Annotated in this window: 55 protein-coding genes and 1 riboswitch (2 of these 56 only partly in view); of the genes, 29 read left to right on the forward strand and 26 right to left on the reverse strand. The window is 63.5% G+C overall.

Going from position 1 to position 55,935, the window contains the following annotated elements; translation table 11 throughout:
- The 3 genes from Mame_RS04505 to thiB all read right to left on the reverse strand — a co-directional run.
- On the reverse strand, positions 1 to 223 hold the beginning of the coding sequence (locus tag Mame_RS04505; RefSeq protein WP_018067482.1) for a thiamine ABC transporter ATP-binding protein. It extends 425 nt beyond the left edge of the window; only the first 223 of its 648 coding nucleotides appear in the window; the start codon lies at positions 221 to 223; its stop codon lies off the left edge, out of view.
- Between the two features lie 14 nt (positions 224 to 237).
- Positions 238 to 1,848: a thiamine/thiamine pyrophosphate ABC transporter permease gene (gene thiP / locus Mame_RS04510; protein WP_018067483.1), complete on the reverse strand. Its 1,611-nt coding sequence runs from the start codon at positions 1,846 to 1,848 to the stop codon at positions 238 to 240.
- 660 nt (positions 1,849 to 2,508) lie between these two features.
- Positions 2,509 to 3,519 (reverse strand): thiamine ABC transporter substrate binding subunit, encoded by a 1,011-nt coding sequence (gene thiB, locus Mame_RS04515; protein ID WP_018064944.1) that lies wholly within the window; start codon positions 3,517 to 3,519, stop codon positions 2,509 to 2,511.
- Positions 3,520 to 3,556: 37 nt separating this feature from the next.
- Positions 3,557 to 3,655, reverse strand: a riboswitch (TPP riboswitch).
- A 227-nt stretch (positions 3,656 to 3,882) separates the two neighbouring features.
- Between thiB and Mame_RS04520 the strand changes: the two genes are divergently transcribed.
- The 5 genes from Mame_RS04520 to Mame_RS04535 all read left to right on the forward strand — a co-directional run bounded on the left by Mame_RS04520 (position 3,883) and on the right by Mame_RS04535 (position 9,552).
- Positions 3,883 to 4,320: an FKBP-type peptidyl-prolyl cis-trans isomerase gene (locus Mame_RS04520; RefSeq protein ID WP_018064943.1), complete on the forward strand. Its 438-nt coding sequence runs from the start codon at positions 3,883 to 3,885 to the stop codon at positions 4,318 to 4,320.
- A gap of 373 nt (positions 4,321 to 4,693) precedes the next feature.
- A complete protein-coding gene (locus tag Mame_RS04525) occupies positions 4,694 to 6,313 on the forward strand; it encodes an OpgD/OpgG family glucan biosynthesis protein (RefSeq protein WP_018064942.1) in 1,620 nt (539 codons plus the stop codon).
- A complete protein-coding gene (locus Mame_RS26520) occupies positions 6,297 to 6,473 on the forward strand; it encodes a hypothetical protein (protein ID WP_155122022.1) in 177 nt (58 codons plus the stop codon). Before Mame_RS04525 ends, Mame_RS26520 begins: the two co-directional genes overlap by 17 nt.
- A 74-nt stretch (positions 6,474 to 6,547) precedes the next feature.
- Complete coding sequence (mdoH, locus tag Mame_RS04530; RefSeq protein ID WP_018064940.1) at positions 6,548 to 8,359, forward strand: glucans biosynthesis glucosyltransferase MdoH; 1,812 nt, start codon at positions 6,548 to 6,550, stop codon at positions 8,357 to 8,359.
- Between the two features lie 5 nt (positions 8,360 to 8,364).
- Positions 8,365 to 9,552, forward strand: coding sequence for an OpgC family protein (locus Mame_RS04535; protein ID WP_018064939.1), 1,188 nt, complete (start codon positions 8,365 to 8,367; stop codon positions 9,550 to 9,552).
- Here the strand turns inward: Mame_RS04535 and Mame_RS04540 are convergent.
- On the reverse strand, positions 9,544 to 11,055 hold the full coding sequence (locus Mame_RS04540; protein ID WP_018064938.1) for an MDR family MFS transporter: 1,512 nt from the start codon (positions 11,053 to 11,055) through the stop codon (positions 9,544 to 9,546). The genes Mame_RS04535 and Mame_RS04540 overlap by 9 nt on opposite strands.
- Positions 11,056 to 11,176: 121 nt before the next feature.
- Between Mame_RS04540 and Mame_RS04545 the strand changes: the two genes are divergently transcribed.
- From Mame_RS04545 to Mame_RS04595, 11 genes are all read left to right on the forward strand, one after another.
- Positions 11,177 to 11,716 (forward strand): MarR family winged helix-turn-helix transcriptional regulator, encoded by a 540-nt coding sequence (locus tag Mame_RS04545; RefSeq protein ID WP_018064937.1) that lies wholly within the window; start codon positions 11,177 to 11,179, stop codon positions 11,714 to 11,716.
- A gap of 93 nt (positions 11,717 to 11,809) precedes the next feature.
- Positions 11,810 to 12,460 carry a thiamine diphosphokinase gene (locus tag Mame_RS04550; protein ID WP_018064936.1) on the forward strand — a complete coding sequence of 217 codons (651 nt, stop codon included), beginning with the start codon at positions 11,810 to 11,812 and terminating at the stop codon, positions 12,458 to 12,460.
- A gap of 6 nt (positions 12,461 to 12,466) precedes the next feature.
- Positions 12,467 to 14,284 carry an ABC-F family ATP-binding cassette domain-containing protein gene (locus tag Mame_RS04555; RefSeq protein ID WP_018064935.1) on the forward strand — a complete coding sequence of 606 codons (1,818 nt, stop codon included), beginning with the start codon at positions 12,467 to 12,469 and terminating at the stop codon, positions 14,282 to 14,284.
- Positions 14,284 to 14,838 (forward strand): gamma-glutamylcyclotransferase family protein, encoded by a 555-nt coding sequence (locus tag Mame_RS04560; protein WP_018064934.1) that lies wholly within the window; start codon positions 14,284 to 14,286, stop codon positions 14,836 to 14,838. Before Mame_RS04555 ends, Mame_RS04560 begins: the two co-directional genes overlap by 1 nt.
- A 59-nt stretch (positions 14,839 to 14,897) precedes the next feature.
- On the forward strand, positions 14,898 to 16,076 hold the full coding sequence (locus tag Mame_RS04565) for an AI-2E family transporter (protein ID WP_018064933.1): 1,179 nt from the start codon (positions 14,898 to 14,900) through the stop codon (positions 16,074 to 16,076).
- A gap of 224 nt (positions 16,077 to 16,300) precedes the next feature.
- On the forward strand, positions 16,301 to 17,827 hold the full coding sequence (locus Mame_RS04570) for a sugar ABC transporter ATP-binding protein (protein WP_018064932.1): 1,527 nt from the start codon (positions 16,301 to 16,303) through the stop codon (positions 17,825 to 17,827).
- A 29-nt stretch (positions 17,828 to 17,856) separates the two neighbouring features.
- Positions 17,857 to 18,825 carry an ABC transporter permease gene (locus Mame_RS04575; protein WP_018064931.1) on the forward strand — a complete coding sequence of 323 codons (969 nt, stop codon included), beginning with the start codon at positions 17,857 to 17,859 and terminating at the stop codon, positions 18,823 to 18,825.
- A 78-nt stretch (positions 18,826 to 18,903) separates the two neighbouring features.
- On the forward strand, positions 18,904 to 19,848 hold the full coding sequence (locus Mame_RS04580; protein WP_026173500.1) for a substrate-binding domain-containing protein: 945 nt from the start codon (positions 18,904 to 18,906) through the stop codon (positions 19,846 to 19,848).
- Positions 19,849 to 19,987: 139 nt separating this feature from the next.
- Positions 19,988 to 21,040: a sugar phosphate isomerase/epimerase family protein gene (locus tag Mame_RS04585; protein ID WP_018064929.1), complete on the forward strand. Its 1,053-nt coding sequence runs from the start codon at positions 19,988 to 19,990 to the stop codon at positions 21,038 to 21,040.
- A gap of 403 nt (positions 21,041 to 21,443) precedes the next feature.
- Entirely contained in the window at positions 21,444 to 22,628 is a 1,185-nt protein-coding gene (locus Mame_RS04590) for a Gfo/Idh/MocA family protein (protein ID WP_018064928.1), read from the forward strand.
- A 233-nt stretch (positions 22,629 to 22,861) separates the two neighbouring features.
- The gene (locus Mame_RS04595; protein ID WP_018064926.1) at positions 22,862 to 24,235 is read left to right on the forward strand and encodes a GH1 family beta-glucosidase; all 1,374 of its coding nucleotides are present in this window, start codon (positions 22,862 to 22,864) and stop codon (positions 24,233 to 24,235) included.
- Between the two features lie 43 nt (positions 24,236 to 24,278).
- Here the strand turns inward: Mame_RS04595 and Mame_RS04600 are convergent, their stop codons facing one another.
- From Mame_RS04600 to Mame_RS04655, 12 genes are all read right to left on the reverse strand, one after another.
- Positions 24,279 to 25,415 (reverse strand): ABC transporter ATP-binding protein, encoded by a 1,137-nt coding sequence (locus tag Mame_RS04600; RefSeq protein WP_018064925.1) that lies wholly within the window; start codon positions 25,413 to 25,415, stop codon positions 24,279 to 24,281.
- A gap of 89 nt (positions 25,416 to 25,504) precedes the next feature.
- Positions 25,505 to 26,722, reverse strand: coding sequence for an ABC transporter substrate-binding protein (locus Mame_RS04605; RefSeq protein ID WP_018064924.1), 1,218 nt, complete (start codon positions 26,720 to 26,722; stop codon positions 25,505 to 25,507).
- A gap of 155 nt (positions 26,723 to 26,877) precedes the next feature.
- Entirely contained in the window at positions 26,878 to 27,735 is an 858-nt protein-coding gene (locus Mame_RS04610) for a carbohydrate ABC transporter permease (protein WP_018064923.1), read from the reverse strand.
- Positions 27,732 to 28,616, reverse strand: a complete 885-nt coding sequence (locus Mame_RS04615; protein WP_018064922.1) for a carbohydrate ABC transporter permease — start codon at positions 28,614 to 28,616, stop codon at positions 27,732 to 27,734. Before Mame_RS04615 ends, Mame_RS04610 begins: the two co-directional genes overlap by 4 nt.
- A gap of 11 nt (positions 28,617 to 28,627) precedes the next feature.
- Positions 28,628 to 29,806 carry a Gfo/Idh/MocA family protein gene (locus tag Mame_RS04620; protein ID WP_018064921.1) on the reverse strand — a complete coding sequence of 393 codons (1,179 nt, stop codon included), beginning with the start codon at positions 29,804 to 29,806 and terminating at the stop codon, positions 28,628 to 28,630.
- A 298-nt stretch (positions 29,807 to 30,104) separates the two neighbouring features.
- Complete coding sequence (locus tag Mame_RS04625) at positions 30,105 to 30,314, reverse strand: hypothetical protein (protein ID WP_018064920.1); 210 nt, start codon at positions 30,312 to 30,314, stop codon at positions 30,105 to 30,107.
- 60 nt (positions 30,315 to 30,374) lie between these two features.
- On the reverse strand, positions 30,375 to 30,611 hold the full coding sequence (locus tag Mame_RS04630; protein WP_018064919.1) for a hypothetical protein: 237 nt from the start codon (positions 30,609 to 30,611) through the stop codon (positions 30,375 to 30,377).
- A gap of 82 nt (positions 30,612 to 30,693) precedes the next feature.
- Entirely contained in the window at positions 30,694 to 30,930 is a 237-nt protein-coding gene (locus Mame_RS04635; RefSeq protein ID WP_018064918.1) for a hypothetical protein, read from the reverse strand.
- A 67-nt stretch (positions 30,931 to 30,997) separates the two neighbouring features.
- Entirely contained in the window at positions 30,998 to 31,234 is a 237-nt protein-coding gene (locus Mame_RS04640) for a hypothetical protein (RefSeq protein WP_018064917.1), read from the reverse strand.
- A 305-nt stretch (positions 31,235 to 31,539) separates the two neighbouring features.
- Complete coding sequence (gene tal, locus Mame_RS04645) at positions 31,540 to 32,496, reverse strand: transaldolase (RefSeq protein ID WP_026173497.1); 957 nt, start codon at positions 32,494 to 32,496, stop codon at positions 31,540 to 31,542.
- A gap of 264 nt (positions 32,497 to 32,760) precedes the next feature.
- Positions 32,761 to 33,645: a methylated-DNA--[protein]-cysteine S-methyltransferase gene (locus Mame_RS04650; protein ID WP_018064915.1), complete on the reverse strand. Its 885-nt coding sequence runs from the start codon at positions 33,643 to 33,645 to the stop codon at positions 32,761 to 32,763.
- A gap of 75 nt (positions 33,646 to 33,720) precedes the next feature.
- A complete protein-coding gene (locus Mame_RS04655; protein WP_026173495.1) occupies positions 33,721 to 34,206 on the reverse strand; it encodes a DUF2244 domain-containing protein in 486 nt (161 codons plus the stop codon).
- A 24-nt stretch (positions 34,207 to 34,230) separates the two neighbouring features.
- Here Mame_RS04655 and nth point away from each other — a divergent pair, with 24 nt between their 5' ends.
- Positions 34,231 to 34,962, forward strand: a complete 732-nt coding sequence (nth, locus tag Mame_RS04660) for an endonuclease III (protein ID WP_026173494.1) — start codon at positions 34,231 to 34,233, stop codon at positions 34,960 to 34,962.
- A gap of 242 nt (positions 34,963 to 35,204) precedes the next feature.
- Here the strand turns inward: nth and fdhA are convergent, their stop codons facing one another.
- The 3 genes from fdhA to Mame_RS04675 form a co-directional block, all read right to left on the reverse strand.
- Entirely contained in the window at positions 35,205 to 36,401 is a 1,197-nt protein-coding gene (fdhA, locus tag Mame_RS04665) for a formaldehyde dehydrogenase, glutathione-independent (protein ID WP_018064912.1), read from the reverse strand.
- A gap of 153 nt (positions 36,402 to 36,554) precedes the next feature.
- Positions 36,555 to 37,175: a nuclear transport factor 2 family protein gene (locus Mame_RS04670; RefSeq protein WP_018064911.1), complete on the reverse strand. Its 621-nt coding sequence runs from the start codon at positions 37,173 to 37,175 to the stop codon at positions 36,555 to 36,557.
- A 25-nt stretch (positions 37,176 to 37,200) separates the two neighbouring features.
- Positions 37,201 to 38,625, reverse strand: a complete 1,425-nt coding sequence (locus Mame_RS04675) for an aldehyde dehydrogenase family protein (RefSeq protein WP_018064910.1) — start codon at positions 38,623 to 38,625, stop codon at positions 37,201 to 37,203.
- A gap of 155 nt (positions 38,626 to 38,780) precedes the next feature.
- On the opposite strand from Mame_RS04675, the gene Mame_RS04680 reads away from it, so the two are divergent.
- From Mame_RS04680 to Mame_RS04700, 5 genes are all read left to right on the forward strand, one after another.
- Positions 38,781 to 39,230, forward strand: a complete 450-nt coding sequence (locus Mame_RS04680; protein WP_018064909.1) for a MaoC family dehydratase — start codon at positions 38,781 to 38,783, stop codon at positions 39,228 to 39,230.
- A 28-nt stretch (positions 39,231 to 39,258) separates the two neighbouring features.
- Positions 39,259 to 40,326 (forward strand): alpha/beta fold hydrolase, encoded by a 1,068-nt coding sequence (locus Mame_RS04685; protein ID WP_018064908.1) that lies wholly within the window; start codon positions 39,259 to 39,261, stop codon positions 40,324 to 40,326.
- A gap of 131 nt (positions 40,327 to 40,457) precedes the next feature.
- Complete coding sequence (locus Mame_RS04690) at positions 40,458 to 41,405, forward strand: tripartite tricarboxylate transporter substrate binding protein (RefSeq protein ID WP_018064907.1); 948 nt, start codon at positions 40,458 to 40,460, stop codon at positions 41,403 to 41,405.
- Positions 41,406 to 41,424: 19 nt separating this feature from the next.
- Positions 41,425 to 41,856, forward strand: a complete 432-nt coding sequence (locus Mame_RS04695; RefSeq protein ID WP_018064906.1) for a tripartite tricarboxylate transporter TctB family protein — start codon at positions 41,425 to 41,427, stop codon at positions 41,854 to 41,856.
- 10 nt (positions 41,857 to 41,866) lie between these two features.
- A complete protein-coding gene (locus tag Mame_RS04700) occupies positions 41,867 to 43,390 on the forward strand; it encodes a tripartite tricarboxylate transporter permease (RefSeq protein WP_018064905.1) in 1,524 nt (507 codons plus the stop codon).
- A 261-nt stretch (positions 43,391 to 43,651) separates the two neighbouring features.
- Here the strand turns inward: Mame_RS04700 and coaA are convergent, their stop codons facing one another.
- The 6 genes from coaA to hisB are packed head-to-tail and all read right to left on the reverse strand — an operon-like array spanning position 43,652 to position 47,817.
- Positions 43,652 to 44,644: a type I pantothenate kinase gene (gene coaA / locus Mame_RS04710; RefSeq protein ID WP_018064904.1), complete on the reverse strand. Its 993-nt coding sequence runs from the start codon at positions 44,642 to 44,644 to the stop codon at positions 43,652 to 43,654.
- Positions 44,641 to 44,964: a phosphoribosyl-ATP diphosphatase gene (locus Mame_RS04715; protein WP_018064903.1), complete on the reverse strand. Its 324-nt coding sequence runs from the start codon at positions 44,962 to 44,964 to the stop codon at positions 44,641 to 44,643. Before Mame_RS04715 ends, coaA begins: the two co-directional genes overlap by 4 nt.
- 16 nt (positions 44,965 to 44,980) lie before the next feature.
- Positions 44,981 to 45,763 carry an imidazole glycerol phosphate synthase subunit HisF gene (gene hisF, locus Mame_RS04720; protein WP_018064902.1) on the reverse strand — a complete coding sequence of 261 codons (783 nt, stop codon included), beginning with the start codon at positions 45,761 to 45,763 and terminating at the stop codon, positions 44,981 to 44,983.
- A gap of 1 nt (position 45,764) precedes the next feature.
- Positions 45,765 to 46,493: a 1-(5-phosphoribosyl)-5-[(5-phosphoribosylamino)methylideneamino]imidazole-4-carboxamide isomerase gene (gene hisA, locus Mame_RS04725; RefSeq protein ID WP_026173493.1), complete on the reverse strand. Its 729-nt coding sequence runs from the start codon at positions 46,491 to 46,493 to the stop codon at positions 45,765 to 45,767.
- Positions 46,494 to 46,528: 35 nt separating this feature from the next.
- Positions 46,529 to 47,185: an imidazole glycerol phosphate synthase subunit HisH gene (gene hisH / locus Mame_RS04730; RefSeq protein WP_018064900.1), complete on the reverse strand. Its 657-nt coding sequence runs from the start codon at positions 47,183 to 47,185 to the stop codon at positions 46,529 to 46,531.
- Between the two features lie 23 nt (positions 47,186 to 47,208).
- Positions 47,209 to 47,817 (reverse strand): imidazoleglycerol-phosphate dehydratase HisB, encoded by a 609-nt coding sequence (hisB, locus tag Mame_RS04735; protein ID WP_018064899.1) that lies wholly within the window; start codon positions 47,815 to 47,817, stop codon positions 47,209 to 47,211.
- A gap of 141 nt (positions 47,818 to 47,958) precedes the next feature.
- Here hisB and Mame_RS04740 point away from each other — a divergent pair, with 141 nt between their 5' ends.
- The 7 genes from Mame_RS04740 to Mame_RS04770 all read left to right on the forward strand — a co-directional run bounded on the left by Mame_RS04740 (position 47,959) and on the right by Mame_RS04770 (position 55,123).
- Positions 47,959 to 48,438 carry a DMT family transporter gene (locus tag Mame_RS04740; protein WP_018064898.1) on the forward strand — a complete coding sequence of 160 codons (480 nt, stop codon included), beginning with the start codon at positions 47,959 to 47,961 and terminating at the stop codon, positions 48,436 to 48,438.
- Positions 48,435 to 48,863, forward strand: coding sequence for a DMT family transporter (locus Mame_RS04745; protein ID WP_018064897.1), 429 nt, complete (start codon positions 48,435 to 48,437; stop codon positions 48,861 to 48,863). The genes Mame_RS04740 and Mame_RS04745 overlap by 4 nt, the downstream gene beginning before the upstream one ends.
- Before the next feature lie 82 nt (positions 48,864 to 48,945).
- The gene (gene hslV, locus Mame_RS04750) at positions 48,946 to 49,506 is read left to right on the forward strand and encodes an ATP-dependent protease subunit HslV (protein ID WP_026173492.1); all 561 of its coding nucleotides are present in this window, start codon (positions 48,946 to 48,948) and stop codon (positions 49,504 to 49,506) included.
- A complete protein-coding gene (locus Mame_RS04755; RefSeq protein ID WP_018064895.1) occupies positions 49,496 to 49,999 on the forward strand; it encodes a GNAT family N-acetyltransferase in 504 nt (167 codons plus the stop codon). The genes hslV and Mame_RS04755 overlap by 11 nt, the downstream gene beginning before the upstream one ends.
- 13 nt (positions 50,000 to 50,012) lie before the next feature.
- Positions 50,013 to 51,314 carry an ATP-dependent protease ATPase subunit HslU gene (gene hslU, locus Mame_RS04760; RefSeq protein ID WP_018064894.1) on the forward strand — a complete coding sequence of 434 codons (1,302 nt, stop codon included), beginning with the start codon at positions 50,013 to 50,015 and terminating at the stop codon, positions 51,312 to 51,314.
- Positions 51,315 to 51,476: 162 nt separating this feature from the next.
- Positions 51,477 to 52,538, forward strand: a complete 1,062-nt coding sequence (locus tag Mame_RS04765; RefSeq protein WP_018064893.1) for an aldo/keto reductase — start codon at positions 51,477 to 51,479, stop codon at positions 52,536 to 52,538.
- 416 nt (positions 52,539 to 52,954) lie between these two features.
- Entirely contained in the window at positions 52,955 to 55,123 is a 2,169-nt protein-coding gene (locus Mame_RS04770) for a malate synthase G (RefSeq protein ID WP_018064892.1), read from the forward strand.
- Positions 55,124 to 55,258: 135 nt separating this feature from the next.
- Here the strand turns inward: Mame_RS04770 and Mame_RS04775 are convergent, their stop codons facing one another.
- Positions 55,259 to 55,935, reverse strand: the 3' portion of a protein-coding gene (locus Mame_RS04775) for a GntR family transcriptional regulator (RefSeq protein WP_018064891.1). The gene runs 19 nt beyond the window's last position; the window shows 677 of its 696 coding nt (coding positions 20-696); its start codon lies beyond the right edge, outside the window; the stop codon is at positions 55,259 to 55,261.

Raw genomic sequence — 55,935 nt, forward strand, 5'->3', positions numbered from 1 at the left:
GTCGTCTGGAGATGTGGAGCCCGTTCATCCGCTCCCCGGCGATCAGGATCTCGCCGCTGTCGGGCTTCTCGAAGCCGGCGATCAGGTTGAGCAGCGTCGTCTTGCCGGAGCCGGAGCGGCCGGTCACCGCGCTCACCTTCGCGCCCTCGATCTGGCCATCGAAGAGGAAGTCCTTGTCGCCGAGCCTCAGGGCAACATCGTCAAGCGTGATATCGACGGGCATGGTCGCTTTTCCTTTCATCGCGCGGCCTGTCGGCGGGTGCCGGCGACCATCAGGATAAGGCAGATCGCGCCGAGGATCAGCGCCAGCCCGTTGGCATCGGCCGTGCGGTAACTGCCGAGCCGGCTGTAGAGCAGCCAGGGCAGGGTGGTGAGATCATCGCCGCCGAACAGCGCCACCGCGCCAAGATCGCCAAGCGACAGGGCCATGGCGAAGGAGAGCGCGGTCAGAAGCGGGCGTTTGAGCCCCGGCCAGTCGACGATCCTGAGCCGGGCGAAACCGGAAAGGCCGAGACTTGCCGCAAGCCGCGCGGTGCGCGCCCTGTGGACGGCGATTGCCGGCTGCAGCACGCGCAGCACGAAGGGCAGCGCCATCAGCGCATTGATGCCGGCGACCACCAGCGGCGCGGCCGCGTCTGTCAGCCCGAAGGGGCGCAGCAGCAGGAACCAGCCGGTGCCCAGCACGATTGGCGGCACCAGCAGCACCAGCGATCCCATTGCCGCCATCGTCGCGCTGAAACCCTTCTCCACCGCGCTCGGCCGTTTTGCCGCGGCCACCGCCCCGGTCGCGGCGATGAAGGCGAGCGCCACGAGAAGCGAGAGCAGCGCGGCGCCAAGCCCAATCGCAAGGCTTGTCGCCGTCGCCCGCAGAAAGACCCGTTCGCCGAGAAGCTTGACGAGGTCGGCCTCGAAGCCCTTGATGACGATCATGGCGAGCGGCAGTGCGAGGGCGATCGTGAAAAGCGCGATGATGCCGGCATCTGCCAGCGCCTTGAACCGTCCGGCGCCGTCCGGACGGGCAAGCGCGGTGTCGGCGCTGGTGCCGGGATCGCTGGCCTTGGGCAGGAAGGCGAGCGCGATCAGCACCAGACCGGTCAGCCCGATCTGCATGCCGGCAAGGGCGACGGCGCGGGCGGGATTGAAATCGAAGCGCAGCGCCTGATAGATCGCGACCTCGATCGTGGTCGCCGCCGGCCCGCCGCCAAGGATCAGCACCAGCGTGAACGAGGTGGCGCACAGCATGAAGATCAGCCCGGCGACGCCGGCGATCAGCGGCGCGATCACCGGCCATTCGACGAAGCGGAACACCGCGCGGCCGGGCATGTCAAGCATCGCCGCCGATTTGAAATATTCCTGCGGCACCCGCTCCAGCCCCGCCAGAAACAGGCGAGCAGCGAGCGGCAGGTTGAAATAGACATGGGCCAGCAGAATGCCCTGCAGGCCATAGATCTGGAGCGGGCGGCCGAAGCCTGCGAGCGTCAGCAGATCGTTGAATATTCCCTGCCGGCCCCAGATGCCGATCAGCCCGAGCGCGCCGATCAGCACCGGCAGGCCGAGCGGCACCGCCATCAGCCGCACGATCCACAGCCGGCCCGGAAAATGCGGCCGCCGCGCCAGCGCCAGCGCGACCGGGATGGCCAGCGCCACCGAAATCAGCGTCGACAGCGTGGCCTGCCACAGCGTGAAACGCAGGATGCGCCAGACATAGGGCTCGTCGAACACCGCGATCGAAGCCTGCAGCCGCCCGAAACCGGAGAGCGCGGCAATGGCGATCGCGATGAAGCCGATCACGCTCGCAAGGGCGGCGATGCCGTAGCCATAGCTGCGGCGGCGTTCTGAGGAGGACATCAGCACGGGGGGGTCCTCTCGCTCAGGCGCAGGCGGGCGGATGGGCCCGGCAGCGTCTGGAGGGTGCAAGCCACCGCACAGCCAGCCCGCTACCTCGCCACTTGAGAAGTGGGTCTGTTGCATGCAGGCGTGGCGTCTTGCTCCCAATATTCTCTCCCGCTGGCGGGAGAGATGCCCCGAAAGGGGCAGTGAGGGTGGCGCAGCATTTCAAATTGTGAAGGCGTTCGTAGTGATAGACTCCCCCCTCACTGTCGCTGTCGCGACATCTCTCCCCTCCGGGGCGAGAAGGCTTGGGGGCTATGCGGCATGGTTCGCCGCAGTATGCTGGAGGTGAGGCAATGTCACGCACCCACCGCACAGCCAGCCCACCACCTCGCTTATAAAGGAGTGGGGCTGTTGCATGCAGGCGCGGCGTCTTGCTCCCAATATTCTCTCCCGCTGGCGGGAGAGATGCCCCGAAAGGGGCAGTGAGGGTGGCGCAGCATTTCAAATTGTGAAGGCGTTCGTAGTGATAGACTCCCCCCTCACTGTCGCTGTCGCGACATCTCTCCCCTCCGGGGCGAGAAAGTTTGGGGGCTATGCGGCGCGGTCGTTTGCTGTGGTGCGGCACCAAGCGAGAGGCAGCGTCCCGTCTCCATTTCGCCGTCGCGTGGCTCGCCCTCACCGCGCGCTCATGGCGTTCAGCCATTCGTCGATCCATTTCTGGCGGTTCTCGGCGACGACGTCGGGGGAAAATTGCAGGGTCTTTTGCGGTTTGACGGCGTTTTCGAAGGCGGCGGGCAGCGGCTCGCTGGTCGCGGCCGCGGGCATCATCCAGTTGTGGGTCGGGATCGCGTCCTGGAAACCGGGGGTGAGGATGAATTCGAGGAAGGAGCGGGCGAGTTCCGGGTCATCGGCCACGGTCGTCATGCCGGCGACCTCGATCTGGATGTAGAGCCCGTCCTTGAAATCGATCGCCTTGTAGCGGTCGCTCCCCTCCTCGATCTCGTGATAGGCCGGCGAGGTGGTGTAGGACAGCACCATCGGCGCCTCGCCGCTGGTGAACAGGCCGTAGGCTTCCGACCAGCCCGGGGCGACCGTCAGGATCCGGTCGGAGAGCTTTTCCCATTGCGCTGCGGCGTCATCGCCATAGATCGACTTCATCCACAGCAGCATGCCAAGGCCCGGCGTCGAGGTGCGTGGGTCCTCGATCACCAGTTTCTGGTCGGCGGGTCCGTTCACCAACTCGTCAAGCGTGGTCGGCGGGTTGTCGATGCTTTCGGTGTCGTAGACGATGTCGAACCAGCCGTAATCGAAGGGCACGAAGATATCGTCGGAAAAGCCACCGGGGATATCGGCCGCTTCGGTCGAGACGCCGGATTTCGCGAAGAAGCCGGTTTCCTTCGCTTCGTGGACGAGGTTGTTGTCGAGGCCGAGAACGATATCGGCCGGGCTCGACTGGCCTTCGAGCTTCAGCCGGTTGAGGAGCGCAACGCCGTCCTCGACGCTGACGAATTTCAGCGTACAGTCGCAGGTCTGCTCGAAGGCGTCCTTGACCACCGGCCCCGGACCCCATTCGGCATCGAAGCTTTCATAGGTGTAGACGGTGAGGACCTTGTTCTCCTGGGCGCCCGCCGGCAGCGCCGGCAGCGCCGCAAGCGCGAGAATGGCGATGGTCGTGCGATAGGTCATGACGCCTCCTTGTGTTCGATAACTGAAGGGGAAAACGGCGTCCTGCGCGTCTAATCCCTCCGCCGGTGCTAGCCGGATCAGGTTCTTCGGGTTGGCTTAAAGCCTCTCAGCGAAAATCGCACCCCGTTAGAGCTGACCAAACACCTATCGCGGCGTACCCGGCATTTCAAGAGGCGCGCGATTTGAAAAAATGGCCCGGAAGCATTAGGTAAAGGCGTGTCCGGCCTGCCGGACGAAAAGTCGGTCGTCATGCGAAATAAAGCGTGTCGGCTCATCCTTCAGGGGCGAAAGCACTCTGGAAAACCGGAAACGGCGCGGCCGATCTCGGCCAGCGTGCAGTGTTTCAAGGAAGGAGCACACGAGATGACAGAAGCAAAAGCGGGCGATACCGTTCGTATTCACTATACCGGAACCCTCAATGACGGTTCGACCTTCGACAGTTCCGAAGGCCGCCAGCCGCTGGAATTCACCGTCGGCGCCGGTCAGATCATTCCCGGCCTCGACCGCGAGATCGCCGGCATGAATGTCGGCGACAGCCGCGATGTGAAGGTCGATTCCAGCGAAGCCTATGGCCCCCATGACCCGCAGAAGGTGCAGGTCGTGCCGCGCTCCGCCATGCCGCAGGAAGTGGAAGTTGCCCCCGGCATGCAGCTTCAGGCGCGCACGCCAGATGGCCAGACCGTGCCGCTGATCGTGACCAAGGTCGAGGAACAGGAAGTCACCGTCGACGCCAATCATCCGCTCGCGGGCCAGGATCTGAATTTTGCTGTCGAGTTGGTCGAGATCGTCAAGGCCGCCTGATCAGGGCCTGCCGCACGGTTTTCGAACTATGTGAAAATATTGCGGCGCGAAGGTGGCACATTGCCATGATTTTGCCATTCTTTGGCTGAATGGCTTTGCTAATAATGGGCTGGTACGCAAATGTGTGTGTCAGCCCTTTTTGATGAGCCATCCCCATGCCGGATTCCCGGAACGTCTATTTTATCGATCGAAAATATTCTCCTTCACCGATGGAACCGAAACGGGCCTGCCTCGTTTGTGACTCGTCCGCGCCCGTCTGGCGCCGGGCATTCGCGCAACCGCGCCTGCGCGCTTCCGGCGGGCGAAGGGAATGAGTATGCTGCTCTGCACCATTTCATATTATCTATCCATTTAAAGCCAACGGGATTTACGCATGAAGAGACGAACCTTTCTGGCCCAGACCGCGGTTGGCGCGCTCGCCCTTTCCGGAATGGGCGGCGAGGCATTCGCGCAGCAGGCGGTCGAGCCGGGAAAGATGCCGGAGGCCAATGCAACGGTCGAGGCGTCAGCGCCGCCTCCCGATGCCTTCACTTTCGACACGCTTACCGAGCAGATGAAGGCCAGGGCCGGCGAGCCCTATCAGGAGCCGTCCCAGGAGGTTCCCGAGCCGTTCCGGGACCTTCAGTATGATGATTACCGCGCGATCCGTTACGATCCCAACAAGGCGATCTGGCGCGACCAGTCCGATTTCCAGCTTCAGGCCTTCGCGCTCGGCTGGCTGTTCAAGACGCCGGTCGATATCTACGAGGTCGCCGATGGCGCGGCGCAGAAACTCGAGTTCACGGGCGATGACTTCATCTACCGCGCGCCGCTGGATGTCGAGCAGTTCCATGGCGTCAAGCTGCCGGGGGTCGCGGGCTTCCGGATCAACTATCCGCTGAACCGACCGGAAGTCTCGGACGAGCTGATCTCGTTTCTGGGCTCGTCCTATTTCCGCGCGCTCGGCCAGAACAATCTTTATGGCCTTTCGGCGCGCGGGCTCGCGGTCAACACCGCGACCAGCCAGGGCGAGGAGTTTCCGCGGTTTTCCGCCTTCTACATCATGCGCCCGGGAACGGAGAACGACAAGATCACTGTCTTCGCCGCGCTTGACGGCCCGAGCGTGACCGGCGCTTACCGTTTCGTGATCACGCCGGGCAAGAACACGCGCATGGATGTCACCGCGCGACTCTTTTTCCGGAACGATATCGAGCGTCTCGGCGTTGCCCCTATGACTTCCATGTTTCTGTTCGGGCCGGCCAACCATCATGCCTTCGATGACTACCGCGAGCGGGTTCATGACAGCGAGGGCCTCAAGATCGTGCGGGCCGATGGAACGGAGTTGTGGCGCAATCTGCAGAATGCCAAGACGCTTGCCAATTCGTTCTTCGGCGAAACCAATCCGCGGGCGTTCGGCCTCTACCAGCGCCATCGCGCATTCGAGGATTATCAGGATGCAGAGGCCCATTACGAGCGGCGGCCTTCGCTTCTGGTGGAGCCGGTCGGAAACTGGGGCAAGGGCACGATTTCGCTTGTCGAGATCCCGACCGACAAGGAAGTCAACGACAATATCGTCTGCTTCTGGCAGCCGGAAGCGCCCGCCAAGAAAGGCGGATCGGCCGAATTCGGATACCGGCTGACCTGGGGCGCGATCGAGGAAGACCAGGCCAGGCTCGCCCGCGTCATCGATATTCGCAGCGGCGAGGGCGGCGTTTCGGGCGTGGCCAACGACGATGACGACGTGCGCAAGCTCGTGGTCGATTTCGCCGGCGGCCCGCTGGATGACATGGCGCCCGGCTCGGAACTGCAGGAGCGCCTGCACATTACCAATGGCGAGGTCGTGCATTCCACGGTCTCGGCAATCAGAGGCCAGGGCGTCTGGCGTCTGGCAATCGATATCAAGCCCGCCGGCGACGCGCCGGTGGAAATTGTCGGGGCGCTGACGGACGGAAGCCGCGACGTGAGTGAAATCTGGTTATATCAGTGGAGAAAAGGCGATGACCAACCAAATTAACGGGTCGGATCAGAACATGGAATTCAGCCGGTTTCTTCCGGCGTCCGCGCCGCTTCCCATGCCCGAGCAGCTTCTTGAGCGCCCGCGCCGCCGCGGCGTGATCGCGACGATCCTGTCGCCGGTTCTCGTGTGGCAGCGCCCGCGCTCGGCACGGCTCTAGAAACCGGAAGATAACTTTTCCGGACGGCGTCTCGCTTTCAACGGCGAGGCCCGCAAGGATTAAAGGGATAACCGATGCTGGCCTTCAGACGGACCTTTTCGATCGTATTCGCCGCAATCATCGCGATTGCGGCGTCTCGCATCGCGATGGACGTTTTCTTCGCCGACGGCGCCGACTGGGTCGACTTCGTGCGGATCGCGCTTTGCGCTGCGACCGCCGCCTGGATCGCCTGGGGCGCGGCGCTCGGCATTGGCGGCCTGATCGGTCGCCGGTTCAAGACGCCGCCGCGCGCCTCGCTTGCCGAAAGCGGCCAGGCGGCAAAGACCGCCATCCTGATCCCGGTCTATAACGAGGACCCGCGCGCGACGTTCTCGTCGGCCGCCGCCATGGCGCATTCGCTGGCGCAAACGCCCTATGCCGGGCTTTTCGATATCGCCATCCTCTCCGACAGCCGCGACCCCGAGGTGATCGCGCAGGAGGAGGCGTGGTTCCTCACCCTTCACGCCGACATGCCGCGCGAGATCGGCGCGTTCTATCGCCGCCGCACCGACAATACCGGCAAGAAAGCCGGCAATATCGGCGATTTCGTCCGCCGCCACGGCGCGCGCTACCCCTATATGCTGATCCTCGACGCCGACAGCCTGATGGAAGGCGAGACGATCGTGGAAATGCTGCGCCGGATGGAAGCCGAGCCAAGGCTTGGCCTGTTACAGACTCTGCCCAAGATCATCGCGTCGAAGACCTGGTTCGCCCGCGCCCTGCAGTTTTCCGCCGGCCTGTTTTCGCCGATGTTCACCCGCGGCCTTGCCCGTATCCAGGGCGAGGAAGGCCCGTTCTGGGGCCATAACGCCATGGTGCGCACCAATGCCTTTGCCGAAAGCTGCGGCCTGCCGGCGCTTTCCGGCGCGCCGCCCTTCGGCGGCCATATCCTGAGCCACGACTATGTCGAGGCGGCGCTCTTGCGGCGTCAGGGATGGATCGTGCGTGTCGATCCTGATCTCGAGGGCTCCTACGAGGAAGGGCCGCAAAACGCGATCGACTACGCCAAACGCGACCGCCGCTGGTGCCAGGGCAACCTCCAGCATATCCGCCTTTTGACCGCGCCCGGCCTGCATGGCTGGAACCGCTTCACCTTTCTGCAGGGCGTGATGGCCTATATCAGCTCGCCGCTGTGGATGGCCTTCATCGTCGCCTCGATCGTCGCGCCGCTGTTTGCGCCCGCGATCGACTATTTTCCAAGCCCCTATCTGCCAGCGATCTTTCCGCGGGCCGAGACCGCGCTCGCGGTCACGCTGCTGGTCGGCGTCGGCGGTCTGCTGATCGGGCCGAAACTGCTGATCGCGCTGCGCGCCGGGCTTTCCGGCGAAGCGCGCCGTTTCGGGGGCTTTTTCCGGGTGTTCCTGTCCACGCTCGCGGAAATCATCTGGTCGTCGCTGCTCGCGCCGATCACGCTGATGTATCAAAGCCGTTCGGTGATGCAGGTGATCTTCGGCATGGATGGCGGCTGGCCGTCTTCCGACCGCGAGGGCCAGACGCTGAAATTCGGCGAAGCCTTCCGGGCAAGCTGGTGGATCGTGCTGACCGGCATTCTGACGCTCGTCGGCTCGTGGACGCTCGCGCCGGACCTGTTCTGGTGGCTGACGCCGATTGCCGGTCCGCAGATTATCGCCCCGCTGCTGATTGCCGCCAGTTCATCGCCGGCGAGCGGGCGGTTCGCGTATCACTGCCAGCTGTTCCGCACGCCCGAGGAACTGGCGCGTCCGGCGATCGTCAGGGAACGCGACCGCGTTCTTGCGCGTTGGAACGAGAGACCGGTTGTTGACCGGGAGATCGCCGCGCCGAGGACGGATGCAATCGAGCCCGCCTATTCGGCCGCGCAGGGATAACGCCTTTGGACGCAAACAGGAGCAAGGCCGCCGCCCCGACGGCCCCGGTGAAAAGCAAGCGCGATCCGCGCCTCGATGTTCTGCGCGGTCTGGCGCTGATCATCATCTTCATCGACCATGTGCCGGAAAACCTCTACTCGTTCTACACCATGCGGATGTATGGTTTCTCCGATGCGGCAGAAGCCTTCGTTCTGATCTCGGGCATTTCGGCGGGCCTTGCCTATAGCGGCCGGTTCGTCGCCGGCTCGCTGATGGAGACGGCGAAACGCATCTGGCGCCGGGCCGGCACGATCTATGGCGCGCATCTGTTCTCCACGCTCGTGGTTCTGGCGCTTGCGACGCCGTTCCTGGTCCGCTTCGGCATGGAGGAGTTCGCCGAGTTGAACGGGCTGTCATGGCTTTGGAAGCAGCCGCTCGGCACGGTCGCCGGCTCGGCTCTGCTCACTTATCAGGTCAGCTATTTCAACATCCTGCCGCTTTATATCGTGCTGTTTGCGGCCCTGCCGGCGCTGCTATTGCTTGGCAAGCGCAGCATCGGCCTGATGCTGTCGGTCTCGTTCGCGGTCTGGCTTGTGGCGCGCTATTTCGAGGTCCGGCTGCCGGCCTATCCGGCCGACTGGGCCTGGTTCTTCAATCCGTTCTGCTGGCAGTTGCTGTTTGCGATCGGCCTTGCGGTCGGCATCGCCAACCGGCGCGGCAAGGCGCTGGTCGCGTTTCACCCCGCCCTTTACGCTGCCTGCGTCGCCTTCGTGGTCTATGCCTTGTGGTGGCGGCTGATCGGGGAGTATAATTTCCCGTTCCCCGCCTTCATGCCGGACTTCATCGCCGATACCAGCAAGGAATGGCTCAGCCTGCCGCGCATCGCCCACATTCTGGCGCTCGCCTATATCGTGGTTTACATGCCGGGGCTCAAACGCCTCCTGTCGCTGCCGGTCTTCGAGCCGATCAATGTCATGGGCCGGGCGAGCCTCGCCACCTTCGTCACCGGCTCGCTGACCGCCTTCGCGTTTCAGATCCTGCGCGAAATGACCGGCGTTACGGTTCTGGGGGATACTCTGCTGCTGCTGGCGGGCATCGCGATCCAGTATTTCGCCGCCCGCACGGCGCTTGCCCGCGCCGGCAAGGCCAGGGCTGCGGCGATACCGGCCGCGATCACGCCGCCGCCGGAGGCCGCCATCAAGCGGTCAGGCTGAGCTTCCGGCCTTGGCCGGCGCGCCGAGCAGCATCGGCCGCAGCGCAAGGGCGGCGACAAGGCCGATCAGACAGACGACGGCCGCAAACATGAACAGCATGGTGAATGTATCGCCGTAACCGCCGATCGCCAGCGCGCGGGCAGGCTCCGGCAATGCGGCGATGGCCGTGGGAGAAAGCTCCGTAAGCGATCCGACGCCCGGAATGGACGCGGAACGGCCAAGGCCATGGGCCAGGATCGCGCCGTAGATGGAAATGCCGGCGGATGCCCCCACCATGCGCGACAGCGTCACCGTGCCGGTAGCGGCCCCGACATCGCCGCCGCGCGCGGCGTTTTGAACGCCAAGCACCGGCACCTGCTGGCCGAAGCCGATGCCGAGCCCGTGCAGGCCGAGGATCACCGCCATCAGCGCCAGCGGCGCGGAGACGGCAAACAGCGATAGCGTCACAAAGGCCAGCGTCGAGATCGACAGGCCGAGAATGGCAAATGGCCGGTATCGTCCGGTGATCGACATCAGCCGCCCGCCGGTGAGCGCGCCGACAGCGAGGCCGATGGTGACCGGAATGAAGAACAGGCCCGCCGCCGTGGGCGAGAGCCCGTGAACGGTCTGCAGGAACAAGGCGAGATAATTGACCATGCCGATCGCGATGCTGCCGCTGGCGATCGAGACGATCAGAAGCAGCACGACAGTCCGGTTGGAAAACAGCGAGAGCGGGATCATCGGCTCGGGCGCGCGCCGTTCCACCATCACCCACAGGGCGGTGAGCACGGCGACGGCTGCCACCACGCCGAGGCTTTCAGGCGACAGCATCGAGCCGAAGATTTCGCCGGAATCGCACCACAGCACGATCCCCGTCACCATCAGCGCCAGAAGCAGCGCGCCGAGGAAATCGATCTTCGGCCTGCGCCCGGTCTTGCGGTTGGGGAGAAGGATGTGGAGGCCCACCAGCACGACAAGCCCGACCGGCAGGTTGACGAGAAAGATCGAGCGCCAGCCGAAAGCGGCCGTCATCGTGCCGCCGAGGATCGGGCCGAGCGCGCCCGACGTCATCAGCACAAGGCTGGCATAGCTCTGGTACTTGGCCCGTTCGCGCGCGGGAAACAGGTCGGCGTTGAGCGAGAAGATCGACACCATCAGCCCGCCGCCGCCGAAACCCTGGAGAACGCGCGCGGCGATCAGCGTGTTCATCGAGACCGCCAGCCCGCAGGTTAGCGATCCGACCAGAAAGATCACGATTGCCGCCATCAGCACATATTTTCGCCCGATAAGATCGCCAAGCTTGCCGTAGATCGGCATCACCGCGCAGGACGCCAGCAGATAGGCCGAGGCGACCCAGCCGAACCGCTCGACGGCGCCGAACTCGCCGACGATGGTCGGCAGCGCGGTGGAGACGATCTGGTTGTCGAGGGTCGCCAGGAACATCGACATCAGCAGGAACAGGAAGGCGATGACCCGACGACGCGGATGCTCTACCAGCGAGACGAACGGGCTTTGTTGGTCCATGGGCGGGGCTGTCTCAGTGGAACGCATCGCCGATACATGTGCTGAAAGCAAATATTTGTCAACAGCATGGATATGCACTATGCATGTTTCAAATTTTCCGATGATCTGATAGACAGAGAGCATGGACGAAAAGCGCGACACGACAGCCCCGGACCAGGCCGATGCCATGCAGCGGATTTCCGACACCATGACGCAGCAGCGGCTGATGATGCGCCGCCGCATCATCGGGCGGATCGCGATCGCCAATGTCGCGCCGGCGCTGGAAATCACCCATCTCGATGTGCTTGACGTGGTCCATCGCGCCGGCGAGAATGACCGCGCGACGATCGGCTCGGTGGCCGACGGCATGCGGATCGACCCTTCGCGCGCAAGCCGGATCGTCGCCGAACTCGTTTCCCAGAACGTGCTGGAACGCCGCGTCTGCCAGAACGACGCCCGCCGTTCGATCCTGGTGATCACACCGAAAGGCAGGGCGCTGCTGAACGAGGTGCACGCGGTGAAGCGGCGGCTTCTGGAAAGCGTCACGGAAAACTGGTCGGCCGATGACCTTGACACGTTTTCCAAGCTCTATCAGCGCTTCGTCGACGGCCTCGAGGACTATGCCCGCGACCATGCCGGCGAAGCCGCCGAGATCGCGCCCAAGGCCCGCACCGCGAGCTGAGCAGAACTGACCGGGCGGGGATCGACAGGCGAACACGCCCGGGCGTGCGTGCCACCCTTCCCTTTGGCCCCGATCCGCTCTATTGCGTAGGCGATGAACGAGACCTTCACGATATTGCTGGGCGGCGCGCTTACGGTTGACGACCGGGTGCTGGCGCTTGTGGCCGGAAGCCGGGTGATCGCCGCCGATGGCGGCATGCGCCATGCCGGGGCGTTGGGCGTGAAGCCGGAAGTCTGGGTCGGGGATTTCGATTCCACCGATGCAGCACTTGTGGCGCGCTTTCCGGACATCACGCGCAAGAGCTTCCCGCCCGCCAAGAACCTGACAGACGGCGCGCTTGCAATCGAGGAGGCGCTGCAGCGGGGCGCTCGGCGGATCGTGATGGCCGGCGCGCTGCAAGGCGAGCGCACCGATCACGGGCTGATGAACCTGCTGCTCGCCGTCCGGTTGGCCGGCGATGGCATCGAGATCGTGCTGACCTCGGGTGAAGAAGAGGCCCATCCCCTGCTTGCCGGCGAGACGGTGGTGGAGATGCCGGAAGGCGCGCTGTTTTCCGTGCTCGGCGTTTCGGATCTTGCCGGCCTTTCGATCGGCAATGCCGTCTACCCGCTTGAGGATTTCGCCCTGCCCTTCGGCGCGGCGCGCGGCGTCTCCAACAAGGCGAAGGGCGGGCCGGTGCGCTTCGGCTTGAAAAACGGTTCGGGGATCATCATTCTCCGCCCGCATGATTTTTCGGGAGTATGAGGCGTTATGCCGCCGATTTTGAAACTGGACGATATTCATCTGAGCTTCGGCGGAACGCCGCTGCTTGCCGGCGCGGGCCTGCAGGTCGAACCGGGCGACCGGATTTGCCTTGTCGGGCGCAACGGTTCGGGCAAGTCGACGCTTCTGAAGATCGCCGCCGGTCTGGTCGAGGCGCAGTCGGGCGAAATCTTCCGCCAGCCCTCGGCCACCATCCGTTATCTCGAACAGGCGCCGGATTTCTCCGGCTATGCCACGGTCGAGGCCTATGTCGCGGCGGGGCTTGCGCCCGGTGACGAACGCTACCGCGCCGACTACATGATGGAGCATCTCGGCATTTCGCCCTCGGCCGACCCGAAAAAACTCTCCGGCGGCGAGGCGCGGCGGGCCGCGCTTGCCCGGGTGCTCGCGCCCGAACCCGATATCCTGCTGCTCGACGAGCCGACCAACCATCTCGACCTCACCACCATCGAATGGCTGGAAGAAGAGCTTGCCGGCACGCGCTCGGCCATGGTGCTGATCTCGCATGACCGGCGCTTTCTCGAAAACGTCTCGACCGCCACCGTCTGGCTCGACCGCGGCATCGCGCGGCGGATGGACCGGGGCTTTGCCCATTTCGAGGAATGGCGCGACAAGGTGCTGGAGGAGGAAGAGGCCGAGCAGCACAAGCTGGCGCGCGCGATCGTGCGCGAGGAGCACTGGCTGCGCTATGGCGTGACCGCAAGGCGCAAGCGCAACATGCGCCGTCTCGGCGAACTGCACGACATGCGCGCCCGGCATCGCGGCCACCAGGGCCCGCAGGGCACCGTCAACGCCACGGTCAGCGATGTGCGCGAAAGCGGCAAGCTGGTGATCGAGGCGGAGAACATCACCAAATCCTTTGGCGAACGGACGATCGTGAAGCCGTTTTCGCTCAGGGTTTCGCGCGGCGACCGCATTGGTCTCGTCGGCCCGAATGGGGCGGGCAAGACCACGCTTCTGAAGATGCTCACCGGCCAGCTTGCGCCCGACAGCGGCTGGGTGCGCCTCGGCGTCAATCTGGAGATCGCCGTGATCGACCAGAAGCGCGAGGAACTCGACCCCGACGACACGCTGGCGCATTACCTCACCGACGGGCGCGGCGACACGTTGCTGGTCAATGGCGAGCAACGCCATGTCGCGGGCTACATGAAGGACTTCCTGTTCCAGCCGGAACAGGCGCGCACGCCGATCCGCAACCTCTCCGGCGGCGAACGCGCGCGGCTGATGCTGGCGCGCATCCTGGCGCGGCCGGCGAACGTGCTGATCCTCGACGAGCCGACCAACGATCTGGACATCGAGACGCTGGATCTGCTGCAGGAGATCGTCGCCGGTTTTGCCGGCAGCGTCATTCTCGTCTCTCATGACCGTGATTTCCTCGACCGTACCGTCACCTCGACGATCGCGCCGGCCAATCCGCTGTCGCCGGATGGCGAATGGCTGGAATATGCCGGCGGCTATTCCGACATGATGGCCCAGCGCAAGGGGGCTGCCGCCGAGGCCAGGGCGGCCGAAAAGAAGGAAAAACAGGCCGCCCGGGAGAAGGCCGCGCCCGAACCCGCCAAGGCGAAAGGAAAACTGTCCTACAAGCAGAAATTCGCGCTCGAAAACCTGCCGAAGGAAATGGCGAAGATCGAGGCGGATATCGCCAGGCTCGAGGAACGCATGGCCGACCCGCAATTCTTCGCCCGCGATCCAGACGGTTTCTCCAAGGCCGCGAAAGTGCTGGAACGCGAGCGTGCGACGCTCGCCGCCAAGGAAGAGGAATGGCTGGAGTTGGAAATGCTGCGCGAGGAACTGGAGGGCTGATGGCGCTCGCCTATTTCGCCTACGGCTCCAACATGCTGACCGAGCGGCTGGCGCGACGCTGCCCCTCGGCAAGACCTGTCGGCCCGGCGGTGCTGGCGGATCATGCGCTCGCCTTTTCCAAGATCGGCAATGAGGGTTCTGGCAAGGCGACGATCGTCGAGCGGCCAGGCGAGACGGTGTTCGGCGTGGTCTTCATGCTCGACCTGAGCGAACGCGATCTGCTTGATGCGTTCGAGGGCATGGGCAACGGCTATGACCGGATCGATGACTGCGCGGTGCGCCTCCTCAAGGACGACGCGATGGTCTCAGCCTGCACCTACAAGGCCCCGCCCGCCTTCCGCGATCCGGCGCTGCTGCCCTTCGACTGGTACCACGCGCTGGTGATCGCCGGCGCGCGCCAGCACGGTCTGCCGGCGGATTATGTCGACCAGCTCGGCGCCGCCCCTTGCCGCGCCGATCCGGACCGCGCGCGACCGTCCGGGATCGAGGCAAGAGAGGTTCTGGCCAGCGCGGGCTTTGATGGCGATGGGGCTTTTGCTGGCTATCGACCTTGAAAGGCGATATGGGGGCAGCATAGATAATGCCGGGCTGTCCGACGGGAAAGAAACAGGCGATGGATCAGAAACCGCATCACAGGACGCAAAGCTGGATCGGCACGGCCGCCGCCGCCCGCGCGCCGCTGATCCCCTCCGTCACCGCCGCGCGCTGGCTGCTGCTCGGCGTGGCGCTCGCCGCGATCTATTTCTTTCACGGCTTCCTGGTGCCGGTTCTGGCGGCGCTGATCATCGCCTTTGCCTCGCAGCCGGTCTATCGCAAGCTCGACAGTCGGCTTGGCGGGCGGCGCAAGATCTCGGCCGCGATCGCGATCTTCCTGATCCTGTTGTTCCTGATCCTGCCGATCGTCTTCGCGGTGATCTACATGTCGCGCGAACTGGAGGCCTGGATCTCTTGGGCCGCCGCGGCCAACCGTATCGGCGCGCCGGTTCCCGACTGGATCCACAACCTGCCGGTCATCGGCGAATGGGTTTCGGCGAAATGGCGGGAATATCTCGGCCAGCCCGGCGATATAGGTCAGTTGATCCAGGCCGTCAGTGGCGAGAATATCGGCAGCATCTATCGCACCGCCCTGTTCGTCAGCGGCCGGGTGTTCGGGCTGGTGCTTGCGGCGCTGTTCATGCTGATCGCGCTGTTCTTCCTCTACAAGGACGGCGACAAGTTCGCCGCCCAACTCGACATGATCGGCGAGCGGCTGTTTCCCGACCGCTGGTACCGGATTTCGCGCGTGGTTCCGGCGACGATTTCCTCCACGGTCACCGGCATGACGCTGATCGCCATGGGCGAAGGCATCGTGCTCGGCACAGCCTATTATGTGGCCGGGGTGCCCAATTTCGTTTCCTTTGGTCTGCTGACGGCGGTGATGGCGATGGTGCCGGGCGGCGCGCCGCTGACCTTCACGCTGATCTCTGCCTATCTTGTCGCGCGCGGCACGCCGATCCATGGCATCGCGCTGTTTGCCTGGGGAACGATCGAGCTCTTCATCGTCGACAAGACGCTGAGGCCGCGCCTCGTCGGCGGGCCGATCAAGCTGCCTTTCCTGCCGACCTTTTTCGGCCTTGTCGGCGGGGTCAAGACCATGGGGCTGATCGGGCTGTTCGTCGGTCCGGTGCTGATGGCGCTGATCGTCGCGATCTGGCGCGAATGGGTGCTGGAGGCAAACCTCGCCGCCGCCGAAAAACCGGCCGAGGCCGAGCCCCCGCCTGCGCAAAGCCCGACCGCAGTCAGCACGGACTGAACCGACATCGCCTGACCCCGCCTCCCGGATACGGTTGGGACGGCGAAACATGCTTTACGTACATCATTTTTCCCGCTAGGCTCATCAGGGAAAGGGCAGCCGTCGCCGCAAGGGCGAAGCCGCGCCCGTTTTGCGCCGCTCGGGAAGGCGGCGCGGAGGAACATCTTCCGGCGCGGCGCGCCGGAGAGAAATGAGCGCTTCGGCAACAGCGCCTGGGGAGGATCATGATTGAGAAAGCGGGCGGAAACGCCGCTATTCTGCAGACCGAGGGGCTCAGGAAGTCCTTTGGCCCGATCGAGGTGCTGCACGGCATCGACCTGTCCGTTCGTGCCGGCGAAATCCATGCCGTGATCGGCGAAAATGGCGCCGGCAAATCCACGCTGATGCGGCTTCTGGCCGGCAATCTGAAACCCTCCGCCGGTGCCGTGAAAGTCGACGGCGCGCCCGTAAGCTTCGAAAACCCTGTCGAAGCGGAGGCCGCCGGCATCGTGCTGGTGCATCAGGAAATCCTGCTCGCGCCCGATCTCACCGTGGCGCAGAATATTTTCCTCGGTCGGGAAGTCCGCCGTGGCCTTGCGGTCAACGACCGGGTGATGAATGCGGAGGCCCACAAGGCGCTCCTCGAACTCGGCACCGATATCGCGCCCGATACACTCGTTTCCAGGCTGTCGATCGCCAAGCGCCAGCTCGTGCAGATCGCCCGCGTGCTGTTGACTCCGCACCGGGTGGTGATCTTCGACGAGCCGACCGCCTCGTTGACCCCGTTCGAGACCGAGGCGCTCTTGAAGGTGATCCGCGCGATCCGCGACCGCGGCGTTGCCGTGCTGTTCATTTCCCACCGCCTCAACGAGGTGAAGGCGATCGCCGACACGGTGACCGTGCTGCGCGATGGCCAGCTGATCGCCAGCCGTGACGCCGATACGCTCGAGCCCGCCGACATGGCCCGGCTGATGGTCGGCCGCGACGTCTCCAAGCTTTATCCCGACCGCGCCCATGACGGCGCCGGCCTGCCGGTGCTGGAGGTCGAGGACTTTACCGTGCCGGGTTACACCGAACGCTGTTCGTTCACGCTCAGGAAGGGCGAGATCCTCGGCTTTGCCGGCCTGATCGGCGCCGGACGCACGGAGCTGATGGAAGGCCTGCTGGGCTTGAGGCCCGGCAAGGGCGCGGTGCGGCTCAACGGCAGGACGGTTAATTTCAACGCCCCGATCGCGGCCCTTCGCTCCGGCATCGTCTACCTCTCTGAGGACCGCAAGGGCAAGGGCCTGCTCTTGACCAAGGACCTCAGAACCAACCTCACGCTCTCCGCCCTCGACCGGTTCACGAAGAACCTGCAGGTCGACCGCAAGGCCGAGGACAAGGCGCTTGACGACGCGATCCGCGACTTCGACATCCGCACCGGCTCGAAGGAACTTGCCGCCGGCGAACTGTCGGGCGGCAACCAGCAGAAGCTTCTGCTCGCCAAGATGATGCTGCTCGAACCCGAGATCGTGATCATCGACGAGCCGACGCGCGGCATCGACATCGGCAACAAGGAACAGATCTACAAATTCATCGCCGACCTCGCCCGAAACGGGCACTCGATCATCGTGGTTTCCTCGGAAATGCCGGAACTGATCGGCCTTTGCGACCGGATCGTGGTGATGCGCTCGGGCGAGATCGCCGGCGAGGTGACGGGAGAGGACATGAACGAAAACGAGATCGTGGTGCTGGCGACCGGCGTTTCCGGCAAGCGGGAGATGGCGTCGTGAGTGGACAGGCTGAAAACACATCAGGCTTCATGAGCCGGATCGACCTTCGGGTGCTGGCCCCCTTCCTGGCGCTGGCCCTGCTTCTGGTGCTCGGCGCGTTTTCCAACCCGAACTTCCTGAGCGTCACCAATCTGATGAATGTGGCGACGCGCTCGGCCTTCATCGCGATCATCGCGGTCGGTGCGACCTTCGTGATTTCGGCGGGCGGGCTCGATCTTTCGGTCGGCGCGATGGTGGCCTTCGTCGCCAGCCTGATGATCATGTTCATCAACACGGCGGTGATTTCCAACCCATACCTGCTGATCGCCGCCGCCATGGTGCTCGCAATCCTGATCGGCATGGCCTGCGGGCTTCTGAACGGGGTGATCACCACGGTCGGGCGAATAGAACCGTTCATCGTCACGCTTGGCACGATGGGGATATTCCGGGGGCTGACGACATGGCTGTCGCAGGGCGGCGCGATCACGCTGAAGGATTTCGACGTCCAGTCCGCCTATCGCCCCGCCTATTTCGGCACGGTGCTCGGCATTCCGGTCCCCGTGATCGCGATCGTGGTGACGGCGCTGATCGGGGCCTTCGTGCTCTACCGCACCCGCTTCGGCCGCCACGTCATCGCTGTCGGCTCCAATGAGGAGGTGGCGCGCTATTCCGGCATCTCGGTGCGCAATGTCCGGATCATCACCTATCTGATCCAGGGGCTCTGTGTCGCGGTCGCCGTGCTGTTCTATGTGCCGCGCCTCGGCTCGACGTCTGCAACCACCGGCATATTGTGGGAGTTGCAGGCGATCACCGCGGTCGTCGTCGGCGGCACCGCGCTGCGCGGCGGCGTCGGCCGCATCTGGGGCACGATCTGCGGCGCCTTCATTCTGGAGATCGTCGGCAACATCATGCTGTTGTCGAACTTCATTTCCGAATATCTGATCGCCGCCATCCAGGGCACGATCATCATCATCGCCATGCTGGTGCAGCGTTCGCTGTTCAACAGGCAAAAAGGCTGAATGGTTTGCGGGTTTTACGGACCGCCCGCAGCCCGGACATTCCGGACTGAACCGGTCCGCCACTTGGGAGGAGTAAACATGAAACATATGGTATTGGGCGCAAGCCTTATGGCGGCGACATCGCTTGTCGGCATCACCGAAGCCCAGGCGCTGACGGTCGGCGTATCCATCCCGGCCGCCGACCATGGCTGGACCGCCGGCATCGTCTATCACGCCGAGCGCGTGGCCGAGGAACTGATGAAGGAATATGACGATCTCAACGTGATCGTCAAAACCTCGCCAGATCCGGCAAGCCAGGCGAATGCCGTGCAGGATCTGGCCGTGCAGGGCATCGATGCGCTGGTGATCCTGCCGACCGACCCGGATCCGCTGGTCAACGCCATCATGCAGGTCAAGAGCCAGGGCGCCTTCGTGACGCTGGTGGACCGCGCGCCGTCGAACAACGACAGCAATGTCCGCGACCTCTATGTCGCCGGCAATAATCCGGCTCTCGGCGCCGTCGCCGGCGAATACATCGTCGAAACCACGCCGGATGCCGAAGTCGTCGTCATCCGCGGCCTGCCGATCCCGATCGACCAGCAGCGCCAGGACGGTTTCGACGCGTCGCTCGAAGGCTCCAACGTCAAGGTTCTGGAAAAGCAGTTCGGCAACTGGAACCGCGACGACGCCTTCCGCGTGATGCAGGACTATCTCACCAAGTATCCGAAGATCGACGTGGTCTGGGCGCAGGATGACGACATGGTCGTCGGCGTGCTGCAGGCGATCGAGCAGTCCGGCCGCGACGACATCCAGTATGTCATCGGCGGCGCGGGTTCGAAGGACATGATCAAGAAGGTCATGGACGGCGACAGCATGATCCCGGTCGACGTGCTTTATCCGCCGGCAATGATCGGCACGGCGATGGAATTGACGGTCGCGGGCCTGATGGATCAGGTTCCGGTGGCCGGCAGCTACATCCTCGACGCCACGCTGGTGACCGAGGATAATGCCGAGGACTACTACTTCCCGGATTCGCCTTACTGATCCGGCAGGCCGGCCATGCCGACCTAAAATCAAAATACCCCGGCGGAGCCTCCGGCCCTGCACAAGCAGGGCCGCTTCGCCGGAAACCCGAGGTGGATGCCACCGACACGACGCGACCGCATAGAACGGAGGAAATATCATGAAGACGATCAAGGGACCGGCCATCTTTCTCGGTCAGTTCGCGGGCGACGAGGCCCCGTTCAACAGCTGGGACGCGATCACGAAATGGGCCGCCGATTGCGGCTATGAGGGCGTTCAGGTGCCGACCTGGGCCGGCCAGCTCATCGACCTGAAGAAGGCCGCCGAATCCAGGGATTACTGCGACGACTTCAAGGGCCAGGCCCGCGAGAACGGCGTCGAGGTGACCGAGCTGTCCACCCACCTTCAGGGCCAGCTCGTCGCCGTTCATCCGGCCTATGACGAGGCCTTTGACGGTTTCGCGGCGCCCGAAGTGCGCGGCAACCCAAAGGCAAGGCAGGAATGGGCCGTCAACCAGGTGAAGATGGCGATCTCCGCCTCGAAGAATATGGGCATCAACGCCCATGCGACCTTCTCCGGCGCGCTCGCCTGGCCGTTCCTCTATCCCTGGCCGCAGCGCCCGGCTGGCCTGGTCGAGACCGCCTTCGCCGAACTTGCGAAACGCTGGACGCCGATCCTGAACCATGCCGACGAGAACGGCGTCGACATCTGCTACGAGATCCATCCGGGCGAGGACCTGCATGATGGCGTGACCTTCGAGATGTTCCTTGACCACGTCAACAACCACCCGCGCGCCAACATGCTCTACGACCCGTCGCATTACGTGCTGCAGTGCCTCGACTATCTCGATAACATCGATATCTACAAGGACCGGATCAAGATGTTCCACGTCAAGGACGCGGAATTCAATCCGACCGGCCGGCAGGGCGTCTATGGCGGCTATCAGGGCTGGGTCGATCGCGCCGGACGGTTCCGTTCGCTCGGCGACGGTCAGGTGGATTTCGGCGCGATATTCTCGAAGATGGCGGCCAATGATTTCGACGGCTGGGCCGTGGTCGAGTGGGAATGCTGCCTGAAACACCCGGAAGACGGCGCCCGCGAAGGCGCGGAATTCGTGCGTCACCACATCATCCGCGTGACCGAGAAGGCCTTCGACGACTTCGCCGGCGGCGGCACCGACGAGGCCGCCAACAAGCGGATGCTGGGGCTTTAGTTTCGCTGACGCAGGTAAGGGCTGTTGGCCTTCCCCCTCACCCCAACCCTCTCCCCTGAGGGGCGAGGGGGCTGCTGGTCGGGGTGATAGGCAGAGAACCAGCCCCGCGATCCCTTCTCCCCGCCGGGGAGAAGGTGGCGGCAGCCGGATGAGGGGCGCAGGCCCAACGAGGAAGCGGAGAAGAGCGGCAGTCGGAGGGCCGCAGACAAACACAACGGCCGGCGTGGGCTGCTAGCCTCCCCCCTCACCCCAACCCTCTCCCCTCCGGGGCGAGGGGGTATGCTGATCGAGGTGATGGGCAGAGAACCAGCCCCACGGTCCCTTCTCCCCGCCGGGGAGAAGGTGGCGGCAGCCGGATGAGGGGTTTTCACCCCGCACAAAGACAATTCAGGAGAACACGAAAATGGCGATTGAAGGCAAAGACGAGAAATATTCCGGCCGCATCCGGCTCGGCATGGTGGGCGGCGGCTCGGGCGCGTTCATCGGCGGCGTGCACCGCATCGCGGCGCGGCTTGACGATCACTACACGCTGGTCGCGGGCGCGCTGTCGTCCACGCCGGAAAAGGCGCTGGCCTCCGGCAAGGAACTCGGCCTCGACCCGGAGCGCACCTACGGCTCCTATGAAGAAATGGCCGAGAAGGAAGCCGCCCGCGAGGACGGCATCGAGGCGGTGGCGATCGTGACGCCGAACCACATGCATTTCGGCCCGGCCAAGGCCTTCCTCGAAAAGGGCATCCACGTCATCTGCGACAAGCCGGTGACCTCCAATCTGGAAGACGCCAAGGCGCTGAAGGCGATCGCCGACAAGGCCAATGCGCTGTTCATCCTCACCCATAATTACACCGGCTATCCGATGATCCGTCAGGCCCGCGCCATGGTGGCAAACGGCGATCTCGGCGACATCCGCCTGATCCACGCCGAATATCCGCAGGACTGGCTGACCGAGCCGGTTGAAAGGCAGGGGTCGAAACAGGCCGAGTGGCGCACCGACCCGAAACGCTCAGGCGCCGGCGGCGCGCTGGGCGATATCGGCACCCATGCGCTGAACCTTGCCCTGTTCGTCTCGGGTGCTTCGGTCGAAAGCCTTGCCGCCGATCTCGACAGTTTCGTCGAGGGTCGTCAGCTCGATGACAACGCCCATGTGATGCTGCGCTTCAAGGAGAAGAACGGCGTCAGGCCCAAGGGCATGCTGTGGGCGAGCCAGGTGGCGCCCGGCTTTGAAAACGGTTTGAAAATCCGCGTCTGCGGCACCAAGGGCGGGATCGAATGGGTGCAGGAACACCCGAACATTCTGTGGTTCACCCCGTTCGGCCAGCCGAAGCAGATGCTGACCCGCAACGGCGCCGGCGCCCTGCCGGAATCCACCCGCGTCTCACGCATCCCCGCCGGCCACCCGGAAGGCTATCTCGAAGGCTTCGCCAACATCTATTCCGAAGCGGCGCTCGCCATCAAGGCATATCGCGATGGAAGAGAAGCCCCCGACGTGATCTATCCGACGATCGAGGACGGCGTGATCGGCCTCGCCTTTGTCGAGGCCTGCGTCGAATCCGCCAAGAAGGACGGCGCCTGGGTGAAACCGAACGTCTGATGCGCTTCGGCCCTGCATGCGCGCTCAACGGAGCCATGCAGGGCCGGGTGACGCAATTCGGCAACGTTGTCCGGATAAGTTCTGTAACGTTACAGATTTCGGCGGCCCGTTCTGTACAAAGCGCTTTGGATTTTCTAGAGATCGGCCTCGAGAAGCTGCGGTGCGTTTAGCGGCGAGACGACTAAGGCCGGGTGGAATCGCCTCATCCCGGCCGAGACGAAAGGATATCCAGCATGATCGATCCCAAGGCTCTGGCCGGACGTTTTCCGTCCGATTTCATGTTCGGCGTCGCGACGGCCTCCTACCAGATTGAAGGCGCGGCGCGCGAGGATGGCCGCAAACCGTCGATCTGGGATGCGTTTTCCCACATGCCGGGCCGCACCTTCAACGGCGACAGCGGCGATATCGCCTGCGATCATTACCATCGTCTCGACCAGGACCTCGACCTGATCAAGGAACTCGGTGTGGAGACCTACCGGTTTTCGATCGCCTGGCCGCGCATCATTCCGGACGGGCGGGGACCGATAAACGAGGCCGGTCTCGACTTCTACGACCGGCTGATCGACGGCTGCAAGGAGCGCGGCATCAAGACCAATGCGACGCTCTATCACTGGGACCTGCCGCTGACGCTTGCCGGCGATGGCGGCTGGGCGGCACGCTCGACGGCCTACGCCTTCCAGCGCTATGCGCAGACGGTGATGAAGCGGCTCGGCGACCGCCTCGACATGGTCGCGACCTTCAACGAACCCTGGTGCATCGTCTGGCTCAGCCATCTCTACGGCGTTCACGCACCGGGCGAGAAATCGATCGACGCCGCCCTTGCCGCGCTCCACACGATGAACCTCGCCCACGGCCTTGGCGTCGAGGCGATCCGCCAGGAAGCGCCGGACGTGCCGGTCGGCATCGTCTGCAATCACCAGGCGATCGAACCCGCCTCTGACCGCGCCGAGGATATGGCCGCGGTCGAACGGGCCTTCCAGTTCCACAATGCCTGCTTCTTCGATCCGATGCTGAAGGGCGAATATCCGGCCGACTTCATGGCCGCCTATGGCGAACGCATGCCGGAGATCGAGGACGGGGATCTTCAGACCATCAACCAGAAGCTCGACTGGTGGGGGCTCAACTATTATCGTCCCATGCGCATCGCCCATGACGGCAGCCCGGACGCGGCGTTTCCTGCGGCGAGAGAAACTGCCCCGGTCAACAATGTCCTCACCGATATCGGCTGGGAAGTCTACGCCCCCTCGCTCGGCAAGCTGATCAAACAGCTCTATGATCGCTACGACCTGCCGGACATGTACATCACCGAGAACGGCGCCTGCTACAATATGGAGCCGGTCGACGGCGTGGTCGACGATGCGCCGCGCACCGAGTACCTCTCCGAGCACATCTCGGTCTGCGCCGACGTCATTGACGCGGGCATTCCGCTGAAGGGCTATTACGCTTGGAGCCTGATGGACAATTTCGAATGGGCGGAAGGCTACCGCATGCGTTTCGGCCTGGTCCACGTGGACTACGAAACCCAGGAACGCACCATCAAGGACTCCGGCAAGTGGTACAAGGCGCTGGCCGAGACCTTCGGGACGACTGAAACCGAAGCAGCCTGAGGGCCGCTGCGCGCTCCCGTGCCGCCGTCGGCTGGCCTCCGACTCACCCTTGGGCTTCCGGGGCCAGCACTTTCTCGAAATCGAAATCCTTGAGTTCGACGCGGCGCTCCAGCGCATTGCCGTCGCCATCGAACAGGTGGCAGTCGGCGGCGTTGATGCCGATCACCACGTCCTCGTCGACGCGCACCGGGGCCGAGCCCGAAGTCAGCGAGCAGAAGGTCTTGCCCTCGCCAAGCGCCGCATAGGCAATGGTGTTGATGCCGAGGCGTTCGATTACCGTCGGTTTGATGGTGATCGCCAGCTCGCCACCGCCGAGCACGGTGTGCTCCGGGCGAATGCCGAGCGTCAGCGTCTCGCCGACAAGACCGTCGCGGGGTTCGACCGGCACGGTGAGGCTCTTGCCGTCATATTCGACGGTGACGCCCGACTGATCGGCGCCGGTGCAGGTCACCTTCAGGAGATTCATCGGCGGATTGCCGATAAAGCCCGCGACGAACAGGTTCCGCGGCTTGTGATAGAGCTCGAGCGGCGCGCCGACCTGGGCGATGTCGCCGGCATTCAGCACCACGATCCGGTCGGCCATGGTCATCGCCTCGACCTGGTCGTGGGTCACATAGATCATGGTCGCCGCGAGGTCGTGGTGGAGGCGGGTCAGTTCGATGCGCATTTCGCCGCGCAGCGCCGCGTCGAGGTTGGAGAGCGGCTCGTCGAACAGGAAGATTTTCGGCTTGCGCACGATCGCGCGGCCGATCGCGACGCGCTGGCGCTGGCCGCCCGACAGCATGCCGGGCTTCTGTTGCAGGCGCTCGCCGAGTTGCAGGATATTCGCCGCCGCCTCGACGCGCTCGCGCACCTCCGGCTCGGCCATTTTCTGCACGCGCAGCGGAAAGGCGATGTTCTCGTAGACCGTCATATGCGGATAGAGCGCGTAGGACTGGAACACCATCGAGATGCCGCGCTTGACGGGGGCGAGATTGTTGACGCGCTCGCCGTCGATCGTGATGTCGCCGGAGGTGATGTCCTCAAGGCCGGCGATCATGCGCAGAAGCGTGGATTTGCCGCAGCCGGACGGACCGACGAAAACCACGAATTCGCCCTCGTGCACCTCGAGATCGATGCCCTTGATGACATCGTAGATGCCGTAATTCTTGTAGATGTTTTTGAGATTGAGCTGTCCCAAGAGGTCTCTCCTGCCGCATCCGGGCCGCCATTCCAGGCCGGCCCGCAAATGGGAAGCCGCCCGGCGGGTTTTCGCCGGGCGGCCGTCGCTTACTTGTATTCTTCGATCTCGGCCGCGGTCGAGCTCAGGATCTCGGCCGGCTCGGCGGAACCGATGACGACGGACTGCACCATATCGACCATGGCATTCTGGAACGCCTGGTAATCGGTGAACAGCGGCTCGGGACCGCCGAACTCGATACCGTCGAGGAAGGGGGCCCAGGTCGGGTCCTCTTCAACCATTTCCTGCACGCCCGCCACCGGCCGCAGCGGCGTCAGGCCGTGGGTCTTCTCATAGTAGAACTGGTTGTCCGGATTGGTGAGCCATTTGGCCAGGCTGATCGCCTGCTCTTCCACGCCGGAACCATCGAACACGGCCATGCTGTCGGTAATCAAGAGCGTACCGGGACCCTTGCCCTGCGGGCCGACCGGCAGCGGCGCGACGCCCCAGTTGAGATCGTCATTGACGCGGTTCCTGACCCAAGGGCCCTGCTCGATCATGGCGACCTGGGCATCGTTGAACAGCGGCGTCAGTTCATCCTGCTCGTAAGCCGTCGGGCCTTCCTCGGAGACATCCACCATCTTGCCGTACCATTCCAGCGCCTCAAGGTTCTGCGGGCTGTCGAGCACGATATTGCCGTCGGCGTCGATGACCTGGCCGTTATTGGTGTAAACCCAGTGCAGATACTGGTGCATGGTGTTGTCGAAGCTCTTGGCGGTCAGGCCGAAACCGGGCGTGCCGGTCTTTTCCTTGATGGTGGCGGCCATGTCGTAGAGTTCCTGCCAGGTCTTCGGCGGGGTTTCCGGGTCAAGGCCCGCCTGTTCGAACAGGTCCTTGTTCCAGTAGAGCGCCTTGGTGGAGAAGGCCACCGGAACGCCCCATTGCGCGCCGTCGAAGGTGACGGTGTCGACGATGTGCGGATAATAGGAGGCCTTTTCCTCCTCGCTCATCGGGATCGGCACGATCAGGCCGTTTTCGGAAAGCTGCTTCAAGGTGCGCGAGCCCATATAGGCAAGGGCGATCGGCGTGCCGGCAACGGCGAGGTTGGTGGCCTTGTCCTGGCACTGGCCCCAGCCGACGACCTCGGTCTCGACCTTGTAGCCGGGATTGTTCTTTTCCCATTCGGCGATGAAGCCGTCATAGCCTTCGGCGAGCTCGTCGCCGCACTGGATCATCGAGACGACCTTGTCTTCGGCGGAGGCGACGGAGGCCGAGGCGAGGAGCGCGAGCGTTGCGACGCCGAGGCTGAGTTTCTTCAGATCAGGCATTTTGAATTCCCCTATCTTTCGTCCATTCGATGATCGCCCGTGGACGGTGCGGGCCTTTGCGTTTCGGCAGTCAAACCCCTGCCGTTCAAACTGGCGGTCGCATGCGGCGCATGTTCTCCCGATCGCCAAATCAGTGGGCGGACGAAGCCGCCGGGTCAGGTCTTCACCGCCCCCGCCGTCATACCGGCGACGAGGTAGCGCTGAAGGAACAGGAACACGATGAACACCGGCAGGATGCCGACGAAGCTTGCCGCCATCAGCTCGTTCCAGATCACCTCCTGCCGGCCGAAGAAGGCGTAAAGCCCGACCGGAAGCGGCATGTATTCGGTCTTGGAATTGAAGGTCAGCGCGAAGATGAACTGCTGCGCATAGATCGTCAGGAAGGCGGCGATCGCGATCACGGCGATGCCGGGCATGGCGAGCGGCACGATCACCCGGCGGAAGGTGTAGAACCGGCTTGCGCCATCGACCAGAGCCGCTTCCTCCAGCTCGCGCGGGATGCGCAGCATATAGGTGCGCAGCAGCCAAATGCCGGTCGGGATGGTGAAGGCGACGCCGGGCACGATCATCGCGAAGTAGGTGTTGATCAGGCCGAAGGAGCGCATCAGCCGGAACAGCGGAATCAGGAGCACCGCGCCCGAAAACATGTTGACCGCTAGAAACGCGCCGAGCAGCGGCCCGCGGCCCTTGAACTCGAACCGGGCGAAGGCATAGGCCGCCGGCGTCACGAAGATCACCGAAAGCGCCGTGCCGATGCCGGCAATCAGGATCGAGTTGAAGATATAGCGCCCGAGCAGCGGCACCCGCTCCCACATGTCGTAATAGGCGGCGAGCGACGGGTCTTCCGGCCAGAACCTGTAGGGCGCGGAGAACAGATGGTTGAGCGGCTTCAGCGACACCATGAAGCCCTCGAAGAATGGCGCCAGCACGAAGAACAGGAAAACGGCGAGCCCGGCATAGACGCCGATCAGCTCGTACCATTTGTAATGATGGATGCGGGCGGTGGGTCTCATCGTGCGGCCTCCCCGGAAAAGCGGCTGACGGCGCGGAAATAGACGTAGCAGAAGATCGACAGGAAGATACAGATCAGCACGGCCCGCGCGGCGCCCGCGCCGAACTTGTAGGAGCCGATCGCGACCTTGTAGGTATCGATGATCATCGTGGTGGTGGCATTCGAGGGGCCGCCCTTGGTCAGGATCCAGATGATGTCGAAGGAGTTGAAGGTCGAGATCAGAGAGATCATCGACATCGTCACCAGGGCCGGCACGATCAGCGGCAGCGTGATCCGGCGGAAGCGGTAGAACCGGCCGGCGCCATCGGTCCAGGCGGCTTCGTAGAGATCGGACGGGATCGACTGCACGGCGGCCAGCATGTAGATCGTCACCATCGGCACGCCGATCCAGACATCGGTGACGATGGTGGCGATGAAGGCGGAGGTGCCGGTGGCAAGGATCGGGAACGGGCCATCGAGCAGGCCGAAGCGCTGCAGCAGGCCGGAAATCATGCCGAACTGGCCGTTATACATCCAGCCCCACATGAAGATGCCGATCGCCATCGGCACGATCCATGGCGGCATGGCGAGCACCCGAAACAGGGTGCGACCGGGCACGGCGGCGCTCAGGAGCAACGCGCCGAACACGCCGATCACCATTTTCGCGGCGACCGAGAAGAAGGTCCAGATGAAGGTGCGGATGATCACCTCGCCGAAGCCGCGTTCGAAGATCTTGAAATAGTTTTCCAGCCCGACCCAGTCATAGGTCCGCTTCAGCGAGGCGTCGGTGAAGGAAAGGTTGATCGTGTCGAGCAGCGGATAGGCGACGATCAGCAGAATATAGATCAGGGCGGGGGCGAGAAGGAGCCAGGCGAAGATGACGGCTGAGCGTTTGGTATCCATCCCGGTCCCCCTCAGCCCGTCGCTTTCGCTTCGGCGGTCTCGCCGTGAAGAAGCGCGTCATAGCGAGCCCAGACCGGGGCGAGATCGACCACCTTGCGCTCGCGGCGAGCCTCGTCCATGGCGAGCGCCAGAATGCCGGCCTCGATGGCGTCGAGCGCGGAGACCGGCAGCGCCGCGCCGCGGGTGATGTGGGCGATCACATCCTCTGCCATCTGCTCGTCCGCGCCGTAATGCTGCGAGCGTTCGGAGGGGGCGGAATAGGTGCGCGACACGGTCTTCTCACCGGTGCGGGCATCGTGAACATCGAGGAAGCCGCGCACGAAATCGCCCTCCGCCATGCCCTTCGCGCCGATCACGCAGAAGCGGCGGAACTCGTCGGGTACATTGAGATTGGTGTGAAAGGTCATGGCGACGCCGTTTTCATATTCGACGGTCGCGGTCTGGTAATCGATGATGTCGCCATCGCTGTCGAACACCCTGTCCGATCCCATCCAGCCGCTCGGCTTACGGTGATAGACCTCGATATCGTTGGCGCCCGCGCCCTGGGGCGCATTGGCGGGCGTGAAGCTCTTGCGGCCGCCGAAGCTTGCGACATAACGCGGCCGCGCGCCGACCACGCCATTATAGAGGTCGAGGTCGTGGCAGCATTTTTCCAGCATGAACGGCCCGGAATAGCGGGTGTGTCGCCGCCAGTCGCGCATGAAGAACGCGCCGTGATAGGGCGCGATATGCTCCGACGCCTCGATCGAAACCACATCGCCCAGCCGGCCGTCGGCCTGGGCGGCACGCAGGTCGCGGTAAAGCGGCGAATAGCGCAGCACGAGGCCGACCAGCAGCCGGTCATAACCGTAGGCGTTGAGGAGGGCTGCGAGTTCGTAGCTCTCCTCGATACTCATCACGATCGGCTTTTCGGTGAAAACGGTCAGTCCCGCCTCAAGCCCGGTGCGGATATGGTCGAGATGCATGAAATTGGGCGAACCGATCATCAAGAGATCGAACGTCTCGTTTTCGATCAGCGCTTCGGGCGTGTCATAGGCCCTGCCGGGAGAAATGCCGTCTTTTTCAAGCGTTTCGAGACCTGCGGGTGCCGGATCCACATAGCCCACGATCTCGAAATCGGGGTCCAATTCGGAAAACACCACGCCAAGATAACCCAGACGGAAACCGAGTCCGATAATAGCGACCTTCATGGAGGACTGTTCCCAACATTTTCGTAATTTATTTTCTTCAGACTGAGACAAGAAAGCCGAAACGTCAACAAACTTTCACTAAAAAAATGACTTCATGAAAATGATTTTCAGAAACTTGTCATGGCCTCAATACTGACAGGAGGGCGCGCCGGGATCCGCTGACGCCCGCCACACGACAAAAAAAAGGCCCCGGAAAACCGGGGCCATCCTGAGGTGGAGGGGGGCAAGTCACCTCGGGCATTGCAGCCGATGTTGGGCTTTGCCAGTTTCGGCGGCGAAAGCGGCAGGCTGTTCGTGATCAGTCGACGGGCTGTTGGGCCTCGTCACTGACAGTCATTCCAGCACTCTCCGCGGTGTCGAAACGCTCGGTGCTTTCAATGTCGATGCCGTCGGCGGACACCATCATCCGCAGACCGTCCATCGGGATCGCCGCTGGCTGGAGAGCGAAGGCCGCCGGCGCGGCGGCCAGCAAAAGGACCAGGGCTGAGGGGACCGTGAACCTTGTCATTGCCATTGCTCCTGGAAGAGTGCGACGCCGGAAACCGGCGCGCACGCGTTGTTTGTTGCGTCAGTCGTCGCTCTGGCGAACCTGATCGACGAGCTTCAGCGAACCGTCATCGGAAACGCGGAAGAAATTCACGTAACGGTCGCCAAACTTGTCGGTGCCATTGATCTGGACCGTGGAGCCGACCGGAGCCTTGGACAGCGTGCCGGTTTCCGGAACGGCCGAAGGCTGGATGGCGAAGGCGGCGGGGGCTGCTGCGAGGGCGGCAACGAGCGCTGCGGTTGCTGTGAACTTGTTCATTGTGAATACTCCTTGGGTATTTTTATGCGGAGCGCCTCTTTCGGCGCATTATCATTATTGTTTGCGGTGGGTACTACCGCTTTCAGTCGTCGCTCTGGCGAACCTGATCTACGAGCTTCAGCGAGCCGTCATCGGAAACGCGGAAGAAATTCACGTAACGGTCGCCAAACTTGTCGGTGGCGTTGATCTGGACCGTCGAGCCGACCGGGGCCTTGGAAAGCGTGCCGGTTTCCGGAACGGCCGAAGGCTGGATGGCGAAAGCGGCGGGGGCTGCTGCGAGAGCGGCGACGAGCGCCGTGGCTGCTGCGAACTTGTTCATTGTAAAATATTCCTTAGATATGTGGGCGATGGGTGCGCTGGTGCCAGCGCGCCCATCGCTATGTGTGTCAGTCGTTGCTCTGGCGAACCTGGTCGACCAGCTGCAGCGAGCCGTCTTCGGTCACGCGGAAGAAGTTGACATAGCGGTCGCCGAAATTGTCGGTGCCGTTGATCTGGACCGTGGAGCCGACCGGGGCCTTGGAAAGCGTGCCGGTGTCCGGAACGGCGGAGGGCTGGATGGCGAAGGCCGCGGGGGCTGCTGCGAGAGCGGCGACCAGGGCGGCGGTTGCTGCGAACTTGTTCATGATGAAACTCCTTTGATCATCATTGTGTCGTTTGATGACTGGGAGATGGGTTTTAATCAGTTGATTAACAAGTCTTCATTTTAGAACCGCAGCGTCGTTTTTTTGTTGACGACCCACTCCGAAGTCTTTGATGCCACTCCATTTTTCAGAACGAAACTGCCTGAGCAGCGCGACGAATCGCATTATAAATCAATTGATTAAATCGGTATTGAGGCCATCGCCTAGAAGCCCGCAGGGGCCGTTTCAGGCAACAAAAAACCCGGCCGCGAGGCCGGGTCATTTTTCTATTTTTTGTCAAAAAAACTTCAGGCGTCGAGCTTTTCCGCCACCAGCGTGCGCAATTTTCCGAGGTCCTTGGCGAAATTGCGGATGCCTTCGGCGAGCTTTTCGGTCGCCATCGGGTCCTCGTTCATCATCCAGCGGAAGGTTTTTTCGTCCATGTCGACCTTGTCTTCGGCCTCGAACACATCGGGCGTGAGCTTGCGTTCCAGCTTGCCCTCGTCAGCGGCGAGTTCTTCCAGCAGGTTCGGCGCGATCGTCAGCCGGTCGCAGCCTGCAAGGCCTTCGATTTCGCCGGTATTGCGGAACGAAGCGCCCATGACCACGGTCTTGATGCCGTTGGCCTTGTAGTAATTGTAGATCGAACGGACCGACAGCACGCCCGGATCGGTCTCCGACGTGTAGGTCTCGCCGGTGTCCTTCTTGTACCAGTCGAGGATGCGGCCGACGAAGGGCGAGATCAGGAAGGCGCCGGCATCGGCGCAGGCAATCGCCTGGCACTTGGCGAACAGCAGCGTCAGATTGCAGTCGATGCCTTCCTTCTGCAGGACTTCACAGGCGCGGATGCCTTCCCAGGTCGAGGCGAGCTTGATCAGGATGCGTTCGCGTCCGATGCCGCGCTCGTCATAGGCCTTGATGATCTCGCGCGCCTTGGCAATCGAAGCATCGGTATCAAAGGACAGGTCGGCATCCACTTCGGTGGAGACCCGGCCGGGGACCAGCTTGACCAGCGCAGCACCCACATCGATGGCAAGCCGGCTGGCGACGGCTGCAACGACGTCATCCTTGGCGCCGCCCTGCTCCTTGCCCCACTTGATCGCCTCGGCGAAGGCGTCGTCGAACATGTCGGTGGACAGCGCCTTCAGCACGATCGAGGGATTGGTGGTGCAATCGACCGGTTTCAGTTTCTCGACAGCGCGGATATCGCCGGTATCGGCAACGACCGTGGTCATCTCGCGCAATTGATCTAGCTTGGAAGCCATTTTCCTCATCCTTCCTTCTATGGCCGGGCCCGAAGGCCAGCCGCAATCCTGTTCCGCCGAAGCCGTCGCGGCGCTCCCGCGATGATAGCGGGTCGCGGTGATGCGTTCATGACTGTTCGCAGACATCGGCCCGCCATGCAAGGGCGGCGGTTTCCCGGCGACTATCGCAAGCCGGGCTTTTCAAAGTCAAGAAAGGATATGGAAACGAAGGGCCGAAACGGCAACCGGTTCGGCTGGAATATCCGTTTTGGTCAAGCGCGGCGCTCACGCCTTGCCGGCCTCCCAGCCGAGCATGGCCCGTTTGCGGGTCACGCCCCAGTGATAACCGGTCAAGGCGCCGGACTTGCCGAGCGCGCGGTGACAGGGAACGACGAAGGAGACCGGATTTCGCCCGATCGCAGCGCCGACGGCGCGAGACGCGTTCGGGCGGCCGATCTCGGATGCGATTTCGGAATAGGACTTCGCCTTGCCGAAGGGTATCTTCAAAAGGCTTTCCCAGACCTGAACCTGGAAATCCGTGCCGATCAGAACGACCTTGAGCGGCCGATCCGAGGACCATTCCTCCGGGTCGAATATCCGCCGCGCATAGGCCGCCGTCGCCGGCTCGTCCTCGATATAGGTCGCATTGGGCCAGCGCGCGGTCATGTCCTCGAAGGCGGTGCGCTCCTCGCCCGGATCGGCGAAGGCGACGCCGGCAAGGCCGCGATCGGTGATCATCAGCAGCGACCGGCCGAAGGGCGAGGCATGAAATCCGTAGCGGATCACCAGGCTCTCGCCGCCGCTCTTCCATTCGCCCGGCGACATCGCCTCATGGGTGACGAAAAGATCGTGCAGCCGTCCGGGGCCGGACAGACCGAGTTCATAGGAGGTGTCGAGCACCGGAAGCCGCTCCTTGCCGAGAAGCTCCTTGGCGTGGTCCAGCGTGATCGCCTGCAGAAACGCCTTGGGCGACAGGCCGGCCCAGCGGGTGAAGGTCTTCTGCAGCCCGGTCGGCGACATACCGAGCCGCTCGGCGATGGTCTCGAGCCCCGGCTGTTCACGATAATCCTCGCTGATCATCGTGATCACGCTGCGTACTGTGTCGTAGTCCGCTCCGCAGGGTGTGGTCTCCACGGCGCTGTCGGATATGGTTTCAAATAAGGCGTTCATCGGCTTCGTGCTCCTTCGTCACGGCAGGAAGCACGGTTTCTTTCCGCGCCGCCACCCGATTCTTGCCAGAGGCGCTCAAATGCGCTGTTTCACGGTGGCCAGCGCCTGCCGGAAGGCCCTGGCGAAGCTCTCGCGATCATCGGGATTGAGAAAGGCGCCGATCTCGGTCCGCCGCCCCTCCCCCGCAAGCGCCATCTGGGTGATGCCGAATTCATCGTGACGGTCGACGGTGAAGCGCGCCCAGAATGGATTGTAATGCGCCTCGAGCCGCTTGCCCGCCGGCGTCACCTTGGTGACGGATATCTCGAGCCGCGACACCCGGACATGCTCGCGCTCGAGCGCGCTGCGATAGGACAGCCGGAAGGCGGCATAGAGACCGGCAAAGGCCGCAAGGCAGTAAAGCGCGATCGGCCATGCGCCATGGACGGTGAAATAGAGCACATTCGGCACGAAGCCGAGGGCCGCGAGCATGAGCAGCACGCGAAAACCCTTGCGCCCTAAAGAGCGATGGGGGAAAAGTTCAGCCGAAAAGACCGGCCTGTCATCAAGCGCTTCGGTCATTGCGCGTCGAGCCAGATTGAAAAAATGACAAAAACCAGAACCACAGTCAGCACCCAAAGGCGCAAAAAGTCAAATCGCGCGCGGCCGAGCGCCTATAGCGAGGCGGAAATCCGCGAGATTTTTCGCCGCTTCGAAATCCAGCGGCCGGAGCCGAAGGGCGAGCTCGAGCACACCAACCCGTTCACGCTGCTGGTGGCCGTGGCACTCTCCGCCCAGGCCACCGATGTCGGCGTCAACAAGGCGACCCGGGCGCTGTTTGCGGAGGTCGAGACGCCGCAACAGATGCTGGACCTCGGCGAGGAAGGGCTGATCTCGCATATCAAGACGATCGGGCTTTACCGCAACAAGGCCAAGAACGTGATCGCGATGAGCCGCAAGCTGATCGACGATTTCGGCGGCGAGGTGCCGCGGACGCGCGAAGAGCTGGTGACGCTGCCCGGCGTCGGCCGCAAGACCGCCAATGTGGTGATGTCGATGGCGTTCGGCCATGCGACGATCGCCGTCGACACCCATATCTTCCGCATCGCCAACCGCATCGGCCTCGCGCCCGGCAAGACGCCGGACGAGGTCGAGGCGAAGCTGGAACGGGTGATCCCGGACGAATACCTGTTCCACGCCCACCACTGGCTGATCCTGCACGGCCGTTATGTCTGCAAGGCCCGCAAGCCGGACTGTCCGGCCTGCGTGATCGCCGATATCTGCAAGGCCGCGGAGAAGACCTCGGAAATGCCGGCGCCGCTGGTGCCGATCGGGTGAACCGCGGTCTTCGACCGTTCAGTTTGCTGGCAAAGCTGCCCCACACTCTGCGTCATCCTCGGGCTTGACCCGAGGATCCAGGGCCACACGATGTACGCTTGCCTGAAAAGCCTTTTCCTCAAGGCTGGAGCAGAATGGATGCTCGGATCAAGTCCGAGCATGACCCCTTGGGGATGGCTGACGGACGGGAGAACCGTCACGTCGCCCGGTTTATCAGCAGTCTGGACGGCCTCTCAGACTTGTTAGGCGGCGACCATGCCATGCGGATCGATGACGAATTTCTTCGCCGCCCCGCCATCGAAATCGGCATAGCCGCGCGGGGCGTCGTCGAGCGTTATGAGCTCGACATTCACCGCCTTTGCGATATCCACCCGGCCATAGAGGATCGCCTGCATCAGCGCCCGGTTATAGCGCATCACCGGGCATTGGCCGGTGTGGAAGGAATGCGACTTCGCCCAGCCAAGGCCGAAGCGCAGGCTGAGTGCGCCCTTCTGTGCCGCCTTGTCCGCCGCGCCGGGATCTTCGGTCACGTAAAGACCCGGAATGCCGATCTGGCCGCCGGCGCGGGTCAGGTCCATGGCCGAATTCAGCACGGTGGCCGGCTGCTCGTGGCTGTGATCATGGCCGCAGCCATGGGCCTCGAAACCGACGCAATCGACAAAGGCATCCACCTCCGGCGTGCCGGTGATCTCGGCCACCATGTCTCCTAGCGTCGCATCCTGCCTGAGGTCTATGGCCTCGCAGCCGAAGCTTTTGGCTTGCCGCAAACGCTCGGGGATCATGTCGCCGACGATGACGCAGGCAGCGCCCAGAAGCCTCGCGGAGGCTGCGGCGGCAAGGCCGACCGGCCCGGCGCCGGCGATATAGACGATCGAGCCGGGCCCGACGCCCGCCGTCACGCAGCCGTGGAAGCCGGTCGGGAAGATGTCGGACAGCAGCGTCAGATCGGTGATCTTCTCCATCGCCTGTTCGCGATCGGGGAATTTCAGCAGGTTGAAATCGGCATAGGGCACCATGACGTATTCGGCCTGCCCGCCGACCCAGCCACCCATGTCGACATAACCATAGGCAGCACCCGGGCGCGACGGATTGACGTTGAGGCAGATGCCGGTCTTGCCTTCCTTGCAATTGCGGCAGCGCCCGCAGGCAATGTTGAACGGCACGGAAACGATGTCGCCGACGCTGATGAATTCGACATCGCGCCCGCATTCGATCACCTGTCCGGTGATCTCATGCCCGAGCACGAGGCCCTTCGGCGCCGTGGTGCGGCCGCGCACCATGTGCTGGTCGGAGCCGCAGATATTTGTGGTCAGGATCTTCAGGATCACGCCGTGATCACACCGGCGTTCTCCCAGCGCCAGTTTCGGAAAATCGATCGTTTCGACAGTCACTTTGCCGGCGCCCTGAAATATCACGCCGCGGTTCGATGCACTTGCCATGTCTTCCTCCCAGGCTTTGCCACGAACCTGCATCATCCGCCCGCAACGCGATCGGTTCAGGCCTGAATGCGACATGATCAAGCATCAAAAATGCCGCCATGGGCATGGCGGCATGAAAACAGGCCGACAACGCGGCCGCGAAGGAACGCCGCGTCAGGCGCCTCTCAACCACGCCTCCTCGCCCTCATGGAAGGCGGCCAGCTCTTCAGGGCGGTCGTCGCCGAGCAGGTTCTGGTTGACGGTGATGCCGCGGCTCCCCTGGAGATAGGACAGGAAACAGTAGCTCGGGCGAAAGCTTTCCAGTCTGTCCCAGTCGATCGGCAGCGCCTCGCGCGGGTTGAGCGCGCTCATGACGTCGCGCTCGAACAGCACTTCGAAACTCATGATCTTCCAGCTTCCGTCCTCGCGCACGCAGCGCGAGAAGAAGCGGCAGAACACGTGGAAATCGACCGCGATGTCCTCAAGCTTCGCGCGGTTGAAGATCATCGCCGGGCTTTCCACGGTCGCCCTGTCGCCGTTGATGCGGGCATAGGCTGGAAACACCCAGTGCTTGCCGCCGCGCACCTTCTGCATGAAGGCGCGGGTGGAATCGACATAGGCGGCGCCGCCTTTGCCGTCATACCAGCTGGTGCGCACATAGGCGTCGTCATGAAAGCATTCGCGCATCACGTCGAACCGCCCCTGGTCGCGGGCGAAACGTTCCCGGCGGACGAGATCGAAAAGTTCCTCGCGCTCCAGCATCTCCATCAGGCGTCGTTCGGTTTCGGGCTGCATGTTGTCCTCCGCGTTAGCGCATCGGTCAGGCCGTAAAGCCGACCAGCGCCTTGGTTTCCAGATATTCCTCGAAGCCGGCAAGGCCGAATTCACGACCATTGCCGGATTGTTTGTAGCCGCCGAAGGGCAGCGACCGGTCAAACGGCGCGCCATTATAATAGACCCGTCCGGCGCGGATGCGATTGGCGATCTTGCGCGCGCGTTCGGGATCGGGCGACTGCACGAAGCCGGCGAGGCCGAAGGGCGTGTCGTTGGCGATCGCGACCGCCTCGCCCTCGCTGTCATAGAACATCATTGACAGCACCGGGCCGAAAATCTCCTCGCGCGCGATCCGCATGTCGGGCGTCACGTCGGCGAACACCGTCGGGCGCACGAAATAGCCGGCATTGGCGGCGGCCGGGCGGCCGGGCCCGCCTGCAACCAGCGTCGCGCCCTCGTCGATGCCGGAGGCGATCAGCGCCTGCACCTTGTCGAACTGGGACTGGCTCACCAGCGGGCCCATCGTGGTCTTCGGGTCCATCGGGTCGCCGAGCACGATCGTGTCGATCGCGCCCCGGGCGGCAGCGATCGCCTCGTCGCGATTTGCGCGCGGCACGAGCATGCGGGTCGGCGACTGGCAGTTCTGGCCGGCATTGGTGTTGCAGGCATGGACGCCGGCGGCGACGGCCTTTGCCATGTCGGCATCCGGCAGGAGGATGTTTGCGGATTTGCCGCCAAGCTCCTGCGCCACGCGCTTGATCGTGTCGGCGGCAAGCTTTGCGACGCGGATGCCCGCGCCCGCCGAACCGGTGATCGAGACCATGTCGACCTCCGGATGGCTTGCGATCGCCTCGCCGACGGTCGGGCCGTCGCCCTGGACGAGGTTGAAGACGCCGGGGGGCACGCCGGCCGCATCGATGATCTCGGCAAGCGCCCTTGCGCTCAGCGGCGCGATCTCGCTCGGCTTCAGCACCATGGTGCAGCCGGTGGCGAGCGCCGGCGCGATCTTGGAGGCCATCTGGTTCAGCGGCCAGTTCCACGGCGTGATCATGCCGCAGACGCCGATCGGCTCGCGCCGGATGATGCCGGTCGGCTCGGCGCGCTCGAATTCATAGGTCTCCAGAACCCGGATCGCCTCCTCGAAGTGAAACAGCGCCACCGTCGCCTGCCGCTCGGTGGAGAAGGTAATCGGCACGCCCATTTCCATCGTCATCAGCCGGGCGAGTTCCGGCAGCCGCGCCCGAAAACCATCGACGATGCGACGGAGCGCTTCCAGCCTCTCCGCGCGGGTGGTCGTGGACCAGGCGTCGAAGGCGCGGCGCGCGGCGGCGACGGCGCGATCGACATCGGCGGCGGAGCCGAGCGCCACGCGGCCGATCTGGCGCTCGTCGGCCGGGTTGATGATCGCCATCTCGCGCGCGCCGTCAGGCTTCACCCAGTTCCCGTCGATATAGATTTCCAGCGCGTCCATGATTTCCTCCCTCAGTCGGCAGCAGCGACTGTAGCCGCAACCGTCCGGGCCGCAATCGGGGCGCTGCCGTATTTCGTCTGCCGAAATGAGGGTCGCGCTGTTTTGCCTGGCGTCGCGAGGCTATCTAGAACATCATCGAAAAAAAGGAGAACCGCATGCGGCGCTATTTCGAGGATTTCGAGGTCGGCGAGACCTGGACCAGCAAGACCATTTCCCTGTCGGAGGCCGATATCATCCGCTTTGCCGGCGAATATGATCCGCAGCCGATGCATACCGATCCGGAAGCTGCGGCCAAGGGCCGGTTCGGTTCGCTGATCGCCAGCGGCTGGCAGCTTGCGGCCCTTACCATGCGCCTGTTCGTCGAGGCGGGCGGATATGGCGAGACCCCGATGGTCGGCCTCGGCATCGACGAGTTGCGCTGGCGCCGGCCGGTCAAGCCCGGCGATCAGCTGACCGTAACCCGAGAGGTCGTGGAAGCCTCAAGGCATGAGAAACGTCCGGAATATGGCCGTATCCGCACCAAAGTGACGATGACCAACCAGGATGGCGAGACGGTGATGACCTATACCTCCCTCGGTCAGGTACCGGCGCGCAATGCAGGGTAGGGCGCAGCTTTCCGGCTGACGAAACGCGATGGCGGCAGGGGATGCGCCCGGCGCCTTCCTCGCCTATGAACGACGCAGCAACAAGGGAGGATGCATGGTGGGCGAGATCAGCCGCAGGGATTTTTTCGTAACGACGCGCGACGGCGTGAGGATCGCGATCCGCGAGGTGGCGGACAAGGAGGCCCCCGACCGGTCGGTGCCGATGATTCTGATGCACGGTACTCGCATTCCCGGCCTTTCGGAATATGACCTCGACGTGCCGCATGGCTCGCTTGCCGAAGATCTCGCCAGGAGAGGGCACCGCTGCTACATCGTCGATGGCCGCGGTTTCGGCCGGTCCGAGCGTCCGCCGGAGATGGAGGCGCCGCCTGCAAAGACCAGGCCGCTTTACCGCACGCTGGAACTGACGCGCGATCTCGACGCCGCCGTCGACCATCTGTGCGACGCGAGCGGGCACGACAGAGCCGGCATGTTCGGCTGGGGCGTCGGCGGCACCTGCGTCATGGCCTATGCGGCGCTCTTTCCGGAAAAGGTCAGCCATCTCGTGCTCTACGTGATGATGTATGGCGCGGCCGGCAACCACCCGAAATTCTGCCATGGCTCGCAATGGGAGGATCCGGCGCGGCCCGGGCATTTCAACCGGCCGCATTTCGGCAATTATACCTTCAATGCCGTCGATATGCTGACCCGCGAATGGGACCGGCAGATCCCGATCGCGGACAAGACCGCATGGCGCGATCCGGCGATCGTCAAGGCGTTCGAGCAGGCGTTGATCGACGGCGATCCGACCGCGAAGGACCGCGATCCGCCGACCTATCGCAGCCCCAATGGCATGCTGGAAGACCTGTTCCTGATGGGCATCGGCCACAAGCTGGTCGACGCCAGCCAGGTCTATGCACGCGTCATGATCGTGCGTCCGGAATTCGATACGCTGAGCCGGAAGGATGATATGGACGCGCTTGCGGCCGATCTGATCAACGCGGCGGAAGTGTTGTACTGGCAGCCGGAAAACACCACGCATTACATCCTGTTCGATCGGCCGGAACGCGGGCGAGATGCGATGCTCGGTGAAATGGAGGCTTTTCTGGGACGCTGAAATATTTCGCCTGACGAAACACCACGCCCGCGCGGTATGATTGCCGAAGACGGCTTGATAGGCAGGAACAGGACAAGGCGGCACTGGCCTCGGGGATGGAGGCCAGCCGTCCGCAACGGAGGAGGACTATCATGAACAAGAGAATTTTCGAGACGATCGTGCTTGGCATGACCGCAATGACGGCAACCGGCGCCTATGCCGCAACCTGCCCGGATGGCTTTCCGGAAAAGCCGATCCAGATGCTGGTGGGCTATGGCGCCGGCGGCGGCACGGATGCGATCGCGCGCGCGCTCGCGGCCGAAATCGAGGAAAGCCAGGGCTGGACGGTGATCGTCGACAACAAGCCGGGCGCCGGCGGCGGCGTGATGTCGGCCATGCTGATGAATATGAAGCCGGATGGCTATGCGATCGGCGTCGGCGCGACCGGCACGGTGGCGCTGAACCCCTATGAGAATAACGACACGCCTTATACCTATGAGAGCTTCGACTATCTGGGCACGGCGATGCAGATCAATTACGGCCTCGTCGCGCTGGTCGACCGGCCCTACCAGAACCTTGAGGAATTCATCGCCTATGCCAAGGAAAACAATGGCGCGACCATTGCGGTGGGCGGCAAGAGCCAGGAAATCCTCGTCGACCAGATGGCCAAGCATTACGATGTCAACCTGATCGCGGTGCCGAGCAAGGGCGCTGCCGACGCGCTGCAATCCACCCTCGGCGGCCATGTGGATGCGACCACGCAGGGCACCCAGCATGTGCAGCAGATCAAGGCCGGCGCGATGAACCAGCTCGCTTCGCTCACCGATGCGCGCGTGCCCTATGCGCCGGATTCGCCCTCGCTGGTGGAGGTCGGGCTGGATGCCACGATCGAGGGCCAGACCATCTTCATGATCCCCAAGGGCGTCGATCCGGCGATCAAGACCTGCCTTGAAGAGGCGCTCGATGAGGCGGTGAATTCCGAAAGCTACGGCGAGTTGATGACCAGGCTTGAAAACGAGCCGCTCAATCTCGGGCCGCAGGGCACGGCGGACAGGATCGCCAAGAACGCGATGTTCTACAAGACCTATCTCGGCAAGTGACGCGGGAAGGTCCGGCAGCATGCAGTTTGAACGTCTGATCGGGGGAGCCGCCATCATCTTCGGCGGTTTCCTTCTCTTCTACCTGATCCCCGATCAGGTCACCGCCAGCGCCGGGCCGATCGACCCGTCGCTGTTTCCAAGGATCGCGGCCTGGCTGTTCATCCTGCTCGGCGCGGTGCAGCTCGTCATGAAGCCGCGCGAGGCGGCCGGGTTCGACGGCTACGAATTCGCCCGTCTCGTCGGTCTCACCCTCGCCGTGCTTGTGGCGGCGCTTGCCATGCCGCGGATCGGCTTCCTGCCGTCGGCGGTGGCGCTGATGGTGGTGATCTGCGCCTTCATGTTCGAGCGGCGCTATGCCTGGCTTGCGGCAACCATCGCCGCAGTGCCGGTCGGCACCTGGTTCGTCTTCGTCATCGTCATGGGCCGCCCGCTGCCCGCAATCCCGTTCTGAGAGCGCTCTGATGCCTGATTTTGCAACCATTATCGGCGGGCTGACGGACGCGCTCACGCTCACCAATATTCTGTATATCATCCTCGGCGTCGCCGTCGGCCAGATCGTCGGCGCCATTCCTGGCATGACGCTGCTGATGGCGCTCGCGATCGCCATTCCGCTTACCTATACGCTCGACACGCTGACGGCGCTGGCCTTCCTGATTTCGGTCAACAAGGGCGGCACGGTCGGCGGCGCCATCCCGGCAATCCTGATCAACACGCCCGGCACGCCGGAATCGGCGGCGACCGCGCTGGACGGGCATCCGATGGCCAAGAAGGGCCGGCCGATGAAGGCGATGAAATATTCGCTTTATTACTCCGTCTTCGGCGACATTTCGAGCGACATCGTGCTGATCACCATCTCGGCGCCGCTGGCGCTGGTGGCGCTCCGCATGGGTCCGATCGAGATCACCGCGCTGATGATCCTCGCCTTCACGGTGATCACCGGGCTTGTCGGCAATTCGATGGTGAAGGGGTTGATGGCGGCGGCGCTCGGCTTTCTGTTCGCCTCGGTCGGTATCGATCCGGGGCTGGGCACGCCGCGCTTCACCTTCGGCTCGCTCGATCTTTATGACGGCCTGCCGCTGACGGCGATGTCGATCGGGCTGCTTGCCGTTTCCGAGATCTTCCGTCAGATCGCCGCGACCACGCGGGCGACCAGCACGGCCTCGCCGATCCGGGTGCGCTCCGATGATCCGGAGGACAGGGGGGTCACCTTCGCCGAGCTGATGGCGAACAAATATGTCGCGATCCGCGCCTTCGTGATCGGGACCGTGATCGGCGCGATCCCGGGGCTCGGGTCCGCGACGGCAGGATTTCTGTCCTATTCCGTCACCAAGCAGACGGCGAAGGACCCGGAAAGCTTCGGCAAGGGCGATCCGCGCGGCATCGCGGCGTCGGAGGCCGCCAATTCCGCGGTGGTCGGCGCAAATCTGATCCCGCTCCTGACGCTCGGCATTCCCGGCAATATCGCGGCCGCCCTTCTGGTCAGCGCCTTCATCATCCACGGCGTACAGCCCGGACCGCTGCTGTTCGAGGAGCAGGGACGACTGATCTACGGCCTGTTCGGCGCGATGCTGATCGCCAATTTCTGCAATCTCGGCGTCGGCCAGGTCGGCATGCGGATCTGGTCGCTGGCGATCGCCGCGCCCAATTCGGTGGTCTATCCGGCGGCGCTGCTGCTCTGCATCACCGGGGCCTATGTGACCGCCGGTTCGATGTTCGGCGTCTACATCATGCTCGCCTTCGGCGTTCTCGGCTATTTCATGCAGCGTTTCGGCTTTTCGGTGGTCGCCTTCATCATCGGCTATGTGCTGACGCCGGAGCTGGAATCGAAGATGGTGCAGTCGATCCTGATCAGCCGCGGCGACCCGATGGTCGTGTTCCAGCATCCGATCGCGCTCGTGCTGCTGGCGCTTTCGGTGGTTTCGATCGTCTATCTGGGGCCGCGCAAGAGGACAAAGAAGCCGGAACCCGAGCCGATCGAGGACTGACCGGCCGGGTCGCGGTCGCGCTCAGAGTTTCCTCAGCGCGTCCGTCAGTTTGTAGACAGAGCTATCCTTAAACTCGGCGTCATCCTCGTGCTTGACACGAGGATCCAGGCAACGCGGCAAGGGTTCGCAATAGTTTCTGAAATTCAATGGCTTAAGCCGCCTGGATGCTCGGATCAAGTCCGAGCATGACCCCTGTGGGGTACGCCAGCGAAGGTATTGATCTGCGTATCCAAGGGTTTGTCAGCTATCCTGCGGTCGCGCTCAGAGCTTTCTGAGCGCGACCGTTTCCACCAGATGATCGCGGCCCTTGCGCAGGATCAGGTCGGCGCGCGGGCGGGTGGGGAGGATGTTTTCGACGAGGTTTTTCATGTTGATGTTGTTCCAGAGATCCTCCGCCGTCGACAGCGCGTCCTCTTCGGTCAGCAGCGCATAGCGATGGAAATAGGAGGCCGGGTCGCGGAAGGCGGTCTGGCGCAGCTTCATGAAGCGCTCGACATACCAGTGGTGGATGAGGTCGGTGCTGGCGTCGATATAGATCGAGAAGTCGAAGAAATCCGATACCATCGGCACCATCCGCCCACCGGCCGGCAGGTCGCGGGCCTGCAGCACGTTGATGCCCTCGAAGATCAAGATATCGGGACGGTCGACGGTGACGAAGTCGCCGGGCAGCACGTCATAGCTCAGATGCGAATAGAGCGGCGCCTTCACATTCGGCATGCCGGCCTTGATCGCCGAGAGGAAGCGCAGGATCGCGGCGGTGTCGAAGCTTTCGGGAAAGCCCTTGCGCCGCATCAGCCCTTCCATCTCCAGCACGGCATTGGGATAGAGAAAACCGTCGGTGGTAACGAGATCGACCTTGGGGCTCGACGGCCAGCGGGCGAGGAGCTGCTTCAGCAGGCGCGCCGTGGTCGACTTGCCGACCGCAACGGGGCCGGCGACGCCGATGATGAAGGGGGTCTTGGCGTCCGCCTCGCCGAAATTGAGGAACCGGCCGCGCTGGCGGAACAGCATCTGCGAGGATTCGACATGGCTCGACAGCAGCCGCGACAGCGACAGGTAGATGCGCCGCACCTCTTCCAGCTCGATCGGGTCGTTCAGCGAGCGGAGCTTGCGCACCTCCTCCGCCGTCAGCGTCAACGGCGTGTCAGCGCGGAAATGCGACCATTCCTCGGCGGTAAAGAAGCGGTAGGGCGAGACCGTTGTGCCGGAACCATCACCGTCCGCGACAAGCGTTTCCTCGAAACCGGCGATCATGACGACGTGCGTCCTGCCTTCTCGGCGAGGCCGGACTGACCTGTGCGTCGGGCAAGCTCATCCATGACGTCGGAGAGCGGGATGCCGGCGATCTTCAGAACCACGAGAAGATGGAACAGCACGTCGGCGCTTTCCTCGACAAGGTTCTGTCTGTCTTCGGCAATCGCCGCGATCACCGCTTCGACGGCTTCCTCGCCCAGCTTCTTGGCAGCCTTGCGCTGTCCGCTGGCAACCAGTTTGGCGGTCCAGCTTTCCTCGGGCGAAGCCGCTGCGCGGGTTCCGACAATTGCCTCCAGATCGGCAAGCGTGAATTCTGACATGTCCTCTCCTTTGCCGTCAGTCGAGCCTGACGGCAATCCCGCTGTCAGCCATATACTGTTTCGCCTCGCCTATGGAATAGGTGCCGAAGTGAAAAATTGACGCAGCCAGAACGGCGGTGGCGTGGCCATCGCGGATGCCTTCCACCAGATGATCGAGCGTGCCGACGCCGCCCGACGCGATCACCGGCACGGAAACCGCATCGGCAAGCGTACGGGTCAGTTCGAGATCGTAGCCAGCCTTGGTGCCGTCGCGATCCATCGAGGTCAGCATGATCTCGCCCGCGCCGAGAGCGACGACCTTCTTCGCAAATTTCACCGCGTCGATGCCGGTCGGCTGGCGGCCGCCATGGGTGAAGATTTCCCAGGCGCTGTCGCCTTCGCCCGCCGGCGTTTCGCGCCGCTTGGCATCGATCGACACCACGATGCACTGATTGCCGAACTTGTCGGCGGCTTCGGCCACGAAATCCGGGTTCTTCACCGCCGCCGAATTGATCGACACCTTGTCGGCCCCGCAGAGCAGCAGCTTGCGGATATCGGCCACCGTGCGCACCCCGCCGCCTACGGTCAGCGGCATGAAGCAATGCTCGGCGGTGCGGGTCACAACGTCGAAGATGGTCTCGCGATTGTCGGAAGTGGCGGTGATGTCGAGAAAGCAGAGCTCATCCGCGCCCGCCGCATCATAGGCCTCCGCAGCCTCCACCGGATCGCCGGCATCGATCAGATCAACAAAGTTGACCCCCTTGACGACCCGACCGTCCTTGACGTCGAGACAGGGTATGACGCGGGCTTTGAGGGTCATGTTACAGGCCTTTCAGCATCTGAAGCGCTTCCGCCGGGTCGATCCGGCCATCGTAGAGTGCGCGGCCGGAGATTGCGCCTTCGAGGGTCTGCGCGTCCGGCTTCGTCATCCGGGCGATATCGTCCATCGAGGCGAGGCCGCCGGAGGCGATGACGGGGATTTCGACGGCGGCTGCGAGCGCCAGCGTGGCGTCCCAGTTGATGCCGGTCAGAATACCGTCGCGGTCGATATCGGTGTAGATGATCGCGGCGACGCCCGCGCCCTCGAAGCGTTTGGCAAGCTCGACCACCTCAAGCTCGGAGGCCTCCGCCCAGCCTTCGACCGCCACCTTGCCGCCGCGCGCGTCGATGCCGACGGCGACTTGGCCTGGAAACGCCTTGCAGGCTGCCTTCACCAGTTCGGGATCGCGCACCGCCACGGTGCCGAGAATGACGCGGGCAAGACCCTTCGACAGCCAGTTCTCGATATGCTCCAGCGAGCGGATACCGCCGCCAAGCTGTACCGGGTTCTTCGTCGCCTTCAGGATCGCGTCGACCGCCGCGCCATTCACCGTTTCACCCGCGAACGCGCCGTTGAGGTCGACCACATGCAGCCACGAAAACCCCTGATCCTCGAAGGCCTTGGCCTGCGCCGCCGGATCGGGATTATAGATCGTCGCCTGCGCCATGTCGCCAAGCTTCAGGCGCACGCACTGGCCGTCTTTCAGGTCGATTGCGGGGAAAAGAATCATCTGGTTTCGGTCTTTCGAATTGGTGCGGGGCAGCCTCAGGGCGCCCACGTCAGAAAATTGGCGATCAGCTTGAGGCCGAGGGTCTGGCTCTTTTCCGGGTGGAACTGGCTGCCGGCCTTGTTGCCGTCGGCGACGAAGGCGGTGACGGGGCCGCCGTAATCGGTGGTGGCGATCACCTGTTCCGGTCTCTTCGCGGCAAGGTGATAGGAGTGCACGAAATAGGCGTGGAGGCCGGTCTCGCCCGTTTCGATGCCGGCGAAAAGCGGGTGGGGCGTTGTCAGCGTCAGCGTGTTCCAGCCGATCTGCGGGATCTTGAGTTCTGGGTCTGCGGGCGTGATCGGCACGACATCGCCGGCGATCCAGCCGAAGCCTTTCGAGGTGGTCTTCTCCAGCCCGCGCTCCGACATCAGCTGCATGCCTACGCAGATGCCGAGGAAGGGGCGCGCCTTCGCCTCCACCGCCTCGCGGATCGCCTCGGCCATGCCGTCGACGGCGGCAAGGCCGGCGCGGCAATCGGCATAGGCGCCGACGCCCGGCAGCACGATGCGGTCGGCGTTTGCCACTACCTCGGCCTTGTCGGTCAGCACGATTTCCGCATCCGCGCCGCTCTCGCGGGCGGCGCGCTCGAACGCCTTGGTGGCCGAACGCAGGTTTCCCGAACCATAGTCGATGATCGCGACTGTCTGGGTCATGGTTTCATTCCGGTGTTATGCCCTCAGGCCAGCATGCCCTTGGTGGACGGCACGCGGCCCTCCTGACGGGGATCGATCTCGGCGGCCGCGCGCAAGGCCCGCGCCACCGCCTTGAAACAGGTCTCGGCAATGTGGTGGCTGTTGGCGCCATAGTGATTGAGCACATGCAGCGTGATGCCGGCATTCTGGGCGAGCGCGTGGAAGAATTCGCGCATCAGCTCGGTATCGAATGTGCCGATCTTCTCGCTCGGGAAGGTGACGTTCCAGACCAGGAACGGCCGGCCGGAAAGGTCGAGCGCCGCCTTGGTCATGGTCTCGTCCATGGCAAGATCGATCGAGGCGTAGCGGGTCACGCCGGCGCGATTGCCGAGCGCTCTTGCCAGCGCCTGGCCGATGGCGATGCCGACATCCTCCACGGTGTGGTGGTCATCGACATGCAGATCGCCCTTGGCCTCGATCGTCATGTCGATCAGGGAATGGCGGGAAAGCTGGTCGAGCATATGGTCGAAGAAGCCGATACCGGTCGCAATCCGCGCTTCGCCGGTGCCGTCGACATTGACGGATACCGACACGGCGGTTTCATTGGTTTTGCGCGAAATTTCTGCGCGGCGGGCTTCGGTCTGAGCGGCCATAATGCCTGATGCCTCCATCGAAACGGGATAATGGGCGTTTCTTATCAGGCAGGGTCCGGAAGCGCAAAAGAAAAGCGGGCGTGTTTCTTGCGCGCCCATTCTCGGCTAAGGGAGGAGCAATCGTCATTGAAAGCCCTTCTCATGCCCGCCGCCCAACGCCCCGCTTTGCTTTATTTCATCGCCGCCTTCGCCTCCGGCTGCGTGCTGGCGATGATGACCCATCTGAACGCGGTCATGAGCTTTTACAGCAATGCGATGTTCGCCTCCTGGACGGCCCATGCCACCGGCACGGTGGTGTCGATCGCGCTGCTCGGGCTTCTGGGCCTCAGGAAGCGGGCAGGCGCGGTCGAGGCGAAGCCTTCGATCCCCTGGTGGGCCTATCTCGGTGGCGTGTTCGGCGCGGCAACCGTTGTGTGCGCGGCGCTGGCCGTCAACTCGCCGCTGGCGCTTTCCGGCGCGATCGCGATCGGGCTTGCCAGCCAGGTGCTGTTTTCGTTGGCCGCGGACTATTGGGGCTTTTTCGGCCTGCCGGCGCGCAGGCTCGACCGGCGCGATCTGGTTGTGGTGGCGCTGATTCTGGCCGGCGGCCTGCTGGTCATCATGGCGGGGGCCACGGCATGATCGCGGCGATCATCTATGCCATCGTCACCGGGGTTCTGGTGATCCTCAGCCGGCAGGTCAACGGGCGCCTCAGCCTCTCCACCTCGCCGATGACGTCCTCTTTCTACAACCATCTGGTCGGGTTCATCGTCATGAGCGCGGTACTGCTTGCGCTCGGCGGGCTGTGGCCATCATCGCTTGCCGATATCCCGCCCTATGCCTGGCTCGGCGGACCGCTTGGCGTCATCTTCGTCGCCGCCGGCTCGTGGGTGATCCCGAAGATCGGCGCGGTCAACACCGCCGTGCTGATCATCGGCGGCCAGATGATCGCCGGCGCGGCGATGGATATGGCGGAGGGGGTGACGGCCTCGCCGGTGCTGCGGTTCTCCGGTCTCGCGCTTATTCTGGCCGGCATTCTTCTGGCGCAGGCCCGTCCGAGAGCCTGAGCGGATTGCAAATGTGGCATGGCTGCCTACATAGGGAGCCGGAAAGGCCCGTCCCGATGGGCCGCAAGTGAGGTTTTTGATCATGAGCGAACACAATCCCTTCGGCACCATGCATGCCACCACCATCATCACCGTGCGCAAGGATGGCAAGGTGGTGATGGCCGGCGACGGACAGGTCTCGCTCGGCCAGACGGTGATGAAGGGCAATGCCCGCAAGGTCCGCCGCATCGGCAAGAACGGCAATGTCATTGCCGGTTTCGCAGGCGCCACCGCCGATGCCTTCACCCTGCTGGAGCGGCTGGAGCGCAAGCTGGAGCAATATCCCGACCAGTTGATGCGCGCCTGCGTCGAGCTTGCCAAAGACTGGCGCACCGACAAATATCTGCGCAATCTCGAAGCGATGATGCTGGTCGCCGACAAGGACATCACGCTTGCCGTCACTGGCAATGGCGATGTGTTGGAACCCGAACAGGGCGTCATGGCAATCGGGTCGGGCGGCAATTACGCGCTTTCGGCGGCGCTCGCCCTGATGGATGGCGACAAGTCCGCCGAAGACGTCGCCCGCCGGGCCATGGAAATCGCCTCGCAGATCTGCGTCTATACCAATGGCAACATCATCGTGGAAACGCTGGATGCCGCATAGCGATGGCGTCATAGGCTTCCGCCCGCTTGCCGAGGATGATCTCGAGATGATGGCCCGCTGGCTCGCGGAGCCGCATGTCGCCGCATGGTGGCACCGTGCGGAAAGACAGGTCGAGCAGATGCGGTCCCATATCGACGACCCCACGGTCTCGCCCTTCGTCGTGCTGCTGGATGACGTGCCGTTCGGCTATATCCAGCTTTGCGATCTCGATCATGAGCGCGACAACGAGCCGGCGCTCGAGAGCCAGCCCATGGGCACCTTCGGCATCGACCAGTTCATCGGACCCGCCGACAAGATCGGCAAGGGCCTCGGCACACGGCTGGTTTCGGCCATGGCGGAGCGGGCATTGAATGACGGCGCAAGCCGTGTGCTCGTCGATCCGCATCCCGACAACGCGGCGGCGATCCGCGCTTACGAGAAGGCCGGCTTCGTCCGGCTTGGAACTTTCAGCATGACAAGCGGTCCGGCGCTGCTGATGGCCCGCGATCCTTGAGGAGCAGTGACAGATGACCAATTTTTCCCCCCGCGAGATCGTTTCCGAGCTCGACCGCCACATCATCGGCCAGCACGACGCCAAGCGCGCCGTCGCGATTGCGCTTCGCAACCGCTGGCGCCGCCAGCAGCTTCCCGATGACCTGCGCGACGAGGTGATGCCGAAGAACATCCTGATGATCGGCCCGACCGGCGTCGGCAAGACCGAGATTTCGCGACGGCTCGCCAAACTCGCCGGCGCGCCCTTCATCAAGATCGAGGCCACCAAGTTCACCGAGGTCGGCTATGTCGGCCGCGATGTCGAGCAGATCATCCGCGACCTCGTCGAAATCGGCCTCGTTCTGGTGCGCGAGAAGAAGCGTCAGGAAGTGCAGGCTAAGGCCCATGCCAATGCCGAGGAACGCGTGCTCGACGCGCTGGTCGGCAAGACCGCCTCGCCCGCCACCCGTGACTCGTTCCGTAAAAAACTGCGCTCCGGCGAACTCGATGACAAGGAAATCGACATCGAGATCAACGATACCGGTTCCGGCATGGGAGGCTTCGAAATCCCGGGCATGCCCGGCGCGAATATCGGCGTGCTGAACCTTTCCGAAATGTTCGGCAAGCAGCAGAAGACCAAGAAGGTCCGCACCACGGTCAAGGCTTCCCATGACGACCTGGTCCGCGACGAGAGCGACAAGCTGCTCGATGACGAGGTCATTCAGCGCGAGGCCGTGCGCCTTGTGCAGGAAGACGGCATCGTGTTCCTCGACGAGATCGACAAGATCGCCGCCGGCGATGGCCGCATGGGCGCGGGCGTCTCCCGCGAGGGCGTGCAGCGCGACCTGTTGCCGCTGGTCGAAGGCACGACGGTTGCCACCAAATACGGCCCGATCAAGACCGACCATATCCTGTTCATCGCGTCCGGCGCGTTCCACGTCTCCAAGCCCTCCGACCTCCTGCCGGAGCTTCAGGGCCGCCTGCCGATCCGCGTCGAACTGCAGGCGCTGACCAAGGAGGATTTCCGCCGCATCCTGACGGAAACCGAGGCAAGCCTGATCCGCCAGTACAAGGCGCTGATGGAAACCGAGGAAGTCTCGCTCGACTTCACCGAGGACGCGATCGATTCGCTCGCCGATGTGGCGGTGCATCTCAACGCCACCGTCGAAAACATCGGCGCGCGCCGGCTGCAGACGGTGATGGAGCGGGTGCTGGACGAAATCTCCTTCACCGCCCCCGACCAGTCCGGCCAGGCGTTGACCATCGACAGCGACTATGTCCGCAAGCATGTCGGCGACATGGCCCAGGACACCGACCTGTCGCGGTATATTCTGTAGCTTGCCGCAACATTATTTCATCTGAGGCGTTCACCCTGCGGTGAGCGCCTTTTTTGGCCGACGGACTTTGCGCGGCAGGTCTTCCGTCGTAGTTTCACCAGACCCAATTCGTAATATAGCGACGCGGGTTCCCGCGCCGCGCTCCAACCCCGGAGGAACATCATGGAATATCGCCAGCTCGGCCGTTCGGGCCTGAAAATCTCGACCATCACCATGGGCACGATGACCTTTGGCGGGGTCGGCTGGGCGAAGACGGTGGGCGATCTCGGAGCTGACGACGCAAGGCGTCTCGTCGACATCTGCATCGACGCCGGCGTCAATCTGATGGATACGGCCGACGCCTATTCGCAAGGCGTGTGCGAGGAAATCATCGGCGAGATCATGGACAAGCCGCGCCGCGACAAGATGATGATCGCGACCAAGGCGCGCTTCGCCATGGGCGACGGGCCGAACGATGCCGGCCTTTCCCGCCACCACCTGATCGCCGCCTGCGAGGCCAGCCTGAAGCGCCTGAAGACCGATGTCATCGACCTCTACCAGGTTCATGAATGGGACGGGCTGACCCCGCTGGAAGAAACCATGGAGGCCCTCGACACGCTGGTGCGCCATGGCAAGGTTCGCTATGTCGGCTGCTCGAATTTCTCCGGCTGGCATATCATGAAGGCGCTGGGCATTGCCGAACGCGAGCACCGCCAGCGCTTCGTCAGCCAGCAGATCCACTACACGCTCGAAAGTCGCGACGCCGAAAACGAACTGGTGCCGATCAGCATCGACCAGGGGCTCGGCATCCTGGTCTGGAGCCCGATCGCGGGCGGTCTTCTGTCCGGCAAGCATCGCCGCAACCAGAAGGCCCCCGAGGGCACCCGCCAGTTCGCCGGCTGGACCGAGCCGCCGATCCGCGACGAGGAGCGGCTGTGGACCATCATCGACACGCTGGTGGAGATCGCCGATGCCCGCGGCGTTTCGGCGGCCCAGGTGGCGCTTGCCTGGACGCTCGGGCGCAAGGGCGTGACCTCGGTGATCATCGGCGGGCGCACGGAAGACCAGTTCCGCGACAACCTCGCCGCCGCCGACCTGAAGCTCACCGACGAGGAACGCGGCCGCCTCGACGCCGTCAGCCAGCCCTGGCTGCAATACCCCTACTGGCACCAGCGCAATTCGGCCAGCGAACGCCTCGGCGAAGCCGATCTGGCGCTGATCGCGCCTTATCTGGAAGGGAAGTAAGGCGGGGGATAACCACATAGCCTCCGTTCAATCTCCCCCCTTGAGGCAGGGCCATCGCATATGGCGTAGCAGCTTGCTCCCAATACTCTCTCCCGCTGGCGGGAGAGATGCCCCGAAAGGGGCAGTGAGGGTGGCGCAGCGTATCAAGCCGTGAGGGCGTTCGCGGGGAAAGTCTCCCCCCTCACTGTCGCTGTTGCGACATCTCTCCCCTCCGGGGCGAGAAGATTAGGGGGCTATGCGGGGAGACCATATGCGATAGCCCTGCTCAAAGGGGAGATTGGTAAAGGTGAGGCCTCGCGAGACGGCCATTTATGCCCAAATGGAGAAAATATTTGGCACTCATGCCGAATTGACCCCGCGCCCTTTGCCGCTAGAGTGGCGGCAATGACAGTTCCAGCCAGAGGGATGGTGATTTCATGGCGCGCATCGAGAAACACGGCCTTGCCTATGACAAGGCGCTTTATGATTTTCTGACCGAAAAGGTCCTGCCCGGCACCAATGTCGACGCCGACGCCTTTTTCGAGGGCTTCGCCGCGATCGTCGGTGACCTTGCACCGAAGAACCGCGCGCTGCTGAAAACGCGCGATGCGATGCAGGAAAAGCTCGACGCCTGGTACAGGGAAAATGGTGCGCCTTCCGACATGGCGGCCTATGAGGCGTTCCTGCGCGAGATCGGCTATATCCTGCCGGAAGGCGATGACTTTGCCGTCGAGACCGAGAATGTCGATCCGGAAATCACCACCATCGCCGGCCCCCAGCTCGTCGTGCCGGTGATGAACGCGCGTTATGCGCTGAATGCGGCGAACGCCCGCTGGGGCTCCCTCTATGACGCGCTCTACGGCACGGATGCGATCGCCGAGGATGACGGCGCGGAAAAGGGCAGGGGCTATAACCCGAAGCGCGGGGCGAAGGTCATCGCCTGGGCCAAGGATTTCCTCGACAGCAATTTTCCGCTGGCAGGCGGCAAATGGGCCGATGTCACCGGTTTCGGCTATGATGGCGGCGCGCTGATCGTGAAGACGGAAGCCGGCGAAACCGGCCTTGCCGACCCGGCCCAATATGCCGGCTTCAAGGATGAGGCCGGCGACGCCTTCCGGCTCTATTTCGTCAACAACAACCTCCATGCGCTGGTGTTCGTCGATCCCGACAGCATGATCGGCAAGGACGACCCGGCGGGCATTGGCGATATCGCGCTCGAATCGGCCATCACCGCGATCATGGATTGCGAGGATTCCGTTGCCGCCGTCGATGCCGAGGACAAGGTGCTCGCCTATTCCAACTGGCTCGGCCTGATGAAGGGCGACCTGACGGAAGAGGTCACCAAGAACGGCAGGACGTTCACCCGCAAACTTGCCGGCGATGTCGAATTCACCGGCCCGGATGGCAATCCGAAGACGGTGCCCGGCCGCTCGCTGATGCTGGTCAGGAATGTCGGCCACCTGATGACCAACCCTGCGATCCTCGATGCCGATGGCCGCGAGGTTCCGGAAGGCATCATGGATGCCGCCGTCACCGCGCTGATCGCGCTCTATGACATTGGCGAAAACGGCCGCCACATGAATTCCCGCGCCGGCTCGATGTATGTGGTCAAGCCGAAGATGCACGGTCCGGAGGAAGTCGCCTTCGCATCGGAACTGTTCGGTCGCGTCGAAAAGATCGTCGGCATGAAGCCGAACACGATGAAAATGGGGATCATGGACGAGGAGCGCCGCACCACGGTCAACCTCAAGGAATGCATCCGCGCCGCGAAGGACCGGGTGGTGTTCATCAATACCGGCTTCCTCGATCGCACCGGCGACGAGATCCATACCTCGATGGAAGCCGGTCCGATGATCCGCAAGGGCGACATGAAGGGCGCACCCTGGATCGCGGCCTATGAGGACTGGAACGTCGATATCGGGCTGGAATGCGGCCTCGCGGGCCATGCCCAGATCGGCAAGGGCATGTGGGCGATGCCGGACCTGATGGCGGCTATGCTGGAAGCCAAGATTTCCCAGCCGAAGGCCGGCGCCAACACCGCCTGGGTGCCCTCGCCGACGGCGGCCACGCTGCACGCCACCCACTACCACGCCGTTAACGTTGCGAAGGTTCAGGAAAAGCTGAAGGACCGCCCGCGCGCCAGCCTCAAGGATATCCTCTCCGTCCCGGTGGCGGTGCGCCCGAACTGGGGCCCGGAGGAAATCCAGGCCGAACTCGACAACAATGCGCAAGGGATTCTCGGCTACGTCGTGCGCTGGATCGACCAGGGCGTCGGTTGCTCCAAGGTGCCGGACATCAACGATGTGGGCCTGATGGAAGACCGCGCCACGCTGCGCATCTCCTCCCAGCACATGGCGAACTGGCTCTACCACGGCGTCGTCAGCGAGGACCAGATCGTCGCGACCATGAAGAAAATGGCCGCCGTCGTCGACCGCCAGAACGAGGGCGATCCGCTCTATCGCCCGATGGCCGGACACTTTGATGAATCCATCGCCTTCCAGGCCGCGCTCGACCTGGTGCTGAAGGGCCGCGAACAGCCGAACGGCTACACCGAGCCGGTGCTGCACAAACGCCGTTTGGAGCGGAAGGCGAAGGACGCGGGCTGAGGGGCGGGCCGATCCGCAAAACGTAAATAAAGGGGCTGTGCCATGCCGCATGGCCCCAAAGTTCTTCTCGCCCCGGAGGGGAGATGTCGCGACAGTGGCTGGCGGTTCCGTCGCCGGGAACGCCCTCCGGCTGCGTTATCCTTCCGACAGGATCGCCTTGTTGCGCTTCATGTATTCGGCGATCGCCAGTTCGCCGGCGAGCTGGATGTGGTGTTCGCAGGCCGCCGCCGCGGCATCGCCGTCGCGGGTAACGGCGGCGGCATTGATGATGGTTTCGAGTTCGGCGATCGAGGGCTCGATCCGGCTTTCATCGACGAAGGCAAAGCGGCGAAACATGGCGATGCGGGCATGCATGCTGCTGAGGCTTTCGGCCAGCACGGCATTGTCGCTGCCTTCGGTGAGCAGGGTGTAGAACTCGGCCTTGATATGCTCGCGGCTTTCGATATTGCCCTTGCGGTATTCCTTGTCGAGCCGGTCGCCGAGCTTCTTCAGCTTGGCGCACTGGCTGTCCGTGGCGTTTTCGGCGAAAAGCCGGCCGGCAAGCCCTTCAAGGGCCGCGCGCACGACATAGATCGAGCGGATTTCTTTTTCGGTGAGCACCGTCACGATCGGGCCGAGATTGGGCACGACGCTGATCAAGTGCTCCGATTCGAGCTGGCGCAGCGCCTCGCGGATCACGGTGCGCGAAACGCCATAGGTCTCGCACAGCGCGCTCTCGATCAGGCGCTGGCCGGGCACCAGCCCGCCTTCGAGAATGTCCTCGCGAACAAGACGCACCACCTGCTGGCGAAGCGGGGCCGCCGTGCGGGCAA

Origin of the sequence: Martelella mediterranea DSM 17316, assembly GCF_002043005.1 — a bacterium.
GTDB lineage: Bacteria > Pseudomonadota > Alphaproteobacteria > Rhizobiales > Rhizobiaceae > Martelella > Martelella mediterranea.

Excerpts from the sequence above, each read along its gene's own strand:
- hslV (WP_026173492.1), top strand. The coding sequence starts at position 48,946 with ATGAGCGAACACAATCCCTTCGGCACCATGCATGCCACCACCATCATC.
- Mame_RS04540 (WP_018064938.1), bottom strand. The coding sequence starts at position 11,055 with ATGGACCAACAAAGCCCGTTCGTCTCGCTGGTAGAGCATCCGCGTCGT.
- Mame_RS04520 (WP_018064943.1), top strand. The coding sequence starts at position 3,883 with ATGACAGAAGCAAAAGCGGGCGATACCGTTCGTATTCACTATACCGGA.
- Mame_RS04715 (WP_018064903.1), bottom strand. The coding sequence starts at position 44,964 with ATGTCAGAATTCACGCTTGCCGATCTGGAGGCAATTGTCGGAACCCGC.
- Mame_RS04590 (WP_018064928.1), top strand. The coding sequence starts at position 21,444 with ATGGCGATTGAAGGCAAAGACGAGAAATATTCCGGCCGCATCCGGCTC.
- Mame_RS04595 (WP_018064926.1), top strand. The coding sequence starts at position 22,862 with ATGATCGATCCCAAGGCTCTGGCCGGACGTTTTCCGTCCGATTTCATG.
- Mame_RS04655 (WP_026173495.1), bottom strand. The coding sequence starts at position 34,206 with ATGACCGAAGCGCTTGATGACAGGCCGGTCTTTTCGGCTGAACTTTTC.
- Mame_RS04685 (WP_018064908.1), top strand. The coding sequence starts at position 39,259 with ATGGCGGCAGGGGATGCGCCCGGCGCCTTCCTCGCCTATGAACGACGC.
- Mame_RS04700 (WP_018064905.1), top strand. The coding sequence starts at position 41,867 with ATGCCTGATTTTGCAACCATTATCGGCGGGCTGACGGACGCGCTCACG.
- hisH (WP_018064900.1), bottom strand. The coding sequence starts at position 47,185 with ATGACCCAGACAGTCGCGATCATCGACTATGGTTCGGGAAACCTGCGT.
- hisF (WP_018064902.1), bottom strand. The coding sequence starts at position 45,763 with ATGACCCTCAAAGCCCGCGTCATACCCTGTCTCGACGTCAAGGACGGT.
- Mame_RS04575 (WP_018064931.1), top strand. The coding sequence starts at position 17,857 with ATGAGCCGGATCGACCTTCGGGTGCTGGCCCCCTTCCTGGCGCTGGCC.
- Mame_RS26520 (WP_155122022.1), top strand. The coding sequence starts at position 6,297 with ATGACCAACCAAATTAACGGGTCGGATCAGAACATGGAATTCAGCCGG.
- hisA (WP_026173493.1), bottom strand. The coding sequence starts at position 46,493 with ATGATTCTTTTCCCCGCAATCGACCTGAAAGACGGCCAGTGCGTGCGC.
- Mame_RS04550 (WP_018064936.1), top strand. The coding sequence starts at position 11,810 with ATGAACGAGACCTTCACGATATTGCTGGGCGGCGCGCTTACGGTTGAC.
- Mame_RS04650 (WP_018064915.1), bottom strand. The coding sequence starts at position 33,645 with ATGAACGCCTTATTTGAAACCATATCCGACAGCGCCGTGGAGACCACA.
- Mame_RS04585 (WP_018064929.1), top strand. The coding sequence starts at position 19,988 with ATGAAGACGATCAAGGGACCGGCCATCTTTCTCGGTCAGTTCGCGGGC.
- Mame_RS04740 (WP_018064898.1), top strand. The coding sequence starts at position 47,959 with ATGCCCGCCGCCCAACGCCCCGCTTTGCTTTATTTCATCGCCGCCTTC.
- Mame_RS04615 (WP_018064922.1), bottom strand. The coding sequence starts at position 28,616 with ATGGATACCAAACGCTCAGCCGTCATCTTCGCCTGGCTCCTTCTCGCC.
- nth (WP_026173494.1), top strand. The coding sequence starts at position 34,231 with ATGACAAAAACCAGAACCACAGTCAGCACCCAAAGGCGCAAAAAGTCA.
- coaA (WP_018064904.1), bottom strand. The coding sequence starts at position 44,644 with ATGATCGCCGGTTTCGAGGAAACGCTTGTCGCGGACGGTGATGGTTCC.
- Mame_RS04560 (WP_018064934.1), top strand. The coding sequence starts at position 14,284 with ATGGCGCTCGCCTATTTCGCCTACGGCTCCAACATGCTGACCGAGCGG.
- Mame_RS04755 (WP_018064895.1), top strand. The coding sequence starts at position 49,496 with ATGCCGCATAGCGATGGCGTCATAGGCTTCCGCCCGCTTGCCGAGGAT.
- Mame_RS04570 (WP_018064932.1), top strand. The coding sequence starts at position 16,301 with ATGATTGAGAAAGCGGGCGGAAACGCCGCTATTCTGCAGACCGAGGGG.
- Mame_RS04625 (WP_018064920.1), bottom strand. The coding sequence starts at position 30,314 with ATGACAAGGTTCACGGTCCCCTCAGCCCTGGTCCTTTTGCTGGCCGCC.
- Mame_RS04770 (WP_018064892.1), top strand. The coding sequence starts at position 52,955 with ATGGCGCGCATCGAGAAACACGGCCTTGCCTATGACAAGGCGCTTTAT.
- Mame_RS04690 (WP_018064907.1), top strand. The coding sequence starts at position 40,458 with ATGAACAAGAGAATTTTCGAGACGATCGTGCTTGGCATGACCGCAATG.
- Mame_RS04675 (WP_018064910.1), bottom strand. The coding sequence starts at position 38,625 with ATGGACGCGCTGGAAATCTATATCGACGGGAACTGGGTGAAGCCTGAC.
- Mame_RS04610 (WP_018064923.1), bottom strand. The coding sequence starts at position 27,735 with ATGAGACCCACCGCCCGCATCCATCATTACAAATGGTACGAGCTGATC.
- Mame_RS04630 (WP_018064919.1), bottom strand. The coding sequence starts at position 30,611 with ATGAACAAGTTCACAGCAACCGCAGCGCTCGTTGCCGCCCTCGCAGCA.
- Mame_RS04620 (WP_018064921.1), bottom strand. The coding sequence starts at position 29,806 with ATGAAGGTCGCTATTATCGGACTCGGTTTCCGTCTGGGTTATCTTGGC.
- Mame_RS04695 (WP_018064906.1), top strand. The coding sequence starts at position 41,425 with ATGCAGTTTGAACGTCTGATCGGGGGAGCCGCCATCATCTTCGGCGGT.
- hisB (WP_018064899.1), bottom strand. The coding sequence starts at position 47,817 with ATGGCCGCTCAGACCGAAGCCCGCCGCGCAGAAATTTCGCGCAAAACC.
- Mame_RS04545 (WP_018064937.1), top strand. The coding sequence starts at position 11,177 with ATGGACGAAAAGCGCGACACGACAGCCCCGGACCAGGCCGATGCCATG.
- Mame_RS04745 (WP_018064897.1), top strand. The coding sequence starts at position 48,435 with ATGATCGCGGCGATCATCTATGCCATCGTCACCGGGGTTCTGGTGATC.
- Mame_RS04605 (WP_018064924.1), bottom strand. The coding sequence starts at position 26,722 with ATGCCTGATCTGAAGAAACTCAGCCTCGGCGTCGCAACGCTCGCGCTC.
- Mame_RS04765 (WP_018064893.1), top strand. The coding sequence starts at position 51,477 with ATGGAATATCGCCAGCTCGGCCGTTCGGGCCTGAAAATCTCGACCATC.
- Mame_RS04565 (WP_018064933.1), top strand. The coding sequence starts at position 14,898 with ATGGATCAGAAACCGCATCACAGGACGCAAAGCTGGATCGGCACGGCC.
- tal (WP_026173497.1), bottom strand. The coding sequence starts at position 32,496 with ATGGCTTCCAAGCTAGATCAATTGCGCGAGATGACCACGGTCGTTGCC.
- thiP (WP_018067483.1), bottom strand. The coding sequence starts at position 1,848 with ATGTCCTCCTCAGAACGCCGCCGCAGCTATGGCTACGGCATCGCCGCC.
- Mame_RS04580 (WP_026173500.1), top strand. The coding sequence starts at position 18,904 with ATGAAACATATGGTATTGGGCGCAAGCCTTATGGCGGCGACATCGCTT.
- Mame_RS04680 (WP_018064909.1), top strand. The coding sequence starts at position 38,781 with ATGCGGCGCTATTTCGAGGATTTCGAGGTCGGCGAGACCTGGACCAGC.
- fdhA (WP_018064912.1), bottom strand. The coding sequence starts at position 36,401 with ATGGCAAGTGCATCGAACCGCGGCGTGATATTTCAGGGCGCCGGCAAA.
- mdoH (WP_018064940.1), top strand. The coding sequence starts at position 6,548 with ATGCTGGCCTTCAGACGGACCTTTTCGATCGTATTCGCCGCAATCATC.
- thiB (WP_018064944.1), bottom strand. The coding sequence starts at position 3,519 with ATGACCTATCGCACGACCATCGCCATTCTCGCGCTTGCGGCGCTGCCG.
- hslU (WP_018064894.1), top strand. The coding sequence starts at position 50,013 with ATGACCAATTTTTCCCCCCGCGAGATCGTTTCCGAGCTCGACCGCCAC.
- Mame_RS04555 (WP_018064935.1), top strand. The coding sequence starts at position 12,467 with ATGCCGCCGATTTTGAAACTGGACGATATTCATCTGAGCTTCGGCGGA.
- Mame_RS04635 (WP_018064918.1), bottom strand. The coding sequence starts at position 30,930 with ATGAACAAGTTCGCAGCAGCCACGGCGCTCGTCGCCGCTCTCGCAGCA.
- Mame_RS04670 (WP_018064911.1), bottom strand. The coding sequence starts at position 37,175 with ATGCAGCCCGAAACCGAACGACGCCTGATGGAGATGCTGGAGCGCGAG.
- Mame_RS04525 (WP_018064942.1), top strand. The coding sequence starts at position 4,694 with ATGAAGAGACGAACCTTTCTGGCCCAGACCGCGGTTGGCGCGCTCGCC.
- Mame_RS04640 (WP_018064917.1), bottom strand. The coding sequence starts at position 31,234 with ATGAACAAGTTCGCAGCAACCGCCGCCCTGGTCGCCGCTCTCGCAGCA.